The organism is Sulfidibacter corallicola (assembly GCF_017498545.1).
Classification (GTDB): domain Bacteria; phylum Acidobacteriota; class Holophagae; order Acanthopleuribacterales; family Acanthopleuribacteraceae; genus Sulfidibacter; species Sulfidibacter corallicola.
Map to the genome: position 1 here is coordinate 4,804,729 of NZ_CP071793.1, position 57,671 is coordinate 4,862,399.

The 57,671-nt window shown below is 60.9% G+C and carries 42 protein-coding genes (2 of these 42 only partly in view); 11 read left to right on the forward strand and 31 right to left on the reverse strand.

From position 1 onward, the window contains the following. On the forward strand, positions 1-353 hold the 3' portion of the coding sequence (locus J3U87_RS14190) for a hypothetical protein (RefSeq protein ID WP_237383708.1). The gene continues 355 nt to the left of window position 1, outside the view; only the last 353 of its 708 coding nucleotides appear in the window; its start codon lies off the left edge, out of view; its stop codon occupies positions 351-353. A 2-nt stretch (positions 354-355) separates the two neighbouring features. Then, positions 356-1,720, forward strand: a complete 1,365-nt coding sequence (locus J3U87_RS14195; RefSeq protein WP_237383709.1) for a serine/threonine protein kinase — start codon at positions 356-358, stop codon at positions 1,718-1,720. A 96-nt stretch (positions 1,721-1,816) separates the two neighbouring features. Here J3U87_RS14195 and J3U87_RS14200 read toward each other — a convergent pair whose 3' ends face one another. Further along, the gene (locus tag J3U87_RS14200; RefSeq protein ID WP_237383710.1) at positions 1,817-2,806 is read right to left on the reverse strand and encodes a PP2C family protein-serine/threonine phosphatase; all 990 of its coding nucleotides are present in this window, start codon (positions 2,804-2,806) and stop codon (positions 1,817-1,819) included. A gap of 614 nt (positions 2,807-3,420) precedes the next feature. On the opposite strand from J3U87_RS14200, the gene J3U87_RS14205 reads away from it, so the two are divergent. After that, positions 3,421-3,843, forward strand: coding sequence for an Rrf2 family transcriptional regulator (locus J3U87_RS14205; RefSeq protein WP_237383711.1), 423 nt, complete (start codon positions 3,421-3,423; stop codon positions 3,841-3,843). Between the two features lie 180 nt (positions 3,844-4,023). Beyond that, positions 4,024-4,797 carry a hypothetical protein gene (locus J3U87_RS14210; protein ID WP_237383712.1) on the forward strand — a complete coding sequence of 258 codons (774 nt, stop codon included), beginning with the start codon at positions 4,024-4,026 and terminating at the stop codon, positions 4,795-4,797. A 45-nt stretch (positions 4,798-4,842) separates the two neighbouring features. Here J3U87_RS14210 and J3U87_RS14215 read toward each other — a convergent pair whose 3' ends face one another. The 3 genes from J3U87_RS14215 to J3U87_RS14225 form a co-directional block, all read right to left on the reverse strand. After that, positions 4,843-5,466 (reverse strand): YigZ family protein, encoded by a 624-nt coding sequence (locus tag J3U87_RS14215; RefSeq protein ID WP_237383713.1) that lies wholly within the window; start codon positions 5,464-5,466, stop codon positions 4,843-4,845. A 182-nt stretch (positions 5,467-5,648) separates the two neighbouring features. Then, complete coding sequence (locus J3U87_RS14220) at positions 5,649-6,659, reverse strand: 2-hydroxyacid dehydrogenase (protein ID WP_237383714.1); 1,011 nt, start codon at positions 6,657-6,659, stop codon at positions 5,649-5,651. A gap of 153 nt (positions 6,660-6,812) precedes the next feature. Then, on the reverse strand, positions 6,813-7,685 hold the full coding sequence (locus J3U87_RS14225; protein WP_237383715.1) for an Hsp33 family molecular chaperone HslO: 873 nt from the start codon (positions 7,683-7,685) through the stop codon (positions 6,813-6,815). Between the two features lie 272 nt (positions 7,686-7,957). Between J3U87_RS14225 and J3U87_RS14230 the strand changes: the two genes are divergently transcribed. The 3 genes from J3U87_RS14230 (at position 7,958) to J3U87_RS14240 (ending at position 10,629) form a co-directional block, all read left to right on the forward strand. Further along, complete coding sequence (locus J3U87_RS14230) at positions 7,958-8,449, forward strand: hypothetical protein (protein ID WP_237383716.1); 492 nt, start codon at positions 7,958-7,960, stop codon at positions 8,447-8,449. A gap of 232 nt (positions 8,450-8,681) precedes the next feature. Continuing rightward, a complete protein-coding gene (locus J3U87_RS14235) occupies positions 8,682-9,815 on the forward strand; it encodes a DapH/DapD/GlmU-related protein (protein WP_237383717.1) in 1,134 nt (377 codons plus the stop codon). A gap of 46 nt (positions 9,816-9,861) precedes the next feature. Beyond that, a complete protein-coding gene (locus J3U87_RS14240) occupies positions 9,862-10,629 on the forward strand; it encodes an enoyl-ACP reductase FabI (protein ID WP_237383718.1) in 768 nt (255 codons plus the stop codon). Positions 10,630-10,734: 105 nt separating this feature from the next. On the opposite strand, the gene J3U87_RS14245 is transcribed toward J3U87_RS14240, so the two are convergent. After that, positions 10,735-11,175: a thioredoxin family protein gene (locus J3U87_RS14245; protein ID WP_237383719.1), complete on the reverse strand. Its 441-nt coding sequence runs from the start codon at positions 11,173-11,175 to the stop codon at positions 10,735-10,737. Between the two features lie 434 nt (positions 11,176-11,609). Between J3U87_RS14245 and argF the strand changes: the two genes are divergently transcribed. After that, a complete protein-coding gene (argF, locus tag J3U87_RS14250) occupies positions 11,610-12,587 on the forward strand; it encodes an ornithine carbamoyltransferase (protein WP_237383720.1) in 978 nt (325 codons plus the stop codon). A gap of 498 nt (positions 12,588-13,085) precedes the next feature. Here argF and J3U87_RS14255 read toward each other — a convergent pair whose 3' ends face one another. The 12 genes from J3U87_RS14255 to J3U87_RS14310 form a co-directional block, all read right to left on the reverse strand. Further along, complete coding sequence (locus J3U87_RS14255; protein ID WP_237383721.1) at positions 13,086-16,385, reverse strand: serine/threonine protein kinase; 3,300 nt, start codon at positions 16,383-16,385, stop codon at positions 13,086-13,088. 481 nt (positions 16,386-16,866) lie between these two features. Further along, positions 16,867-18,312 (reverse strand): Asp-tRNA(Asn)/Glu-tRNA(Gln) amidotransferase subunit GatB, encoded by a 1,446-nt coding sequence (gatB, locus tag J3U87_RS14260; RefSeq protein ID WP_420038302.1) that lies wholly within the window; start codon positions 18,310-18,312, stop codon positions 16,867-16,869. A 282-nt stretch (positions 18,313-18,594) separates the two neighbouring features. Continuing rightward, entirely contained in the window at positions 18,595-19,032 is a 438-nt protein-coding gene (locus J3U87_RS14265; protein WP_237383723.1) for a hypothetical protein, read from the reverse strand. Then, positions 19,029-20,135 carry an MlaD family protein gene (locus J3U87_RS14270; protein WP_237383724.1) on the reverse strand — a complete coding sequence of 369 codons (1,107 nt, stop codon included), beginning with the start codon at positions 20,133-20,135 and terminating at the stop codon, positions 19,029-19,031. Before J3U87_RS14270 ends, J3U87_RS14265 begins: the two co-directional genes overlap by 4 nt. Next, positions 20,132-20,926, reverse strand: coding sequence for an ABC transporter ATP-binding protein (locus tag J3U87_RS14275; protein ID WP_237383725.1), 795 nt, complete (start codon positions 20,924-20,926; stop codon positions 20,132-20,134). Before J3U87_RS14275 ends, J3U87_RS14270 begins: the two co-directional genes overlap by 4 nt. A gap of 33 nt (positions 20,927-20,959) precedes the next feature. Next, a complete protein-coding gene (locus J3U87_RS14280; protein WP_237384499.1) occupies positions 20,960-21,709 on the reverse strand; it encodes an MlaE family ABC transporter permease in 750 nt (249 codons plus the stop codon). 319 nt (positions 21,710-22,028) lie between these two features. Beyond that, positions 22,029-22,892 (reverse strand): hypothetical protein, encoded by an 864-nt coding sequence (locus J3U87_RS14285; protein WP_237383726.1) that lies wholly within the window; start codon positions 22,890-22,892, stop codon positions 22,029-22,031. Between the two features lie 4 nt (positions 22,893-22,896). After that, on the reverse strand, positions 22,897-24,675 hold the full coding sequence (gene dnaG / locus J3U87_RS14290; protein WP_237383727.1) for a DNA primase: 1,779 nt from the start codon (positions 24,673-24,675) through the stop codon (positions 22,897-22,899). A gap of 127 nt (positions 24,676-24,802) precedes the next feature. After that, on the reverse strand, positions 24,803-25,966 hold the full coding sequence (locus J3U87_RS14295; RefSeq protein ID WP_237383728.1) for an energy transducer TonB: 1,164 nt from the start codon (positions 25,964-25,966) through the stop codon (positions 24,803-24,805). Beyond that, a complete protein-coding gene (locus J3U87_RS14300; protein ID WP_237383729.1) occupies positions 25,963-27,087 on the reverse strand; it encodes a DUF4388 domain-containing protein in 1,125 nt (374 codons plus the stop codon). The genes J3U87_RS14295 and J3U87_RS14300 overlap by 4 nt, the downstream gene beginning before the upstream one ends. A gap of 104 nt (positions 27,088-27,191) precedes the next feature. Beyond that, positions 27,192-28,823, reverse strand: a complete 1,632-nt coding sequence (pruA, locus tag J3U87_RS14305) for an L-glutamate gamma-semialdehyde dehydrogenase (RefSeq protein ID WP_237383730.1) — start codon at positions 28,821-28,823, stop codon at positions 27,192-27,194. A 767-nt stretch (positions 28,824-29,590) separates the two neighbouring features. After that, on the reverse strand, positions 29,591-30,586 hold the full coding sequence (locus tag J3U87_RS14310) for a potassium channel beta subunit family protein (RefSeq protein ID WP_420038303.1): 996 nt from the start codon (positions 30,584-30,586) through the stop codon (positions 29,591-29,593). A gap of 615 nt (positions 30,587-31,201) precedes the next feature. On the opposite strand from J3U87_RS14310, the gene J3U87_RS14315 reads away from it, so the two are divergent. Both J3U87_RS14315 and J3U87_RS14320 read left to right on the forward strand, forming a co-directional pair. Then, positions 31,202-37,273 (forward strand): Ig-like domain-containing alpha-2-macroglobulin family protein, encoded by a 6,072-nt coding sequence (locus J3U87_RS14315; RefSeq protein ID WP_237383732.1) that lies wholly within the window; start codon positions 31,202-31,204, stop codon positions 37,271-37,273. Between the two features lie 807 nt (positions 37,274-38,080). Continuing rightward, positions 38,081-40,936, forward strand: a complete 2,856-nt coding sequence (locus tag J3U87_RS14320) for a right-handed parallel beta-helix repeat-containing protein (RefSeq protein ID WP_237383733.1) — start codon at positions 38,081-38,083, stop codon at positions 40,934-40,936. A gap of 137 nt (positions 40,937-41,073) precedes the next feature. On the opposite strand, the gene J3U87_RS14325 is transcribed toward J3U87_RS14320, so the two are convergent. From J3U87_RS14325 to ppsA, 14 genes are all read right to left on the reverse strand, one after another. Further along, a complete protein-coding gene (locus J3U87_RS14325) occupies positions 41,074-41,910 on the reverse strand; it encodes a DUF4097 family beta strand repeat-containing protein (RefSeq protein WP_237383734.1) in 837 nt (278 codons plus the stop codon). A gap of 128 nt (positions 41,911-42,038) precedes the next feature. After that, entirely contained in the window at positions 42,039-43,736 is a 1,698-nt protein-coding gene (locus J3U87_RS14330; RefSeq protein WP_237383735.1) for an ABC1 kinase family protein, read from the reverse strand. 441 nt (positions 43,737-44,177) lie between these two features. Next, on the reverse strand, positions 44,178-45,230 hold the full coding sequence (gene hypE / locus J3U87_RS14335) for a hydrogenase expression/formation protein HypE (RefSeq protein ID WP_237383736.1): 1,053 nt from the start codon (positions 45,228-45,230) through the stop codon (positions 44,178-44,180). Between the two features lies 1 nt (position 45,231). Beyond that, positions 45,232-46,335, reverse strand: a complete 1,104-nt coding sequence (hypD, locus tag J3U87_RS14340) for a hydrogenase formation protein HypD (protein ID WP_237383737.1) — start codon at positions 46,333-46,335, stop codon at positions 45,232-45,234. Beyond that, positions 46,332-46,556 carry a HypC/HybG/HupF family hydrogenase formation chaperone gene (locus J3U87_RS14345; RefSeq protein WP_237383738.1) on the reverse strand — a complete coding sequence of 75 codons (225 nt, stop codon included), beginning with the start codon at positions 46,554-46,556 and terminating at the stop codon, positions 46,332-46,334. Before J3U87_RS14345 ends, hypD begins: the two co-directional genes overlap by 4 nt. Beyond that, positions 46,547-48,829 (reverse strand): carbamoyltransferase HypF, encoded by a 2,283-nt coding sequence (gene hypF, locus J3U87_RS14350; RefSeq protein WP_237383739.1) that lies wholly within the window; start codon positions 48,827-48,829, stop codon positions 46,547-46,549. The genes J3U87_RS14345 and hypF overlap by 10 nt, the downstream gene beginning before the upstream one ends. Continuing rightward, positions 48,826-49,095: a hydrogenase maturation nickel metallochaperone HypA gene (locus J3U87_RS14355; protein ID WP_237383740.1), complete on the reverse strand. Its 270-nt coding sequence runs from the start codon at positions 49,093-49,095 to the stop codon at positions 48,826-48,828. Before J3U87_RS14355 ends, hypF begins: the two co-directional genes overlap by 4 nt. Before the next feature lie 3 nt (positions 49,096-49,098). Next, positions 49,099-49,572 (reverse strand): hydrogenase maturation protease, encoded by a 474-nt coding sequence (locus tag J3U87_RS14360; protein WP_237383741.1) that lies wholly within the window; start codon positions 49,570-49,572, stop codon positions 49,099-49,101. After that, positions 49,569-50,855: a Ni/Fe hydrogenase subunit alpha gene (locus J3U87_RS14365; protein ID WP_237383742.1), complete on the reverse strand. Its 1,287-nt coding sequence runs from the start codon at positions 50,853-50,855 to the stop codon at positions 49,569-49,571. Before J3U87_RS14365 ends, J3U87_RS14360 begins: the two co-directional genes overlap by 4 nt. Continuing rightward, entirely contained in the window at positions 50,830-51,630 is an 801-nt protein-coding gene (locus J3U87_RS14370) for an NADH-quinone oxidoreductase subunit B family protein (protein WP_237383743.1), read from the reverse strand. Before J3U87_RS14370 ends, J3U87_RS14365 begins: the two co-directional genes overlap by 26 nt. Before the next feature lie 2 nt (positions 51,631-51,632). Beyond that, positions 51,633-52,460 (reverse strand): FAD/NAD(P)-binding protein, encoded by an 828-nt coding sequence (locus tag J3U87_RS14375; RefSeq protein WP_237383744.1) that lies wholly within the window; start codon positions 52,458-52,460, stop codon positions 51,633-51,635. Between the two features lie 3 nt (positions 52,461-52,463). Further along, positions 52,464-52,937 carry a cyclic nucleotide-binding domain-containing protein gene (locus tag J3U87_RS14380; RefSeq protein WP_237383745.1) on the reverse strand — a complete coding sequence of 158 codons (474 nt, stop codon included), beginning with the start codon at positions 52,935-52,937 and terminating at the stop codon, positions 52,464-52,466. Next, positions 52,934-54,052 carry a 4Fe-4S dicluster domain-containing protein gene (locus tag J3U87_RS14385; RefSeq protein ID WP_237383746.1) on the reverse strand — a complete coding sequence of 373 codons (1,119 nt, stop codon included), beginning with the start codon at positions 54,050-54,052 and terminating at the stop codon, positions 52,934-52,936. The genes J3U87_RS14380 and J3U87_RS14385 overlap by 4 nt, the downstream gene beginning before the upstream one ends. An 11-nt stretch (positions 54,053-54,063) precedes the next feature. Then, positions 54,064-56,475: a phosphoenolpyruvate synthase gene (ppsA, locus tag J3U87_RS14390; protein ID WP_237383747.1), complete on the reverse strand. Its 2,412-nt coding sequence runs from the start codon at positions 56,473-56,475 to the stop codon at positions 54,064-54,066. A gap of 476 nt (positions 56,476-56,951) precedes the next feature. Between ppsA and acsA the strand changes: the two genes are divergently transcribed. Further along, positions 56,952-57,671 carry the 5' end (the start) of an acetate--CoA ligase gene (gene acsA / locus J3U87_RS14395; RefSeq protein WP_237383748.1) on the forward strand. 1,038 nt of this gene lie beyond the right edge of the window, so only the first 720 of its 1,758 coding nucleotides appear in the window; it begins with the start codon at positions 56,952-56,954; its stop codon lies beyond the right edge, outside the window.

The window sequence follows — 57,671 nt, forward strand, 5'->3', positions numbered from 1 at the left end:
GGTTCAGCCTGCGCATGCACGCCAACACCTCCTACGCGCGCATGCTGCCGTTCGAGCTGGTCATGCACCCCATGGAAAACCTCCCGAAAAAACTGCTCATCCGCTATCGAGCCAGTGTTTTAAAAAGATTGCAACGGCGCCCCAATCAAGTTAAGTTTGTGGGTGTCTGTTTCGGCATTCCATCGGCGCCGCTTCGCTTGGTACGCCTGGAACCAGAGGGTCCGGACGGATTGCCGCGCGTGCGGGCGGTAGCGACGGGTGCGGTGAGCACCATGTACGACGGTCGGGCCTGGGTTTTGGTCGAGTTGGCCGACAAACCGGGGATCCTCCCGATCACGGTTCGAGAGGAGTGAATTTGATTCAAATTTCCGGCTATCAAATTCACGAGAAAATCGGCGAAGGCGGCTCCTCGGAAGTCTTCCGGGCCACCCGCCTGGAGAACCAACAGAAGGCCGCGCTCAAGCTGCTGCACGAAAAGTATTCGGGCGATCCCGCCATGCGCAGCCGGCTCCAGCGCGAAGCGCGGGTGATCGGCAGCCTGAACCACCCCAATATCGTCAAGATCTACCAATCGGGCTCCTACGAGCAGCGCTTCTACATGATTCTGGAATATCTTTCCGGTGGGTCCCTGGGTCAATTCGAGCGCTTTTCACCGCGCCGGCGCCTGGAGATCATGATTCAGGTCTGCGACGGCATCGCCTGCATCCACAGCCTGGGCATCGTGCATCGCGACCTGAAACCCAGCAACATCATGTTCGGCGAAGACGGGTTGCCACGCCTGGTGGACTTCGGCATCTCCCTTTTTTCCCGCGAGAATTACACACGCCTGACCCACACCAACATGGTCATGGGCACCCTCAGCTACATGTCGCCCGAACAGCAGGCCGAGCCGGGCCAAGTCGACCATCGAACCGATATCTACTCGATCGGTTCCATCCTGTACGAAGTGTTTACCGGCAAACGGACCGTCGGCCGGTTCCGCGATCCGCGCGACATGATTCCCAACTTCCCGGAGGAATTGGAACGGGCCATCCTGACCTGCCTCGACCACGATCCCAAGAAGCGATTCGGCTCGATCGGCGACCTCCAAAAGAGCCTGATCGACCTGTACCACGACGGTTTGTTCTCCGAGGGGAATGCGGACACCACGGCCCAGGACTTCGTCAACCGCATCGGCATTTGGATCAAACAGTTGGAGAGCGGTACCGCCGCCCAGCGACTGGAAGCGCGGCGGCGCATCGGCCAAAACGCCCGTCCGGAGGACGTGCCCCAATTGATCCGCATCTGCGAGTCCTCGGCGACCGAGGTGCGCGCCGCCATCATTCCGATCTTCGGCAAACTCGGCGCCAAGGAAGCCTACGACTTCTTGATCGATCAACTGGCGAACCCGTTGCTGGCCCGCGACGCCTCGATCGCCCTGGCCTTTCTGGGAAATCGCGCGGCGGCCCAGCACCTGATCCCGATCGTCAAGAAGCAGGCCCCCTACTCCTACGGCTCCCTGTTGCCGCTGGCGGTGCTCGGCGACGAAAAGGATCTCAAACACGCGCTGCCCTACCTCAAGAGCAAGGACTCCACCGATCGCGAGGCGGCCATCAAGGCCTTCGAGCACGCCAAGAGCAAGCGTTATCTCAAGCCGTTGCGCAAGCAGTACAAACTGGAGCCGGAAGCGCGCCTGAAAGATCGATTGGGCACCCTGGTCCACAAGCTCGAACAGGAATGAGGGCTACGTCCCGGGAGTGAACCCATCTGCAGGCTCCCGCGGCTTCATGGTGCTGGAGCCGACGGCGGGAACCGCCGGCTTGGCCAACTTGGACGTTTATGCTTTGGCCAGGAGAAAGGCCAAATTGTCGCGGCCGCCTCCCCAACCCATGCAGGCCTTCATCACCTTGGTCGCCTTGGCCTCGAGATCACCGGCGCCGGTCAGAATCGTCTCCAGTTTCTTCAGGGAGCAGTCGCTGAATTCTTCTTCGATGCCGTCCGTCGCGAGAAACACCAGGTCACCGGGAGCCAGGGCGAGCTGGCCGAAATCGGGCACACGGTGGTCCATGCCCAGAAACAACGCATGCCACGGCTGCAGCAACTCTTCGGCAGCCACCTTGGGGTGGAGCTCGGTCACCCGAACCAGGGTGTCCAGCCTTTCGCGCACCAGATCCTCGTTGGTGCGTCCCTTTTCGGCGAGAACCTTCAAGTCGGAGACCACGAACGAGGCCATGGCGATCTGGAGAGGCGAGCTCAAGGCGTCCACAAGTCCGTATGACGCCAAGTGGCCTTGCAGACCAAAAAGATTGGGATGCGATTCTCCGAGAAACACCCCGCGTTCGATTTGGTTGATCTGGATCAGCCGGCCATCGCGAATCAACCAAAGATAGGAATCGCCACTGCTGCAATAGAACATGCGATCGCGGCCCATGAACACCGAGAGCAGGGTCGTCGCGCAACCGGGATCGGCTTCGGGCGGCTTGGCGTCCTTGATGGCCTCGTCGATGAGGTAATGGGTCAGAAACAGCCGCTGATGAACAGGCCCGTCGGCGTGGGCGAAACGAACCGGCGCCTGTTGAACCGCCACCCGCGAAGCAAGGTCGCCAAAATGAGAATCGGCGACCATCAAAAGCCGACCGTCCTCGATCGCAGGCACCACGACCGCGGCATCCTCGTTGGGGTCGCGCTTGCGCCGCACGCTGGCTTTCTTGCCGGCGGTCATTCCGGCTACGATGCCCGGGCCGGTTTCCAGAATCTCGGTGGCTCCGACCGCGGCAAAATCCGCTCCGAGCAGGGTCACGGTGCCGTCAAGCTGCTGGAATTCCATGCAATCTCCAGAGGTGAAGAGATAACGCCACGGAGGCGATAAGGCATCGATCGGCCGATGCCGTCATCGAATTGAGAATCGCGAACGATTGAAATCTATCAGGGTGCGGTCTCGGCGGCATGGGGCCCGCGCACGAAACGAGGCGAAACCCGTCGATCGATGGCCGTCCCGGAGCGGAGCGTATCACGGGGGCGCGATCAGCGAAAGCGAGGTTCGATGCCGTGAATGGGAGAAATCGATCGAATCGGGCCGGCGACAAGGCACTCGACACCCCAATCGTGGAACCATGCCGGAAAAGCGAATTCTTCTCGCCAGACACACCAAAACGAAAAATCGACACATCGAACCAAAGTTTTCAAATCGAATAAAAATGAAACACAAACCATTGAGAAAATAAGCGCTTGGACTGAAGTTCCGCGTGCCGGCAAGCCAAAATCGTCGGGATTCACCGCACCCAACCACCCACGCCCCCGTTTCGGGAAGTTTGGCGTACCGCCTTTCTAAACGCCTGGAAGCGGGTGTGTAACCTGCAAAGGTTATTCACACCCTACTATTTTTAGTATCAAGCTTTTCGCCGGATCACCGATAAAAATAGGCACCCGAGGGAGGATCGCATGAGCCGATCGACCAGGCTTTCCACCGCTGCGCACATCATGATGTACCTCGCCTGGAACGAGGGCGATCGCGTGCGAATTGACGACATCGCCAAAAGTGCCAACGCCAATCCCTCGCGATTGCGCCAACTTTGCAGTCAATTGGCCCAGGGTGGGTACATCAAGACCTACAAAGGTGCCAAAGGGGGCATCGAAGCGGTGTGTCCCCCCGATCAGGTTTCACTGCTGGATCTCTGCGTGTGCATCGAGGATTTGAATTTTTTCGCCCTGACGCCCCACAAAGCGAACAAGAAATGTCCCATCGGCGCGGCGATCGCGCCCACCTTGTCCCGCCTGTACACGGATTACAACAACATCTTCCGCGAATACCTGAAAGCCACCACCATCATGGATCTGATCGAAATGGCGGACACCCAAACCTAAATGCACGTTCAGGTGGAGTCGCTTTTATAATTTTCTTGCGGTTATAATAAATCCACGATAACAGCGAAGTTCACATCGCATCCGCCCCCAAACCCTCACCTACCGGCGAATCCCGGTCGTATGGGACGCCCTGTTGTCACCAGACCCGAACCTCATCATCCCATCACCGAAGAGTTCAACATGCCATCTCAAGCGGAAATGATCAAATCCTGGCTGCGCCTGTGCGCCGATCCTCGGTCCAGTGCCGAGCAACTGGAAAATGCGGCGTATTGGGAATCCATCAATCAACCCTCCGAGTTCCAGATTCGGCTGGCGGTGTCCAAACATCGCTCCACATCCAGCGAACTCTTGGCAAAACTCTCGATGGTCAATCACCTGCCGATCCAAATCGCCGTCGCGGGCCACCAAAACCTCAGCGAATCGACCGCGGGCCACCTGCTGCGCAAGCAGTTGCGCCAACTCCGCAGGGCCCTGGCCAGCAATCCGCGCATTCCGGTCTACGTGATGGAAAAACTCGCCACCGACTATCGCGACGTGCGGCTCTGCCTGGCGCGCAACCCGGCGATCCCACGCTCCATTCAGAGCGTGCTGGCACGCGAGAAGGACAAGAACGTTCGCATGACCCTGGCCAAGAACCTCAAACTCAGCGTGGGCATCCTCGAGCGGTTGAGCAAGGACAAGGTTGCCGAGGTGCGCGCCATGGTCGCCGCCCACCCCAACGTCCCGCTGGCGGGTTTGCGCGCCATGGGTGCCGATCGCTCCCAGGTCGTGCGCGAGGCGGTATTCGACCGCGGCATCCAGGAATTCAGCGATGACATCCCCCTCTTCCGCGAACTGACCAAGATCAAGCCGTCGTCTGTCGCGCAAAAGGCCCAGGAACACCTGGATTACCTGATCCAACGACAAAAGAGCAGGAACCTCCTGGAAACCACGCCGCCGGATCGCGCCGGCTGAATCGAGCCGCCAACCGGATGCGCGACAACCGCTCGCCCCCGGAATTCAGCGATCCGCCGTTTCCGGTTCCAACAGGGCCTGACCGTTGGTAAGTCCCTCGATTTCGGTCTGGAACTGCGACCATCGCTCCTCGGGTACGCGCAACCGAAAGGAAGCGTCCAGTTCGTATTCTTCCTCGTCGATTTCCACTTCGAGCGACGTCAACATGAGCTTGAGTTGGGTGACGTAGCTGTAGCCCAGCATCAGACGGGCTTCGACGTAGGTCACTTTCTCTTTGGTCGGCAAGGCCTGCAAGGCCTGTTGCACGCCGGAACTGTAGGCCCGCACCAACCCGCCCTTGCCCAGTTTGGTACCGCCGTAATACCGTGTCACGACCGCGACGATTTCGCCCACGCCGGAGTGGGTCAACACCGCGAGCATCGGGCGTCCGGCGGTGCCGTGGGGCTCCCCGTCGTCGCTCATCCCCACTTGGCCGGAAGTGCCCGGCGGTCCGGCGAGGAACGCCCAGCAATTGTGGGTGGCATCGGCAAACTCCTCGCGAAGGGTCGCGATGAAGGAGTGGGCCTCGGCTGACGTCGGCGCGTGAGCTACCGTGGTGATGAAGCGGCTGCGCTGGATTTCTTCTTCGAAGCGAAAGGTCTGCGCTGGAATGGGGAAACGCGAAGACACCGTTCAATCTCCAGATGACGGAAAGGATGGGGACCACCCCGGATCGGAGCACGATACACCGAATCCAGGGACGTCCTCTCGGAATTCTACCATTCGAGCCACCGAGCCCGGCTCCGATGGACACCGAAAAGCCCGAACGGCGACGTTCGATCACCGATCGAGCGCGATCACTCACGGGTTCATCAGGAACCTTGGCGACGACAGGCGGTGACCAGGTTTTCCTGGGGTACCGCTCCCCGCTCGAAACCGTCCAGATTGGCCAGAGTGGTCGAAACGATACGGGCCATGGCCTCCCTGGTGAAAAAGGCCTGATGGGCGGTGATCAAGACGTTGGGAAAGGTCATCAGTCGGGCGAACACGTCGTCGGGAATCACGCGATCGGAGAGATCTTGGAAGAACAGATCGGCTTCCTCCTCATAGACGTCCAGCCCCAGATAACCCAATTTGCCCGATTTCAAGGCGGCGATGGCGGCCTTGGCATCGACCAAGCCGCCGCGACTGGTGTTGATCAGCATGACGCCCGGCTTCATCTGCGCGAACGCGGCACCGTCGATCAGGTGGTGGGTATCCGGATTGAGAGGGCAATGCAGCGTGATTACGTCGCTCGTCTCGAGAAGCGGAGCCAACTCGGAAAAACGAATGCCCTCGGGCGCCGGTTCGGCGGCGAAGGGATCGTGAACCCGGACATCGCAACCCAAACCCTGCATGATGCGCGCGACGCAGCAGCCGATCTTGCCGAACCCGACGATGCCGACCCGCTTGCCGTAAAGATCGAAACCCATCAAGCCGGCCAGGTTGAAATTGAATTCGCGGGTCCGCAAATAGGCGCGGTGGGTTCGGCGATTGAGGGACAACATCAAGGCCAGGGTATGCTCCGCGACGGCATGAGGTGAGTATTCGGGAACCCGGGCCACCTGCAGACCCAATCGCTCGGCGGCGACCAGATCCACTTGGTTGAAGCCCGCACAGCGCAACAGGACGAGACGGACCCCTCGTTCGGCTAGCTCCGCCAACACCTTTTCGTTCAATTCGTCGTTGACGAAGACACACACCGCCTCGGCCTCGGTGACCAGCGGAACGGTTTCCAGCGTCAGGCGCGGTTCGAGAAACGTGAATGAGTGACGCGAGGAATCCAGTTGTTCCGTGAAGAGGGCCTGTTCATAGGACTTGGTGCTGAAAAACAAAAGCCGCATACCGCCTCCAGGTGGTTTCCAATGGGAACGGCAATCATCGCATCTGGTCAGCGCCGATGCGCATCAAAAAAACGTGAGGCCCACGGGATGACCGGTGCGGAGTGAAACGACCGGGAAACCGAAGACGCGCAAGGAATTTCTCGATCGATGCCCTCAGGAGGCCTTTCCGCGTTCTTCCAACAGCCGGTTCAAATGATCGATACCCACTTCATAGGGCTTGTGACAATAGTTGCAACGAATCTCGATCGCCTGATCGGCCTCGGTCAGTTCCTTCAGGTCTCGGGTGGAAAGGGACTGAACCACTTCCAAAATACGTTCCTGACTGCAACCGCAAAAGTAACGCACCTCGGTGTTGGCGAGGTGTTTGAGCGGAATGCCTTCGAACAGGAAATCCATGACGCGCGCATGCCCGTCCGTCTCGGAGAAACAGGACCCCAAATCGGCGATCTCGGTCAGGCGCTGTTCCAACACGAACAGCATGTCGTGATTGGCGCCGGGCATGCCTTGAATCATGATGCCGCCCGCGCCCGCGATTCCCTGCTCCGGATCCAGCACCACGCCCAAACGGATGGCGGAGGGAATCTGCTCGCTGCTCAACAGGTAATTGGCGAGATTGTAGGCGATTTCGCCCTCGGAGGTAGGCACCACGCTGGTGAAGACCTTGTCGTTCTTGTCCAGACGGCGCCGCACCGTCAATTGACCGACCCCCACGGCCTGCTGAAACAAACCCCGGTCCGGTTCCGGGTCGAAATGCACGCCCAAATCGTCGGCGGTCCCACGCACATGGCCGAGAGTATTGGCTTCGACACGTAGGGCGCCGATCGGGCCGGGCCCCTCGAACTTCAGCGAAACGACCCCGTCCACCTTGAGATCGGCACAGAGGAAAAAGGCTCCGGTGGTCGCCTGCGTCAGCAGTTGCAGGGCGATCGGCGAACAGTTCAAGGTCGAGAACAGGTCGCGACCGATCTGGGTGCCGTCAATCACCACGACTTTGAACATGCCTTCTTTGTGAATATAGCGTTTCATGTATCGGGCCATCGGTGCCGGGTACCTCCAAGATGCGCTGAAGCCACGGTTGGCCGCGGCGACCCTAATTATGGACAGATTCCCCGGCCTTCGCAACCCGCCGAACGCGTGTGGAAACGGCGTGACGACCGGACTCTCACGGGATTTACACTTGGAACCGAGTTGGATAATGTACTAGAATATCCAGTTCTTGGATTTTACCCAAAGTGGGTGATCCGGGTGATCGCTTACGATTGGGTTTTAGAACCTTCCACTCAGGGGTTTCGCACAACATGACAAAAAACGCCGCCTTGGATCAAGCCATCCAAGCTTTTCACGACAAGAAATGGCAACAAGCTTCCGATGCCATGGTCAAGTTGTTGGCCGACGAAGCATTGCCTTCCGGAACCAAACACCGCCTTTCCCAGTTCAAGACGATCGCCGACCGCCACCTGGTCACGCAGGAAGAAGATCCCGAGGCCTTGTCCCTCAAAATGGTCTCCTACCACATGAACACCGGAGACCGCGAATCGGCGCGGGAAATCCTCAACAAGTCCGACATCATCGCCGAGGGAACCCGCCTGTTCCTGGAAGCTGAAATGGCCATGGAAGAAGACGATCGCGAAAAAGCCATCGAATACCTCAATCAAGCAATCGAAAAGCAGAAGGACAACCGCGGTTACGCGTTGAACTCTCCCGTCTTTTCTCCCTTCATCAACGAACCGGAATTCGAGTTCCTGCGCCAGGGTAAAGACCAACAAGAGAGTGAAGAAGCGAGCGCCTGATTCGGGCCTCGCCTGAAAAAGAAGCCGGCATGGAATGCCGGCTTTTTTTGTTTGCAATTGCCTCACGACCTGTGCGTTGATGGACCCTGCATCGCGACATGTCACACGAAGTTGCGCAATAAGCGGCAAACGAGGATCGAGTTACCCGGGCCCCACACCCTGTGCTATTTTCCGCATGGCTCGATCCCCGTGCATCGAAAACCGTGCAGCCCCACGCTGGGAGGTGGAGAGAATGAAACGAGGCCATCTAAAAATCCTTGTCCGTACCGATCCGGAGTTCCTGGAGTGGCGTATCGCCGGGGTCCCCATCAAGGATCGGATTCTCACGAGTCTGGCAGGCCTGAGCGAGACGCCCATCGAGTTCCTGCCGTCCGCGGATACGCCCCTCAATTGCGACGAACGGGTGGATTACCTGATCGTCAACGGAGCCTTCCCGTTCATCACGGCCGATTTGGTTCAATGCCTGCGCCAGGGCGGTGATTTCGGCGAACCGCGCGTCGCCTTTCCGCCGGATTCCCAAGAATCGGGTGTCGTGTTCCTGCCCGCCAACCACGCCGCGGTGGAAGCCGACACGTTCGGCGCCTTCCTGGACCGCCTGTTCGACCTGACCGACGAGGAAAGCGGGGAAGACCTGCTTGAACTGCGCGATGCGGCCTCGTACGCCAAGCTGAACCAGTACGCGTTCGACCGCAAGGTCACCCAGGTCATCGCCAAGGGCGCGCTGGTCATCGCCCCCCACATGGTTTGGATCGAGGAATCGGTCTCGGTGGAGGCCGGCGCCAAAATCGGCCCGAACGTCTATCTCGGTGGAGATACCTACCTGGGCAGCGGCGCCGAAGTGATGGCCGGAGCCCAACTTCGGGACGCGACAGTCGCGTATGGCGCGGTCATTCGCCCCTACTCGGTGCTCGAGTCCTGCCGCGTGGGTGCCGGTGCCACGGTCGGCCCCTTCGCCCACCTGCGGGCGGGCACGGACCTCGGTGAGGACGTGCGGATCGGCAACTTCGTGGAAACCAAGAAGGTGACCATGGGGGCCAACAGCAAGGCCAGCCACCTGGCCTATCTCGGCGACGCCCAGATCGGCAAAGACTGCAACATCGGCGCGGGCACCATCACCTGCAACTACGACGGCGTCAACAAACACCAAACCGTTTTGGGCGATCAGGTGTTCATCGGCTCCGACAGCCAACTCGTGGCGCCGGTGACCATCGGCGACAAGGGGTTCGTAGCGGCCGGAAGCACCATTACCCGCGACGTGCCCGCCGACGGCCTCGCCATCGCGCGCGCACGCCAGGACGTCAAGGAAGGTCGGGCCAGTCGCATGCGGGAACGCGCCAGGAAAAAGAAGGCGAAGGCGTCCACCTGAGCGAGGTGCCTTTCGCCAACCAAGACCAACGGATTCGGAGGACCACGTGCTGCTAAAAGACAAAAAAATCTTGATTCTCGGGCTCGCGAATCATCGCTCCATAGCCTACGGAATCGCGAAGGCCTGTCACCAACAGGGGGCCAAACTGGCCCTGACCTACCTCAACGAGCGTTTCGAGAAGTCGGTCAAGAAATTGGCCGCGGATTTCGACGAGCCCCTGCTCCTGCCCTGCGACGTCACCAAAGACGACCAGATCCCCACTCTTTTCGACCGTATCCGCGAGGAATGGGGCACCCTCGACGGCCTGGTCCACTCCATCGCCTTCGCCAACCAGGAAGACCTGAAAGGCGCCTTTCACGACACCAGTCGCGACGGTTTCCTCCTCGCGCAGGACATTTCGGCGTACTCGCTGACAGCCCTGAGCAAATACGCCAAACCGCTGATGGAAGAAAACGGCGGCAGCATCATCTGCATGAGCTACCTGGGCGGTGAGCGCGTCGTCCACAACTACAACGTGATGGGCGTGGCCAAGGCATCCCTGGAAATGTCGGCCCGTTACCTGGCCTCCAGCCTCGGTGAATTCGGGATCCGGGTCAACGTCGTTTCGCCGGGCCCCATCAAAACCCTCGCCGCCTCGGGTATCGCCGGGTTCCGCGGCATCCTGGAAGAAGTTCGCCAGCGCACGCCGCTGCAGCGCAACGTGACCCAGGAAGAGGTGGGCGATGTCAGCGCCTTCCTGCTCAGCGACTTCTCGCGAGCCGTGACCGGCGAGACGATTCACGTCGATTGCGGCAGCCACATTCTGGGCTTCTGATCTCTCGCCGATCCCGCACCCCACCTCGAGCGGGACCACGAAAAAACCCCGGCAACGGAATCCGTTGACCGGGGTTTTTTACATGCTGTCGTTTCGATTCAATCGTTAATTGATCTTCTCCGAGAGGTGCTTGACGTAGTTATCGGCACCGCCAGGTACGTACCCGGTTTGCAGGAGCACCTTTTCTTCGGGGTTCACGAGGAAGATCGTGGGGAATCCGGGCACGCGGTACTTGACCCGGAGGCGTTCGTTGGCTTCCATCTGTTCTTTGGATGGGCGACTGTACTTGGGAAAATCCACTTTGAGAAGCACGAGTTTGTCGCCCGCGAATTTTTCAAAAGAGTCCTTGGCAAAAACTTCGCGATCGAGCCGCTTACACCAACCGCACCAATCAGACCCGGTGAAGTTGATCAACACGACCTTGTTCTCTTTTTTGGCCACTTCAAGGGCTTTCTCGTAATTTGTCAACCAGTCGCCATTCTCTCCGGCGATCGCGGCGCCGAGAAGAGTCGGAACGAGTAACAGGGTCACCAGTAATTTTTTCATAAAAACTCCAAATACAAGCCTTCGGGTTCGCATGATGCGCTGAATACAGGGCCACGAGCGGCTTTTGCGAGGTGCAATACACTGAACGGGTCTACGATCGATGCCCATCAGGGTTGCCAGGTCCCGAAACACTTCAACGCTCCATTATCTTCCGGTTCGCTTCAGGATTCTAGGTTAAATTCAGTAACCGGCTGCATTTAGGGCAATTTTCAGGCCATTCGGGGCCACTCCGGCAAGCCGGGCCGGCCTCGAGTGGATCTGCCTCTTTTCCCGCTCCTGAGATCCAGCGTATGATTAGCGCTGGTACTGTTACCCGTCGCGGACCTCCGGTCAGGTCGCACGATGTCGTGTTCGGCGCCGTGATTCGATTCCAATCACCCCCTAGCGCCAAAACGGGGGACCCCGCGACCATATCTTCGGAAGGAAGGATAGGGATGGCTTTTAATCTGAAAGGTCGGCATCTGCTGACTTTGGCCGACTATACGCCAAAAGAGATCGAATACCTGATTGACTCGGCGATCGAGTTCAAACGACTGAAAAACGCGGGTGTGTTTCCCAAGAACCTGCAAAACAAGAATATCGCGCTCATTTTCGAAAAGCCTTCGACCCGCACCCGCTGCGCCTTCGTGGTCGCCGCGATCGACGAGGGCGCCCACCCCGAGTATTTGGGCAAGAACGACATCCAAATCGGCAAGAAGGAAAGCATCGCCGATACCGCCAAGGTCCTGGGCCGCATGTTCGACGGTATCCAATTTCGCGGTTTCCACCACGAGACGGTCGAAGAGTTGGCGGCTCACGCGGGCGTACCGGTCTGGAACGGTCTCACCGACAGTTACCATCCCACCCAGATCCTGGCCGATTTCATGACCGTGAAGGAAGAGTTCGGTCACCTGCGCGGCATTCGCTTCGCCTACGTGGGCGACGGCCGTAACAACATGGCCAACTCGCTGATGATCGGCGCGGCCAAATTGGGCATGGACTTCCGCATCGTGGCTCCCGCCTCGCTGTATCCAGAGGCGGCTGTCCAGGAGCGATGCCAGGCCTTCGCCGCCGCCAGCGGCGCCAGCATCACCCTGACCGACAAAGTGGACGAGGGTGTCGCGGACGCGGACGTGATCTACACCGACGTATGGGCGTCCATGGGCGAAGAGGATCAGATCCCGGCCCGTATCGCCTTGCTGAAGCCCTATCAGGTCAACGCCAAGATGATGGAGCAGACCGGCAACCCGAACTGCATCTTCCTGCACTGCCTGCCCTCGTTCCACGACGACCGGACCCAGCTCGCCCAGACTTATCCCGACATCCTGGAGGTCACGGACGAGGTGTTCAGCGGTCCCGCATCCCGGGTCTTCGACGAAGCCGAGAACCGGATGCACACCATCAAGGCGGTCATGGTGGCCACCCTGGCCTGACCGCGATTCACCACCCCGAACCTCGAAAGCCGACGGAACCACCCGTCGGCTTTTTCGTGAGAGTCCCGGACCAGCTTGTATACCCAGCTCGATTTCGAGAAAGAAACAACACGAACGAGCCAGCCCGGGGAACCCGCATGCGCGTAAGAGACGCAAAGCCTGTAGGTTGAGCAAGGCCGGTATGGCAGCTTGCTCAACCAATCAAAGCGACTGAGCAAAGATCGAAACTGATCATCGAGAGATCTCGAGGACCGACATATCTGCTTCGCTCTTTTATCACTCGATCTTGCGAAGCTTGAGCTGCTTCGAAATGTCGGGCCAGCGGCCCAACCTACTGCAATGCCGATCCTCAAAGCATGCGGGAACTCCTCGACGAAATCGCTTCGACAAGTTCATCCGGCGGGCTTACCGCCCCTGATGAACCTACCAGGCACGACGAATCTCTCGGCATAGGCGGACTTCAAGCTAGTTTGTTTTCAATGGAGAGCGGAACCGCCGTCAGTTGCGCAGATAGGCGTCCGCCTCCCGGTAATAGGCATCCAAACCCGGAAAACGGGTCTTGTCGATGTCGCGCCAGGTCTGAAACGCCTTTTTCTTCTGATCCAGCGCGTAATAGCAGAGGCCCAGGTAGTAGGCACCCTTCTCTGTGAGCCGATCCCGCGCGGCCAGGCCGTCGACCACGGTCTGGTACTGGGCGAAAATGTCCTTGCGCATGGCGTTCTGGGTTTTGAGATACTCGGCATGGCTGTAGTGGTACATGGCGAAGACTTCGCGGTAGCGATAGGTGTCCTTGTCCGATCGGGCCAACTTGCGCAACTGCTTTTGGGCCTTGTCGAAATCCTTCTCGCCGATGATCTCTTCCACTTGGACGAACTTCCGTTCCCCGTTGCTGAGTTTCTCGTTGGGAATGCGAACCAGCTCCACCAGAGGCGGCAGCGATTCCAAGGCCAGACGCACGCATTTCAACGTCTTGTTCCCTTCCTGGGGATTGAATTCGATGAAAATACCGCGCTTGTCCAGGTTCTCCCAGATGAGGGCGGCGATCTGGGCGCAATCGTCGTCCGAGAGACGATTGTGGGAGAGATCGAGGTCCCGCAACTTGGTGGAGAGCGGGGGCAATGCACTCAAGTGGTTGTGTGAAAGCACCAGGACTTCGAGGCCATCGGGCAATGGGGGCACCAACTCGATCTGCTCGTAGGCCACGGTCAGGCGTTCGAGCGAGGAGAAATGCTCGATCCCGGTCAGGTTCTTGATGTTGCCTCGTTCGGAGTTGGTTCCCGGCGTGTTGATCTCGCGAACCGATTTCGCTTCGTCCAGGCTGAGAGCGCCGTTGCCGTTCCGATCGAATTCGCGAACCAGGTAATTGCGGAACTCGGTATCGGGAATCGAAAACTCGTCGGGCGGCGGCTGTTCGGCGGCAGGGCTCCCACCACCCTTGGGTTTCGGCTTGGGCGGCTGCTTCGGTCGGGGCCGTACTTCGGCGGGCTTCTCGGCCGCGGCGACCTGAACGGGCGCCTGCTCCACGACGGGTGGATCGGGCTCCGCGGAGTCGGGTTCTTCGGTGCTCTGTTCCGGATTCAGCGGGAGATCGCCGCTGGCGGCAAGGGCCGGATCCAGCTCACCGGGAACGCCTTCTTCACCCGGTGTTCCCTCGCCCTGGGTGTCGCCGGGAGTGTCCTCCGTCTGGACGGATGGCGTTTGCGTCGACGAACCCTCCGTATCGATCGAAGCGGTTCCCGATGCGGGCTCGGTCGGTGTGGTTTGCACCTGCTGGGCCGGTGGTGAAACCTTCGGGTCGGTATCGCCGCCGTCGCCACTCATGAACATGCCGATCCCGGCCGCGACCAATACCACGACGAGGATCCCGGCCACCAGAGTCAACTTGTTGATGCCGCCGGATTCCTTGCGTTCGGTCGCGGCGGATTCGACCTGCAACTGCTGTAGTTCTCCTTGCAGGGACGCGATATCTTCGCCCAGTTGATTTAGCTGGTTCAATGCGTTCTGCGCGGCGCCGACGTCGCGAGCCTCCAGGGCCCGCCGGAACAGCGTCTGTTGCTCGGCGATACTGCGGTCGATCTCGGGATCGCCGTCGGAAGTCCCTCGCCGCGCCAGGTTGAGCGCGCGAATTTCGTTGCCCACGTGCTCGTCGAGAATTCGCAATTCCTTGAGGGTGTTTTCGGCGGCCTTCAAGTCGCCACGGGCCACTTCCTCTTGAAAAAGGGCCCGCAAAATGTCGGCTTGCGACTCGCGGGCCTTACTCTCTTCGGCAATGATTCGGATCAAATTGTCCAACGCCTTGCGTTCGTCCTGGTGATTCTGACCCAGTTCGCCCATTCCGGCGAGCTGTTGTTCGGCCTTTTCCACGTCGCGATTGGCGATGGCTTCCTTGAACAGGCCGCGGTATTCCGAAACGCGTCGATCGCGCTCGATCAGCTCTCGCTCGACGCGTGTCTTCAGGGCCACCAGCGCCCCGCGGTTATCGTCCGAGGCGGCGTCCATGGCCTCGAGATCGGCCAACAGGCCGGTGGCTCGATCCACGTCGCTCGCCGCGATGGCCTGCTCGTATTCGCCGCGGACGGGCGCGATCTTGGCCTGCCGGTCCAGCTCGCGTTCGAGGGTGGTGCGTTCCTTCTTGACGGTCACGCTCAGTTCCTGGAGCTTTCCGATCGATTGCTCGGCCTGCTCCAGATCGCCCCGCTTGATGTGTTCGCGGAACGCCTTGCGGAACCGTTCCACCTGCTGCTGGCGTTCGGCTTCGCGCTTGGACTCGACGATCGAGCTCAGCTTGGCCAGGACCTTCTCTTCCTCGTGGACGTCCTGCTCCTCGCCGCGCAAACCCTCCACTGCGGTGCGGGCATCGTCGAGACGTTCTTCGGCGACCGCCTTTTCGAACTGGTCCTTGAACTCGTTGACCTTGGCTTCCTGTTCGGGCGACATGCGGCCGGAACGAACGGTGGAGGAAAGGTCCACATCCTTGAGCACGTCCTCCAAATCGTTGGCGAACTGCACGGCGCTCTGGTAGCGACGGTCCGGATGCTTGAAGAGGACCTTCTCGAAAATGGCCCGAAAACGGCTGTCGTTGACCCCCAGGGTCGCCGGCAGGCTCTGAATGTCGGGCGGGCAGTTGAGAATCTTGTAGAGAATGCTGTCGAGCGAACTGCCGGGAAAGGGACTGGCGCCCGTCAACAGGTTGTGGGCGAGCACACCCAACGAGAAGAGATCGGAGCGGTGATCCAAGGCCTGGTTGCGGATCTGCTCGGGGCTGGCGTACTTGGGCGTTCCCAGGAATTCTCCCGGTTGGCCGCCGTGGGCATCGGCCAGCTTGGCGATACCGAAATCGAGGATCCGTACCGATTCGTCGCGATCCAGCATGATGTTCTGGGGTTTGATGTCGCGGTGTACGATCTGACGCTCGTGGGCCACGCTGAGTGCGTAGGATATTTGGGAAATGATGCGGGCACAGGCCGCGTAGGTCAGTGGCTCGCCCAATTCCAGGCGGTCGGCCAGAACCTCGCCGTCGATGTACTCCATGACGACGAAGGGTTCGCCCTGATCCTCGCCGATATCGTGAATGGTGACGATGTTGGGATGGTGCAGACTGCCGGCGATGCGCGCTTCCCGAAAGAAGTTTTCCTTGTACTTCTCGCGGTCATTTTCCTTTTCGATCCCTTTGAAACTTACCTTTTTGATGGCAACCGTGCGCTGAATGACGGGGTCGAAGGCTCGGTAGACCTTGCCCATGGCGCCTTCGCCCTGCACTGCTTCGATGATGTATCTACCGATTTTTTGCTGTGTCATCTCAATTCTAAAAATGCCGTGTCAGACCCGGAGAAGATTCGACGGTTGAGAAAAGCTTAAAACTGTCGCGTTTCACAACGCGGACTGGAATCTCTGCATTTTATCACCATCACATCAAAACAGGAATATTGAACGGGCATTCGGCAATTCGATTTCGAGAAAGATATCCTCGAAAAAATGTACGGGGGAGGCGGGACTGTGGATAATTCCAAATCCAGAACGGGTCGAAGGATAACCACTTAGTTACTCTACTCGCCCGTTTGGGAATTTCCTTGAGCTGTCACATCAAACCGCAGGTGCGGGGGGAATGGGGTGGTGCCTTCCGGCGGTGCTGGGGAACACGAACGGTAAGGCCAATGCCAGTTGGAAACAGGAGACAAAAACATTCGGGTTGGGGATCGATGGCGGGAGCTATCGATCACAGCGTCATCGGGGTTCGGCCCCTCCATATGGAGAGGAAAATAACCGAAACATGGAGGGATTAAGAATCCAGGTGTTTTTTAAAGAGTTCATTGAGCAGGGCCGGGTTCCCTTTGCCTTTGGTGACCTTCATGGCTTGACCCACGAAATACCCGAACACTTTGGTTTTGCCGCCTCGGTATTCTTCGACCTGAGCGGGATTGTCGGACAAGATCCGGAGAACCACCTCTTCCAAAGCGCCACTGTCGGTAATCTGCTTCAAACCCTTTTCTTCGATGATCAAAGCCGGATCTTTGGAGGTTTTGAACATTTCCGTAAAAACGTCCTTGGCTATCTTACCGGAAATTACCTTGTCTTCGATAAAACGAATAAGGGCACCCAATTGTTCCGGTTTGATGGGACATTGTTCGAGGCCGCCCTCGATATGCTTCATGTCGCGCAGCAATTCGGCCATGATCCAATTGGCCGCGGCCTTGGGCGGTGCGCCGGTGGCGACCACTTTTTCGAAGTAGGCAACCAGCTCCCGATCGGTGGTGAGTCGGGCCGCGTCCTCGCGTGACAGGCCGAAACACTCCACCAACCGCAGGTACTTTTCCCTCGGCAGCTCGGGCATCTCACCGGCCAGCCCGGCCACCCAATCGCGATCGACGGTCAACGGTAGCAGATCGGGATCGGGAAAATAGCGATAATCGTGTGAATCTTCCTTGGTGCGCATGACCTTGGTGGTCTGACTGTCCACATCCCACAGCAAGGTACACTGCTGAACTTCTTCGCCGTTGGTGATCAGGGTGACCTGGCGATCGATTTCGTGCTGGATCGCCCGGCGAACGTTGTTGAAGGAGTTCAGGTTCTTCAGCTCGGTACGGGTGCCGAGGGTCTTGGTCCCCACGGGCCGAACCGAAACGTTGGCATCGCAGCGCAGGCTGCCCTCTTCCATGTTGCCGTCACAGATCTCCAGGTATTGGAGAATCGCCTTGAGCTCGGTGAGATAGGCGTGCGCCTCTTCGGGAGAGCCCAGATCGGGTTCGGTCACGATCTCGAGCAGGGGAATGCCGCTGCGGTTCAAATTGACGTAGGACTTCCGACGCGACTGGGGCCAACCGTCGTGACTGGACTGCCCGGCATCTTCCTCGAGGTGGGCACGGTTGATGCGCACCTCTTTGGTGGAACCGTCCGGCAATTCGATGACCAGGCGCCCCTTTCCGACGACGGGGCGCTCGTATTGAGAAACCTGGTAGCCTTTGGGTAGGTCGGGATAGAAGTAATTTTTGCGGGCGAACACCGAAGTGCCTTCCGGATCGTTTTCCACGGCCAGTCCAAATTTCACGGCACAGGAAACGGCCTCGCGATTGAGCACGGGCAGGGCACCCGGCAACCCCAGGCACACGGGGCAGGTCTGATCGTTGGGTCGAGCGCCGAATTGGGTCAGGCAACCACAAAAAAGCTTGGTCTGCGTGGATAACTGGGCGTGTACTTCCAAGCCGATGACCGGCTCGAAGCCGTGAATACTCACTTGGCAAGCCTCCTCATTTGCAATGACCCCCAACAAGCGGTCACAGGACCTGGCTCATCCAAAAAATAGAAGCGGGCCGAAAGGGACCCAATCCATCGATTCCGAAAACCATAAACCATCGCACTGAATACATAAAGACAAACATGGAATCATCTAAAAAAAGTCGCCCGGACCGCCCAAAAGTGGAAAAGATTCGTTCTCGAAGGGGAACCTAGCCATCACGAATGAGAGAGCGAGACCTTCCCGAACTCGGACTCGCCGGTCGACCTGCCTCGTTCATTGAGCGACGCGCATGAATTCCTTGTAGGACTTGTAGTCACTGCTCTCGTCGTCGGGTGCCAGACGGACGTTGAAGTACGCCAGCTTTTCCGATGCGCCTTCGGCCGTGTCTTTGAACTGCAGGGTCTTGGTGGCGTAATTGCCCAGTCCGGTGACATCCAGCTCGCGTTTCTTTTTCCAAAACACATTCTTTCCTTCGTCGAAGGCTTCGACGACGACGGTGAGCTCCTGCAGCTTGGTCCCGCCGCTCAGGTTCTGCACGTTGACCTCGTAGGTGATTTCATCGGTCTCCTTGCTGACCGAGAAATCCAGGGTGGTCTTGTACTGGCGGCGTGCCGCGCGTACCTCGTCGAAGGGGTTGGGCCCGGAGCAGGCGGCGACGCAGGCGGCCAGCCCGGCCAAAATCAGGAAACGTATGCAAGATCGCGTTTTCATGGAGATTCCTCTTCTCGTTGGGGATCGTCCAGCAGCTTCGCGCCTTTTTTGCGCTTCCGCTGGATGTACCACTTGGATATTCCCGAGTGTTCCAGGCCGTAAACCACTTGATACAGACCTTGATACAGGCTCGGATCGTTGACCAGCAGGGAAGCGGTTCCTTCACCGCGGTCTATTTTCTCAAGAATCGAAGCCAAATGGTAGGTGGCTTTCTCGATGTTCTGGGACACGCGTTGACCGTATTCCTCGTCTTCGGTGAGGGTGTAGAGCAGGCCGCGACTCTGACTGATGCGGTTCATGTAGCTCTGCGAGGTATCCAGCAGGTCCAGCGTCTTTTGCTTGAAATCGTCGCGAAACTGGGCGTCGGTCATCAGGGAAGGCACCAGGCCGTCCCCTTCCTGGTAGTTTTCGATCATTTCGCTCATACCGCCGGAAATGTCGCGAAAACGCTGTTTGAATTCGGCGGTGAATTGGGGATCGGTCAACAACACCGACACCAAACCTTCGCGGCTTTCCAGTTTGCGGGCCGTCTCGCTCAAGGCCGACTTGAGCTGCTGCGCCAATTCTTCGTCTCCGACCAGTTTCTGCAACAGCCCCTCCTTCTGGGTAAGCTGAACGAGAAACGCCTTGAGATCCTTGGTGATATCGCTGACGTCGGCGACGAAGTCCGTGCCCTGTTCCAAAAGGCGCTCCACGTCGACGGTCTTGGGTGTGGGCTTGATGAAGCCGCCTTCCTCGAGCGAATCGGCGTTGTAGTCCTTGGTCAGCAGCAGGATGTACTTGTCGCCCAGTACGCCGATCGACTTGATGTCGGCGATCGTCGAAACCCGAATGTGTTCGCGGGCCGAGCGGTGCACGGCGATCGACACGATGATCGGGATCAGGCCCTGCGAGGACACCTCGTCCCCCAGGACGATCTTGGTCACACGGCCGATGGGCACGCCGTTGAAGTGGACCGGACTGTCGACGGCCAATCCGTTGACCTTGGCGAACCGAATCTGGTAGTTCACGGTCTCCTGGAAGTTGCCCAGGTAATAGAGCGTGGTGCCGAGAATCAGCAGGGAAAGCGTGAACATCAGGCCCACGCGCGTTTCGCGGTTCATGACTGGCCTCCAGAAAGGTACGCCCGCAACACGGGATGCGTCGTCCGCGACGCCTCGTCCAGGGTACCGGAAAAAGCCAACTCGCCCTTATCCAGAAAACACAGGCGATCGGCGACATGAAAGGTGGTCGACATGTCGTGGGTGACGACGACCGAGGTAATCGAAAGCTCGCGCTGAAGCTTGCGAATCAGTTGGTTGATCGCCCGAGTCGTCAGGGGATCGAGCCCGGTGGTCGGCTCGTCGTAGAGCACGATTTCGGGTTTGTCGATGATGGCACGGGCGAGGGCGACGCGCTTCATCATACCACCCGAGAGATCGGAGGGATAAAGGTGTTCGATGTTTTCCAACTCGACCATTTTCAAGCTTTCGCGCACCATCGGCAGGATTTCGCGGGGGGCCAGGCGCCGGTGTTCCTCGAGCGGATAGGCCAGGTTTTGGTAGATGTTCATGGAGTCGAACAGGGCGCCGCCCTGGAACAGGTAACTGACCCGTTTGCGAATGGGGTAGTACTCTTTTTCGCGCAGGTGGGTGATGTCGCGATCTTCGAACAGGACCTGGCCGCCGTCGGCCTCCAGCAGGCCCACCAGAATTTTGAGGGTGACCGATTTGCCGCTGCCGGATCCACCCAGAATCACCAGGGTCTCGCCCTTGAAGATATCCAGCGACACGCCGTTCAAGACCTGCTTGGAACCAAAGCTCTTGGTGACCTCGCGCATCTGGAAATAGCACTTGGCCGTACCGCTGCCGGTTTCGTCGATCGCACTGGGGTTCGGGGGATTGGCTTCACGCATGGGGGCTCCGGAGACAGGGCGGAAAAGTCGCGATCAATTGGTGATCACGTGGAAGATCTTGGTCAGGAAAAAGTCGCTGATGAGGATCAGGATCGAGGCCGAGACCACGGTATCGGTGGTGGCGTGGCCGACGCCGTCCGCGCCGCCCTCGACCCGCATGCCGTTGTTGCAGGCGATGATTCCGATGAAGTAACCGAAAAAGAAGGTCTTGCTGATGCCGGCCGCGACGTCGTCCATCTGAAGCGCGTTCATACACCGCGACAGATAGAAGTACCCGCTGATGTTGAGCTCCACGGAGGAGAGCAGCAAACCGCCGAAGACACCGATCGCACTGGCGATGATGGTCAGGATCGGCAGGCAGATGATGCAGGCGATCAGGCGCGGAACCACCAGCTTGTGAACGGGACTGGTGGCCATGGCGCGCATGGCGTCCAATTGTTGGGTGATTTTCATCGAACCCAGCTCGGCGGTGATGCCGGCACCGACGCGACCGCCCACCAGCAACGCCGTCAACACCGGGCCGAGCTCGCGCACGATGCTCAAGCTCACCAGGTCGCCGATGAAGAGATCCGCGCCGAAGGAGGCCAGGGCGAAAGAGGCCTGCAGGGCCAGCACCATGCCCGTGAAGAGCGCGGTGATGTTGGTGATGCTCAGCGACTTGACCCCGATGTTGTAGAACTGGGTGATCCATGCCCGGAATTCGGGCTTGCGGGTCACCAGGCACCGAAAGGCATCCCAACTGAGGAGGAGCAATTGGCCAATGATTTCGAAGATACGCTTCATGAAGTCCAAAACGCTGATTCCACATGTGTTTCGCCGGCCAGACGGGGGACGGGACGACCGGCGCGAACGAAGGGGCTGGGTTTCGGTGCGAGCCGGCGGTCGGGTGGCGCCGAGGGCGTCCCGATCGGGAGCGCGCCACGAGCGAAAGCTCCGTTAAACTGGCTTGACCGTAAGGAGTCCCCAGTATAGCCGAATAGAGATTCGGCTCAAGCCAAAACCCCGAGGATCGGGAAAGGCTCACACGCGAACCACTTCTTTGGTGGGCTCGAGGCGGGCATCCACGCCGATTGGGGTGGAGGATGGGATCGGTGACAGGCGATCAGCGCGGCGACACGGCCACCACGTCGGTACTGAAGGACAACCCCAGCAACGGCGCCAGGCGTTTCAGATCCAACAGGCAACGGTTGAGGTGATCGGCGGACACCGAGCGCCGCGTCCAGGTATCGTGCAAATCGCCCAACAGATCAAGCGTTTGCCGATGGGGCGCTTCGTCCAAATCGGGAATGCGAACCTTGAATTCGAGATCCGAACTGAAGCCCGCGTCCTGCGCCGAGCCGAGAATCTCGACGGCCGCCAGCGCGCGGGCACGCGGTACCTCGTCGCGGGTGAACACCTTCAGCCAGGGAACGTAGATCCGCTTGCGGAATTCCTTGCCGTTGCCGCCCTCCATGTTCTCCCAGGGCGCGTGTTCGATGTGGCCGCCATCGTGGAAGAACAAGGTCACTTTTTTGAGGCGAATCGTGCGACTGGCCTTGAACGTGAGCTCGAAAATGTAGAGATGGTCGGGTACCACTTCGAACCGCACCGGCTCGAAGCGCCAGTTTTCGCCGTCCTTGCGTTCCGGCGGCAGCACCGGCTTGACGCCGAACAGCGCCGCCGAAAAGGCCTCCAGCTCCTTGGCGGAGTCGGCATCGGTGGGCACCGCCGATTCGGCTTCGCGGCGTACCGCCGCCTCCATCTCGGTCAGCAAGGGCAACAACCCCTTCAAGTCGGCTTCGGGCGTGCCGCGATTGAAGGCCTCGATCGCGAGGCTCAAGCGTTCGTGCAGCCGCTGGTAGGCAATTCGGGTTTCCGGCAACGCCACCAGACGGCCGGCATCCGGGATCAGCGGCATTTCCGCCGCCGCGGGCGACATCGCCCCCAAGAGGAACGCGAGCGCGAAGATGCGAAAGAATACCGGCATGACCCTACCCGACCTTGTGATACTGAGCCATCAATTGGAAGTTGTGACGCATCAGGGCGCGACGTTTGTCATCGGCGGTCGGCGGCAGGGTTCGCAATCGGTTTTTGTTGATCGCCACCAGTTTCTTGATCATCTGTTTCAACAGGTCGGTCACCAGAATCCGCATCTTGGCGGCATCGTGCTCCACGAAGGCGTCCGAGAGCCAGATTTGGCGAAGCATGGGCCGGTAGGGTTCCGGTACCACTTCCAACTGGGTCTCGAAATCCTGATGGCGATCTTCGTTGATGAACTCCATGACCCAGGGGCGGTCGTGAAACAGGGTTCCCAGGATCTGGGGCAGGGCCTGCTTGTCCTCTTCGCCCAGAAAACTGGTGTAGTCCTCGTGTTTCATGACTTGAAAGAGAAACAGCTTTTCCTTCGAGTTGAAGGGCAGTAACCGCTCCTGCTCTTCCTCCTCCAGCGGCGGAAAGAAGTCTTCCTCCGGCGGCGGTGGCGGTGGCGGTGGTGGTTCCCGTTCAGCCTTCTTTTGCGAGGCCAGCACCTTTTCCAGAAGGTCCAGACGCAAGTCCAAGGACTCGGCCAAGCGCTCCAGGTAGCGACCCTTCACGACGGGATCCTGAATCAGGGTGAGAATCCCGCCCATTTCGCGCGCCATGTAACTCTGGGCATGGGGATCTTGGCGGATGTCGCGGCCTTCGCCCAGGAACCCCATCAAATAGCCGAAGAAACCGTCGGCCCCGGCCAACTGCTCGCGGTAGGCGTCCACCCCGCGATCCTTGATGAAATCGTCGGGATCCTGCTTGTCAGGCAATCGCACGACGCTGACCTCGGTGTCCAGCGCCAGAAAGGTTTCGATGCTGGCCCGCGCGGCTTTGAATCCGGCGGCATCGCCGTCGAAATTGAGGATCACGCGCTCGGCGTACCGCTTGAGCAGCTTGCCCTGTTGCGGTGTGAACGCCGTGCCCAGGCAGGCGATGACGCCGCCGACTCCCGCCTGATAGACCTGGATCACGTCCATGTAGCCCTCGCAGACGACCACGGTGGGTTCGCGTTTGAGGTAGGGCTTGGCGAAGTGCAGGTTGTAGAGATGACGGCCCTTGACGTAGAGCGGCGATTCGGGACTGTTGATGTACTTGGGCCCGTCGCCCTCCATCAGGCGGCCACCGAAGGCGATGACGTTGCCGTAGGCGTCGCAGATGGGAAACATGATGCGATCGCGAAACAAATCGTAGGGGCGACCCTGGCGGCCAGGCTTGAACAGGCCGGACTGCTGCAGCAGCTCGCCCGAATGGGTGCCGGTCAGGTGATTCAGCAAGCCGTCCCAGGCGTTGGGGGCGTACCCCAGTTTGAAGAGGCGCACCGTGTTTTCGGTGATGCCGCGGCTCTTCAGGTAGGCCATCGACGGTTTGGATTGGAGGAGTTGCTGGTGGTAGAACTCGCGGGCGGCCTCGTTGACGGCCCGCAACCCCTCGATCACGTCGCGGCCCGGCCCGCGCACCCCGCGTTTGGGCAGCTCGACACCGGCCAAATCGGCCAGGAACTCCAACGCGTCGGGGAAGGAGAGGTGCTCCACTTCCATCGCGAACTTGATGACGTCGCCACCGCGTCCGCACCCGAAACAATGGAAAAAACCCTTCTGGTCGTCGAGGTAACAGGACGGCGTCTTCTCCCCGTGAATCGGGCAGCAGCAGGCCATTCGGTTGCCGCGCTTCTCCAGCTTGGCGTAGCGACTGACCAGGGCCGAAATGGTCAGGTTGTCCTTGATGAGGGTGGCGCCGTCCATACCGAAAACTCCCTAAACGCAATGCCTGCAACGAAAAACACAAGTCGCCGAACCGTATCCCCGGTCGGCGATGGTGGCGGGCGATCGGCGCGATGCCCGCCTGACCTTTGCGTTCATTATGGCCGCATCAGCGCGGATCTACCAGAAAGGTGTGCCATGTTTTCACGCGCTTCCCCTGCAGGGTCGGCGGCGTGAACTTGTACTTGTAGACGGCCTGCATGAGGGCCCGGGAAAGCTCGCCATCCACTTCCTGACCCTTGGCGATGTAGGCCTTTTCCACGCGACCCGTTTCGGAGACCAGAGCCCGTACCAAAATCGGTCCCTGGCGCCGCGGCCAGCGCACGTCGCTCGGAAGCGGTTCTTGGAAACTGAGATTCAACCCGCTCACTTCCTGGGAGTTGGGAACCAATTTGCCCGTACTGACACCCTGCGCGGCGACCGCCTGATCCCGCTCCGCGGTGCGATCCCGCAGGCTCTGGCGGACTTGAACCATTTCGTTCTCGAGACGCGCGACCTGACCCTTGAGCTTCTTGTTGTCTTCGATGATTTGCAGACTGGCCGAGGCCTCTTCCTTCTGCATGCGGCCCATTTCCTTCTTTTCGCGCTCCAGTCCCTTGACTTGGCGCTCCAACTGCTTGGCCTGGGTCTCCAGCTTCTGGAGATTGACCTTGTACTGCATCTCTTGAGCGGTGAGCTGCTCATTCAGGACATTCTGTTCCAACTCGTGTTTCTCGCGTGCATCGCTCAACGCCACCCGCGCCTGTTCGAGGGCACCGCTGCGCGTCTTCAGGTCTTTTTCCAAATTGGTCACACGGGTTTTCAATTGATCGCGCTCCGTGGTCAGTTTCTGGAGAACCTGGTCCTTGCCGCTGACCGTCTTGGCCGTTTCGGCCTGCTGGCGATCGAGATTCTGGACGCGACCCTGCAACGACGTGTTGGATTTGCGCGCCTCGGCCAACTGGTTGGTCAGGGTTTCCACCTTGCGCCGGGCTTCCTCGAGCGAACTGGTCGTATCGCCCAAACTCTCGTTGACTTGGCTCTGCTGCTGCTGGAGTTGCTGGTGCCGATCGCGCAGCTTGGCGAGCTCGAGAAAGAAATGGCCGGCGGCCGCGGCGGCCCCGACAAAGAGCAGGAGCGAAAGCACGACGGGCCACTTGCTGGATGATTTGGGCTCGGACGCCCGCCGGTGCAGCGGCGGCGCTCCCTTCTCCAGCCGGTGGACGGGGATGTCGGATTTGAGTTCGATATCCTCGAAACCCATGGATTCGGCGTCTTTGGGCTGATCGGTCATTTGAATGAAATTACCCCGTTATCCAGGAAGTTTTTGAAGATCTTGAGGCACAGCGACTCTTCGAACGGCGAGATCTTGATGATGGATTTGACATCCCAGGCACCATTGATCCGGGACACGATAAAGCCGGCTTCGGGGCTCAGATCCAAACGCGTGATGGCACCCACGTCCATGGCCAGGACGGGAATCGCATCGGGGTTGATGACTTGCTTGGCGGTCGTTTCGTAGCGCTTGTCTTGAATTTTGCTCTTGAGCTTCTTGACCTGCGGATTGTTGGGCGCGGAGCGCTGCAATTTCATCAGGCCGCGCTCGGCCTCCTCCAATCGGCCTTCCTCCAGAAAACCCTCGACCTGGCCGATCATTTCGCGCATGGGATCGCGGGACCCGCTGGAGGGCGGCTGAATCATTTGGTGGCGATGACTGCCCACCTCGATCATGCCGGCCTCGTGCAAATCGAGCAGAAAACGACACACTTCGAAGCGCGTCGACTTGAACAAACGCGCGATCTCGAGAATGTTGCGGATGCCGTTCACCAGCGAGAGCAACCTCGCGAAACGCGAGTCCAGCGGCAAATGGGGAATGATTTTTTCCACATTCGGCCGGATGACGATCGAATCGTCGGGAAACACTTCCTTCACGCGCGACCACTCGTCCTCGCGACGGGCGCCTTCCAACACGATGTGGGTCACGTCCAGGGCCAGCTTGGGAATCTCGCGGGCGGGTAACTTTCCGTCGAAAAATTCGAACTTGCCCTCTTTCCAGAGGAAGAGGTCGTAAATGATTTCCTCCGAGATAGTTGTCAGCAATTCATGGAGCTCGTCCTTGGTGATGATGTTTTGCTGAACCAGGATCTTACCCAGGAGCACGTGATCGCGTTTCTGGCGCTCCAGGGCCTCGGAGAGTTGTTGTTCGGTGATTTGATTGCTGACGAGCAGGAATTGGCCGATCAACTCGCGCGGATCGCTGGAACTGGCGGAATTGATCAGGCCGTCGCCGAAATAGACGTCCTTCTTGATACCGTCGGGCCCATCCACATGCAGGGTGCCGGTTTTTCTGCCGCTGTTCAGCCACTGAAAAATTTCGGCAAGGGACATGGTGGAAATATTGCCGGTAAGGCTCATGGAGGGTCCTCTGGAGGTATCGGGTTCTTAACCCTTGGTGAAAGACGAAGGCGAATACGGGCTCCCCGGCCGGGAAGCCCGTGGGGTGTTACGAGTGGTAACCCCTAAGAATCCAGCATATGGGGATACGCATACTCTTTCGGCGGAACGAAGTTTTCCTTAATGCTACGGACGCTGGTCCACTTCAGCAAGTTCAACATGCTGCCGGCCTTGTCGTTGGTACCGGAAGCCCGGCCGCCACCGAACGGCTGTTGGCCGACGATCGAGCCGGTGGGTCGATCGTTGACGTAGAAGTTGCCGGCGGCGTGCTTCAAAGCGTTGGTGAGCTTGACGATGGTGCCGCGTTCCTTGGCCCAGACCGCACCGGTCAGGGCGTAGGGCGAGGTTTTGTCACAGAGCTCGAGGGTTTCGTCGAGTTTTGCGGGATCGTAGGGATAGACGGTGAGGATCGGTCCGAAGATTTCTTCGACCATGCTCTTGTAGTGAGGGTTGTGGGTCTCGATGACGGTCGGCTGCACGAAATAGCCCACGCTGTCGTCGGCTTCGCCACCGAACAGGATTTCGGCCTCGGATGATTCGCGGGCATGAGCCAGATAGGCACTGCTCTTGTCGAAAGAGCGCTTGTCGATCACGGCCGAGGTGAAGTTGGAGAAATCGGCGACATCGCCCGTTTTGGCTTCGGCGAGGTACTCGCCCAACAGCTTCTTGACCTCGGGCCAGATGTTGGTGGGAACGTAGGCCCGCGAAGCGGCGGAACATTTCTGACCGGAGTACTCGAAGGCACCGCGCACCAGGGCGTTGGCCAACGCCACCGGTTCGGCACTCTCGTGTGCGAACACGAAATCCTTGCCGCCGGTTTCACCGACCACGCGCGGATAGGCGTGATATTTCTCGATATTTTCGCCAACCGTTTTCCAGAGGTACTGGAAGGTTCCGGTGCTGCCGGTGAAGTGGACGCCGGCCAGTTCGGGACGGGCCATGGTGGCGGCACCGATCTCCGCGGGCGGTCCGGGAATGAAGTTGATGACGCCCGGCGGAAGTCCGGCCTCTTCCAACAGCCTCATGACGAAGTAGTTGGAGTAGACGGCGGTGTCGGAGGGCTTCCAGAGCACGACGTTGCCCATCATGGCGGGCGCACAGCAGAGGTTGCCGCCGATGGCGGTGAAGTTGAAGGGGGTGACGGCGAAGATGAAGCCCTCGAGCGCACGGTGCTCGACCCGGTTCCAAGTGGGTTTGGGCGAGTAGGGCTGATCTTCGAAAAGGCGCGTCATGTAGTGGACGTTGAAACGCAGAAAATCGATCAATTCGCAGGCGGCGTCGATTTCGGCCTGCTGAATGGTTTTGGCCTGACCCAACATGGTGGCGGCGTTGATGGTGTCGCGCCAGGGACCGGCCAACAGCTCTGCCGCTTTCAAAAAGACACCGGCCCGCTCGTGCCAGGGCATTTCCGACCAGGTTTTCCAGGCTTCCTGGGAAGCCGCGATCGCCTGCTCCACGTGACTGGCATCGGCCAGGTGGTAGCGTGCCAGCACATGCTTGTGGTTGTGGGGCATGACGCTTTCGCCGAACTTACCGGTTTTGATTTCCTTCCCGCCGATGATCAGCGGAATCTCGTAAACCTGGTTGCTCATCTCTTCGAGACGCTTCTTGACACTTGCCCGCTCGGGCGACCCGGGCGCATAGCCGCGGACGGGTTCGTTCACCGGCTCCGGCACCTTGAAATACGCATTTGCCATGCCTGACTCTCCTTCCTTTCGCTTTGGTTTTTTCGATTCGGTCTAGGGACCGGGGAATCGAGCCGCTGGTCTCCCCTCAGCGACGAAATCGGTGATTCCTCGGTATGCCGCGCGCGACGACGGGTGGCGCGGGCTCACGAACGCGCTGGATCGGGTTTTCCGGCATGATCGATGGCACTGAGGCAGCGACGAAAGGTGAAGGCATGAAAAACCGTGTTTCGTTGGGCAGAGCACGAGGGTTTCCCATAAAAAAAATCGGCTTCGATTCGTGCGGGGTGAATCGGCGCCTTTGGTGGATTTCATGTACAACCTACACCTGCATGCCAAGTTGGAACCGTGATGCAATCCATACAAAGGTGGGTTTCAAGCGGTTCGTGCCCCTTCAGGGGCTTGGAAACAGAACTGCTCCGCGAGGATTCGGACCGATCCAATGCACCGGCGACCCTGGCCACCGGTGGCACGAACCCGAACCTCGATCCGCAGAAAACCCGGCCTCGATCGGCGCTGGCTCGTGATCGGAGCAAAAGCCGCGACTCCGCGAGGAGCCGCACGACTTTGGCCATCTTACAGTATTCATGTGTACTTTTCGAGACCTTGCGCGGGACCTGAAAAGTTCGCCCGCGGAAAGGGATCCCGAGGAGGCGGAAGGACGCGAGAAAAAGGGGAATGGCAGGCGCTCGCAGCGACGCTCGTGCTACGCCCGTGCTACACCCGTGCTACGCCCGTACTACACCTGTGCTCCCCAGTGCCCTGCCTCCCCGTCGCGATCAGGCACTGAAGTCCGCCGGCGGTTCCGGCCGGTTCGCCATGACCTCGTCGATTCGGGCCAGGACCTCGTCGTCCAGGAGCGACAGGTCCCCCAGGGCCGCCAGGTTCTCCTCCAGTTGCTCCGGTCGCGAAGCACCCAGGATGACGGTGCTGACACGGGGATTGGCCAAACACCAAGCCAGCGACATGCGCGTCAGGCTGATGCCCAGATCGTCGGCGATGGCGCTCAAGGCCCGCGCCTTTTCGATGTTGCGGCGGCCCTCTTCACTCTCGAGCCGGTTTTTGAGCCACTCGAAGTTGGGCAGGCTCATCCGGCTGCCTTCGGGAATGCCGTCGTTATACTTGCCGGTCAGCACCCCGGAAGCCAGGGGTGACCACACCGTGGTGCCCAGGCCGAACTTGTCGTAGAGCGGCAGGTAATCGCCCTCGACCTTTTCGCGCACCAACAGGTTGTATTGGGGCTGCTCCATCGTCGGCGGGACCAGCCCGTACTGGCGCGCCACGCCATAGGCTTCCATCAAGGCCGTCGCTCCCCATTCCGACGTGCCCCAGTATATGACCTTGCCCTGTTGGATCAGGTCGTTCATGGCCCGCACCGTTTCCTCGATCGGGGTGTGGATGTCGGGTCGATGGCAAAAGAACAGGTCGAGATAGTCCACCTGTAGGCGTTTCAGGGCCGCGTGGCACGCATCGAAAACGTGTTTGCGGCTCAAACCCCGTTGGGTGGGCTTGGGTCCGCCCCAAAACACCTTGCTGGACACGCAATAACTGTCTCGGCTCCACCCCAGCTTGCGAAGCACGCGGCCCATGATCACCTCGGATTCACCGCCCGCGTAGACCTCGGCATTGTCGAAGAAGTTGATGCCGGTATCGTAGGCCTGGCCCATCAACTTTTCGCCCAAAGAATCGTCGACCTGGTTCTTGAAGGTCACCCAGGAACCGAAAGAGAACGCGCTGACAAAGAGACCGGAACGGCCCAAACGTCGATACTGCATATCCATGATCGAACACTCCCCTGCAAAACCGGGTCAACAAAGCCCGATCCGAATTGTGTGGCTGTTGGTTGGGAAACTCCATCCATTATAGGAGAAACCGTAAAAAATGCCCGTGCCGCCGCCTTCGGTCCGGAGATCGGTCCGGCATCCACCCAAATCGCTCGGGTCGCTCATCCGCACGGAGCCGCTTTTCCCCGGGAGCCTGCGTCGCAGACATTTCCCCAACCGTCACCAAATGACCGAAAGCGTTGGTCTTTCGGTGGAGAAACATTCTAGAATCTACCGTTCAGCATCCTTGTCTTTCGTCCTCCCCAAATCGCCGCTTCGCCCGGAAACGCGGATCCCGCGATTCGATGCCGCTCCCATCGCCCATGGCGCCAGGTCCAGGACAAGCGGTATCGAGTCAGGTAGATGGAGTCGCAACGGAGCTCCATCGCCGCTGGTGCGGCCCGCTCCCACCGAGCGCTGCCAACGACTTTCGGTTTTTTTGGGGCCGGCCTGAAACCTGCCTTGCGATCTCGGATCCCCAGGGCCCAATTCCCAACCCATCGCGGTGTCGCGGTGCCGAACGGGCACCACGTGGACCGCGACATTCATCGATAAGGAGCAAGCCTCATGAATCTGGCGCGTTCGATCAAGATTTCCGCAACGCTCACCTTCCTGGTCGCCTTGTTCAGCCTGGCCGGCGTCATGCACACCCCCTGGACATCCTCGCGAAAGTCGGTCGGGATCGCCCGGCCATCAACCCCACAAGGAGCCAACCCCGCCGTGATCGACATTCAACTCAGCGATGGGACCGGCGTCGCGCCGGCTTCCGAAACGGCCCCTCCCGCCAAGGCCACCCGCATCTCCGACGAAGAGGCCAAAAAGATCCTGGCCCGCCTCGAACCCTTACCGCCGGGAACCGGGGACCCCGAGACCACCGATTTCGCCAAACGCGACCCCTCGCGACCGGCACCCCGCCCGGGAACCACCATTTCCCACGCCTTTCCCCCGCCCGACCCGGATCGAGGAGCACCCGACGTCGCCCAAAAAGATCTCGAAGTGACGCGCTACGGCCCGGAAGGCGACTTGAGACTCGCCGACAAGATAAGCATCACCTTCTCCCAGCCCATGGTGCCCCTGACCTCGCTCGAGACCCTGGCCGACAGCGAGATTCCCGTCACCATGGAACCGCACGTCAAGGGTCGTTGGCGCTGGGTAAGCCCCAAGACCCTCGTCTTCCGCGACCAGGCCCGCATGCCGATGGCGACCGAATTCAAGGTCCGAGTCCCGGCGGGGATCACCTCCGCCAACGGCAACGAGCTCCGCAAAGCGGTCCAATGGCGCTTCAGTACGCCGACCGTCAAGCCCGTCGGCTTCCATCCCTATTCCCATACCGGTCAGCCTCGCGACGTGATCATGGCCGTCGCGTTCAATCAGCGCATCGACCCGGCCAAGGTGCTGCCGGTCGTCAGGGTCGCCAAGGGTAAACAGGGCCAGGCCCTCGAACTGGTGGCGGAAGCGGATTGGCGTGGCGACAGCGCACTCGCCGCCTTCGTCGACAACCACAAAAAAGATCAGGTGCTCGTCTTCCGCAGCCGTGACCTGCTTCCCGCCGATTCGCGTTTGACCGTCACCGTGGGTCCCGGCACCCCCTCGCGGGAAGGCCCCCTGAAAGCCGACGGCGCCACCATCTACAACCTGCGAACCTACGGCGCGCTCAAGGTCGTCGAGCATCGCTGCGGTTGGGGAGAATGCCGCCCCTTCACCCCCTTTTCGATTCGGTTCAGCAACCCGCTGGACGAAACGGCCTACGCGGATGACTGGATCTCGGTGGAACCCGCGATTCCCGACATGAACGTCTCGATCAACAACGCCTATCTCACCATCAGCGGCGCCACCAAGGCCGACACCGTCTACACTGTCCGCCTGCATCAAAAGATTCGCGACGTGTACGGCCAGTCGATGTCCGAACCCGAAGAGCTGAAGTTCAAGGTGGGCCAGGCCTACCCGCAATTCTTCTGGCCCGCGGAAACGATCTACATCCCCGACCCCTACGCCAAACCCGGCCTGCCGATGTACAGCATCAATTACAGGACGGCCAAGATCCGGGTCGCCAAGGTGGATCCGGTCGTGGATTGGCCTAAATACCGCGAATACCTGCAACACCGTCACCGACCCGCGGCCGGCAAGCCCTTTCCCGGTTCGACCGTCTACGAAAAGACCCTGAACCTGAAAGCCGCCCCGAACGAACTCCACGAGATCATGCTGGACCTCGGCAAGTGGCTCGGCGACGGGAAAGGCCACCTGGTCATCGAGGTACGGCCCGACAAGCTCTTTCCCGGTCAAGACGCCAACCACGGCAACCATTACGGCATGATGACCTGGGTCCAGGCGACCCATATCGGGCTCGACGCCTTCAGCGACGATCAATCGATCCTGGGTTGGGCGTCCCACCTCAAAGACGGCACACCGCTGAAGGGCGTGCAGCTCGAACTGTATCGACACACGGCGAAGGTTCAGGGCGGCGACACCGACGCCGACGGCCTGCACGAACTCGACATGATCGATAGCGGCGGCGGCCAACTGCTGCTGGCGCGCAAGGGCACGGACAGCGCCTTTCTGGTCCCGCACCTGAACCATTGGGGCAACAGCGGCCAATGGAACCCCTCCAAACCGGTGGGCACCCTGCGGTGGCACATCTTCAACGACCGCGGCATGTACAAACCCGGGGAAAAGGTGCGAATCAAGGGTTGGATCCGGGGATTCACCGGCGGTCGCGACGGGCGCCTGGCCATGCCGGGCAAGCCGTTCCGCCTCGATTACCATCTCTTGGACGCGCGTGGTAACAAGTTTCTCGAAGGCGATCTCGACGTCGGCAAATCGGGGGGATTCCACCTCGAGATTCCGATTCCCGACGACGCCAACCTGGGCCCGGCCAGGGTCATGTTTCGCACCAAAGACACGCTGGCGGATTTCCCCGGGGTGAACGCCACCCAGCACGGGTTCCAAATCCAGGAGTTCCGGCGCCCGGAATTCGAGGTGTCGATGACCACCGATCCGGGGCCTCATTTCGCCGGCGGTGCCACCGAAGCCACGGTCCGAGCCAACTACTACGCGGGCGGCTCGCTGCCCAACGCGCCCGTGTCGTGGCGGGTCGAAGCGCGGGCGACCCACTTCACACCGCCAAATTGGTCCCAATTCACCTTCGGTTTTTGGACACCTTGGTGGGTCCATTCAGGGAACCACAATCAACCGGATCGCTATCTGCACCACAACGGCATCACCAACAGCTCCGGTGAGCACAGCATGCACCTGGCCTTTCGCGACGCGAACAGCGGGCGACCCACGGCAATTTCCCTGGCCGCATCCGTCACCGACGTCAACGCCCAGCAGTGGAGCGCCAACGGCAGCCTGTTGGTCCACGCCGGCTCGCTCTACGTCGGTCTCCAAAGCGAACGCTACTTCGTGGAGAAGGGCACGCCCTTTTTCGTCGAAGCGATCGCGGTCGATCTCGACGGCAAGCCGGTCAAGGGCAAGACCATCGACATTTTCGTGCACCGCACCAAGTGGAAGCGAGTGGCCGGAACCTGGACCGAGATCGAGGTCGACCCCCAGGAATTCCAACTTCAGAGCGACGACAAACCGGTCGGCTTCCGCTTCGAGACGAAGGAAGGCGGAACCTACCGAGTTCGCGCGGAGGTTCGCGACGACGCGGGCCGCCGCAACGAAACCCGCATGACGCGCTGGGTTTCCGGTGGCCGGGCCAAACCGATCGACAAGGTGGAGCAGGAAAGCCTGACACTGATTCCCAGCAAGAAAACCTTCAAGCCCGGGGAAAAGGCCAGCATTCTGGTGCAGGCGCCCTTCTTCCCCGCGCACGGCGTCATGACGGTCCGCCACGGCGGGATCGTCGATCACCGCAGCTTCGAGTTGAAGACCCCCTCGATCACGCTGGACGTGCCCATCGAGGTCGCGCACATTCCCCAGGTCACGATTCAGGTGGACCTGACCGGAGCCAATCAGCGCCTCGACGCATCGGGTGAACCGGATCCCAAACTGCCGCCACGACCGGCGTTCGCCAGTGGGTCCCTGAACCTGGACGTGCCCGCCGCCTATCACGAACTGAAGGTGGCGTTGGATCCGGAGTCGCCGGAACTTCAACCGGGTGAATCCACCACCCTCAGCCTGACCGTCACCGATCGCGACAACAAACCGGTGGCCGGCAGCGAGGTCGCGGTCTTCGTCGTCGACGAAGCCATCCTGGCACTTTCCGGCTACCGCCTCGCCAACCCGCTGCACTCGTTCTACAGAGCCTTGGTCGCCAACATGCTGAACAGCCATAACCGGGGCTGGATCGTCTTGGCCGATCCCACCGAACTGGCCAAGCAGCAGGCCGAGGCCCAACCCAAAATGGAATTGATGGAATCGAACGAAGCCCTGTCCGTGAAAATGAACGAAGTCAAGGCCTTGGAGGGATCGATCGCACCCGCCGCACCGGCCATGGCTTCGCCGAAAATGAAGATGGCAGCACGTAACAGGGCTTTAGACGATATCGCGGAAGGGGAAGCGGAATCGCAACCGATCGCGGTTCGCAGCAACTTCTCGCCCTTGGCCGCCTACTTTCCGGATGTGAAAACCGATGGCGCCGGCAAAGCCACGGTGACCATCGACATGCCCGACAACCTCACCCGGTACCGCATCATGGCGGTCGCGGTGAAGGAAGCCGAGCGATACGGCATCGGCGAATCGAACCTGACGGCGAGAATGCCGTTGATGGTGCGACCTTCGGCACCGCGCTTCCTGAACTTCGGCGATCGCTTCGAGCTGCCCGTGGTCGTCCAAAACCAATCCGATCGCGATTTGGAAGTGCGGGTGGCCGCCGAAGCCGCCAACGCCACCTTCACCGCAGGTTTGGGGCGTCGTGTGGTCGTGCCCGCCAAGGACCGGGTCGAGGTCCTGCTCCCCGCCAAGACGGACCTCGCCGGCAAGGCCCGTTTCCGCATCGCGGCGGTTTCGGGTAAAGCGGCCGACGCCGCCATGATCGAAGTACCGGTGTGGACGCCGGCCACCTCGGAAGCCTTCGCGGTCTACGGAGAAATCGACGAATCCGGCGCCATCGCCCAACCGGTCGCGGTCCCGGACGACGTGTTCCCGCAATTCGGCGGCCTGGAGGTCTCCACCACCAGCACGGCCCTCCACACCCTGACCGACGCGGTCCTCTACCTGACCAACTACCCCTACGATTGCGCGGAGCAGCGTGCCTCGCGGATCATGGGTATCGTGACCCTGGAAAAAGTGCTGCGCGAGTTCGGCGCCGATTTGGATCCGGACAAGCTGCGCGCGGTGGTCGAGAAGGACGTGGAAGCGCTGAGCCAAACGCAGAACGGCGACGGTGGCTTCGGATTCTGGCGGCGCGGCGAAAAATCTTGGCCGTACCTCAGCATCCACGTGGCCCACGCCTTGATCCGCGCGCGTCAGCACGACGTGACCGTGCCGGATCGAGTGCTCGACAACTGCCAACGCTACCTGCGTCAGTTCGAGCGGGACAACTTCCCGAGGGATTGGAGCAAACGATCGCGGTTCATGGTCAAGGCCTATGCGCTCTACGTACGCGCCCTGAACGGTGATCCCCAACCGAGACACGCCGACAAGGTGCTCGCGATGATGCCGATCGAAGACGCGCCCATGGAAGGCCTGGGCTGGTTGCTCTCGGTCTACAAACCGCAAAGCGAGTCCGCCCGCAAACTGCTGCGCCACTTCAACAACCGTGCGGACGAGACCGCCGCCACGGCTCAATTCACCGATCATTACGGCGACGACGCCTACCTGATCCTTCACAGTTCGCGGCGTACCGATGCGGTCATCCTGGAAGGCCTGATCGGGGCACAACGAGACAACCCCTTGATTCCCAAGGTGGTGGCCGGCCTGTTGGGCCACCGAACCAAGGGCCGCTGGACCAACACCCAGGAAAACGCCTTCGTGTTGCTGGCGATCAAACGCTACTTCGACACCTACGAAGCGACGACGCCCGATTTCGTCGCGCGCGTGTGGTTGGGCGAGGCCTTCGCCGGGGAACACGCATACCGCGGTCGCTCCGCGGAGCGCCACCAGGTGGACATCCCCATGGCGTGGCTGACGGAACAAACCGGCGACAGCGCCGACCTGATCGTCGACAAGCAGGGGGCCGGGCGGCTCTACTACCGTTTGGGCATGAACTACGCTCCGCGCGATTTGAACCTGAAGCCGCTGGATCGCGGGTTCTACGTCAAGCGCCGCTACGAGGCCGTGGACGACCCGGGCGACGTGGTGCGCCAAGCCGACGGATCCTGGACGATCAAGCGCGGCGCCAAGGTTCGGGTGTTCCTGGAAATGGTCGCGCCGGCGCGGCGCTACCACGTGGCGTTGGTCGATCCCTTGCCGGCCGGTTTGGAATCGCTGAATCCGTCGCTGGCGGTTACCAACGCGGTGGATACGGGTGCCAAACGACCCGGTTGGTACTGGACCTGGTACCGCCATCAAAATTTGCGCGACGAGCGGACCGAAGCCTTCACCACCTATCTCTGGGGCGGCGTGCACGAGTACAGCTACCTGGCTCGGGCCACGACGCCGGGCTCGTTCGTGGTTCCCCCTGCAAAGGCCGAGGAAATGTACGCGCCGGAAACCTTTGGCCGTAGCGCCACGGATCGCGTGATCATCCGCTAGCGGGTGGGTGCCCATCCAGTGCGAAGCATCCACCGACTCCCGGATGCCTCGGCTGGATGGGCACACTTTCGCTTCGAAGGGTTCATCCCTTTTCGAAGTGATCCGTGCGAGGAGTTCCCGCAGGCTTTGAGGGGCGGCGCGGTAGTAGGTTGGCCGGCCCGGCCGACTTGTCGAAGCGACCCAGGCTTCGCAAGATCAAGTGGTAAAAGAGCGAAGCAAATAAGTCGGGCCTATAGATCTCTCGATGATCGATTTCTCTCCATGCTGGGTCGCTTCGATTGGTGGAGCAGGGCCGGTAAGGCAAGCTGCCATACCGGCCCTGCTCAACCTACAGGCCTTGCGTCGCTTACGAGCAGGCGGGCTCTTCGACCGTAGTCGTTCAGCGGGACCTTTGGCTCCGCTCTTGGCGATCGTGCAACGTCCTGACTTCGGTCACTTCGACAAGTCGGCCCAGCGCCCTGGGTGGGCCCGGCACCTACCCGGCACACGCCTCTCTCGCAAATGCGGGAACTCCCTAGCGATTCGCTTCGATTAGTTTCCAAACCTGAGACCCAGGCCCGGTCCGCCGACGCCTCTGTGTCTGCGACTTCGGCACCACGACCGCTCGGGTACATTCCATCCGCGCCACATCACACTCTTCCCGAAAGCCGATGGATCTCACGCCGACCGCACCGGTGTGCCGCGGGATTCGGTGCTAAAATGAGGCTCCCTTCTCATCCCTATGGCCAAATCGCTCGCGATTCGTCCGAACGCGGTTGCGCCCCAAGCCAACCGCAACGAGCTCAATATTTTATGGGAGATCTCAGGATGCACACTGCCAAACTGCCGACATCGGTTTTTGTCGTCCTCACGGCCGCCGCGCTCTTTGTCGCGAACCCCGACTGCCGTGCCGTAACCTATTATGTGTCCAGCTCTCAAGGCAACGACAGCAACAACGGAACCTCGGAACAAACACCCTTCGCCACCATCGAACACGTCAACGGCTTGACCCTCCAGCCCGGCGATCAGGTCTTGTTTCGCTGTGGCGACACCTGGCGCGGCACCACCCTGGAAATCACGCAATCCGGAAGCAACGGCTCGCCGATTCTCTACGGCTCCTATCCCACCGCCGACTGCGCCGACATGCCCAATCTTTCCGGGGCCCAGCCCGTGTCCGGCTGGTCGACCCATTCCGGCAACATTCGCGTGGCGGATCTGGGCGCCGGCCAGAACAGCGGCCTCTTCCCCAACGGATTGAATCAACTGTTCCAAGGGAACAGCCGCCTGCCGTTCGGCCGCTGGCCCAATATCGACGCCGGCGACGGCGGCTACTCGACCATCGACGACGCCCCCAACAACACCAGCATCGTCGACAACGAACTCCCCGGCGGCATCGACTGGAGTGGGGCCTGGGCCCACATCAAGGCGATCCGCTGGTCGATCACCAATCGCCAGGTTTCCTCCAACTCGGGAACCACGATCAACCTGGCGAGCGGCACCGACTGCTGGGCCGGCGACTGCCAGGGCTGGGGTTATTTCCTCACCAATCACCTGTCGACCCTGGACCAGGAAGGCGAGTGGTTCTGGGACGAAGCCACCAACCGGGTCTACCTCTACCACGCCGACGGCCTGCCCACCGGGATCGAAGGCTCGGCCGTACAGTTGGCCAACGCCAACGACTGGGGCGGCATCGTACTGGGCAATCACCTGCGCGAGGAAATCGGTTTCGTCACCATCGACAACCTGGCCGTCACCCGCTGGTACCAACACGGCATCACCACGCCCACCAACCTCGAGCTGACCGACAACCACAACCTGATCATCCGCAACTGCCGCATCGAGGACGTGGATTCGATCGGGTTGAACCTGGCCACCTGGATCTGGAACGATCCCGACCGCCAGGGTTGGCGTGGTGGTCGCGATCAGCAGATCGAGAACAACGTGATTCGCCGCGCCAACCACATGGGCATCAACACCTACAGCACCGACTCCACCTTTACCGACAACGTCGTCGCCGATATCGGCCTGATCGCCAACCTGGGCGCCTCCGGCATGGGCTGCGGCGACGGTTCGCAAGGCTTCTGTACCGAATTCGGCGACGGGATCCGCATCAAGATCGACAACCCGACCCTTTCCGGATTCGGCAACACCTTCCAATACAACCTGGTGGAGCGCACCGGATACTGCGGTTTCGACAATTTCGGCACCGGCAACACCATTCGCGAGAACATCATTCGCCAAGCCTGCATTTCGAAAGGCGATTGCGGCGCGATCCGCAGCTTCGGGCAAAGCCCGCTGAGCACCTCGCCCGCACGCGACCTGACCATCATGAACAACATCATTACCGATACCATCGGCAATACCGACGGTACCGAGGACTTCTTCCGACCGCTTTTCGGCATCGGCCTCTACATCGATTTCTGGTCGGCGAACGTGACGATCAGCGGCAACACCGTGGCAGGCTCCACCATCGACGGCATCATCTTCCAGAACTCGAGCGGGAGTGTCACCAACAACGTGCTGTTCAACAACAACACCGGCACCATGCAGCGCGGCCAACTGTTCCTGGCGCTCAACGACACCAATGTCGGCCCGGTGACGGGCAACGTCTTCTACGGCCAAAACGCCTCGGCCCGCACCATTTCCACCGACAACGAGAACCTGCTGTTCGGGTCGGACAACAACTACTTCTTCAACCCCTTCGAAGATCAGAACATTTTGGTGAGTTTCCAGGTCTTCACCCTGGACGGCTGGCGCGGACTCAGCGGCATGGACACCAACTCGGTGGTCAACGATTTCACCCTGGAACCGGGCGAGGATCCCCTGGCCGAACTGTTCACCAACGAAACCAAACAAACCCAGACGATTTCGCTCGGCGGCTCGGTCTACGAAGATCTGGACGGCAACCAGGTGGCGGGCTCCTTTCAACTGGCGCCCTTCAGTTCCCGCGTCCTGATTCCCACCTTCATCTGTGCCCCGACCGCGACCTTGAGCGGTGGCGAAACCCTCTGCCAAGGCCAGTCCACCACCTTGACCGTCACCCTGACGGGCACTCCGCCGTGGGACCTGACCTGGTCCGACGGGCACATCCAGAATGGGGTCACCACCTCGCCCGCCCAGCGAACGGTGACCCCCAACGAGAGCACCACTTACACCGTAACCACCTTTTCCGACAGCGTTTGCGATGGTCAGGCCAGCGGTAGCGCCAGCGTGCTGGTTACCGGCAACGACCCGCTTCACATCACGCCCGGTTCGACCGCCATCGGCCTGACCCCGGTTCAATTCACCGCTCAGATTCCCTGCAGCGCGGACGTGACCTCGATGGAGTGGCGCTATGACGGCAACCTCCTGGCCCAGGACACCAACCCCATTTCGGTGGGCGATCAGGTGTCCGTGTCCGGCACGCTGCAGTTCATCGCCAACACCAGCAACATGGGCCAGCTCACCGAATCGGTGTCGGTCCTCATCCCGCAATTCCCTGACGTCAACCAGGACCTGAACGGCGACGGTTGCAACACCGAAGCGGATCTGTGGTTTTTGGCCGATACCTGGCGGAACACCTCGTCCAACGACCCCAACGACAACGGGGTGGTCGACGTGTTGGATTTCCTCTACATCAACACCGATGGAACCTGCGCCCCACGGCCCGACACGGGAACGCTCGCTTCCGGCCTCCACCCCTGAGCCCATTCGAGCCCGCTTCCGGCGGGAAGAGCCCGATCAACCCGAACATCAAAAAGGCGAAGCGGTCGTGACGCGACGGCTTCGCCTTTTTTGTTGTGCCGATCCACGGGGTCCCGGCGCGCTTTCGAATGGAGAGCTCAATCTTTTTCGAGGTAGATGTTGCCACTCACGGTGCTGACGTCGATGGACGTACCGTTGCCGTTGACACTGCCGTCGATGCTCTGCATGCTGGTGAATTCGTGTTCCTTGATGCGCAGCGAGTCGCTGACGCGATTGGTGATGCTGCCGCTCACCGTGCTTCCGGACAGATGGTAGGAGGCACTGGCATTGTGACGAATGCGGACGTTGCCGGAGGTGCTGGAAAAATTGTAATCGTCACCACTGAGATCACCATTGCGGTAATCCACGTCGCCACTGACGCTGGCGGCGTCCACGGTACTGTCGACGATGCCGCTCATGATCACGTCGCCGCTGACACTGTTCAGTTGCAGGTCCCCGAAGGCATCGCTGACTTCCACCCTGCCGCTGACCGATTGAAGCCGCAGATAGCCACCGACTCCTTGGACCTCGATGTCGCCGGACACCGATTTGACACGAAGCTTCCCGTTGGCGGGAAAGGTGATCCGGAAATCGACGCCGCCCTCGGTGGTGCCCCAGCGCGGGTATTTGGTGCGAACCGTGACGCGATCGCCTTTCTGGTCGAATTCGACCTTGATGTCCTCGTTCTGGATGACGTAGTTGACGACGATCTGATCGACCGAACCGCGCTCCACCAAGATGTCGCCGGCGACGTTTTCAAGCGTGAGCGACGGTTCGCCGGAAATGTCGAAGGTCCGCGTTTCCCCGTTGCGGGCGAGGGCGGACGCACCGCTCATGAGAAAGAAGAAAACCGCCGCGTGAAAAAGAACGGTGCGAAGGGGTTCGGTTGTGCCGAAGATCCCGGCGTGAGTTCGGGTCCGATGGGTGAAAATCATGTTCATGCCTCCTGATTGCGCTCGACGAGCGCGCCGTGTTTGTGGATTCGAAGGCATAGGACAGCGGGGTCCGGAGAAACGCTGCAGGAAAATTCACGAAGAATGGTCCGGCACGCGAAACACCCGGGTCAGTGCCGGTGGCGATCCTTCCACATGGATCGCAGCATCGAGAAACCCATGACCGCCGAAACCAGGTATCCGGCGAGGCCGATGACCGGGATGTCCTGCCAGAGGGGCGGCACCTTGGCATGCAGGATCAGCGAGGAACCGATCACCAGGGAACCCAACACGATCGCCGAGGAAATCCGATTGCTCACCCGTTCCAAGGTCTCGATCAGGGGGGTGAGCCCCAGGTGTTCCAACTCCATCTTGGCCTTACCCTGCTTGACCTGCTTGAGCAGCTCGCGCATCTCGCCGGGCACTTCCTTCATCAGGTAGATCAGGTCGGAGCCGGTTTCCCACAGGTCGGCGGCGAGCCTTCGCGGATGATAGCGATTCATGAGTATGCGGCGAATGTAGGGTCCGGCCTGCTCGCTGAAGCTGAAGTCGGGATCGAGGTTGCGGCCCAGATCCTCCATTTGGGAGATGGCCTTCAGCAACAGGAAATAGGGCGCGGGAATGCGGAGGTGGTATTTCACGGTGAGGTCCAGCACGCTGCGCAACAGGGGACCCACCTCCAAATCCTTCAGGGACCGGAACAGGTGATGGTCGATCAATTCGTCGATCTCGCGCTCCAACGCCAAACGATCGATCAGCTTGTGACTCTGGGTGAGTTTCAGCAGGACTTCGGCGGCCTTGACCGAATCGGCCTGAACCACGGCCAGAAAGAGATCGGCGAAACGCTCGCGGCTCTGCCGGTCCAGCCGGCCCATCATGCCGAAATCCAGGTAACAGATGACCTCGCCCTCCAGCACCAGCACATTGCCCGGATGCGGATCGGCGTGAAAGAAGCCGTGAATGAAGATCTGCGACATGATCAGGTCGGCTCCCTTGCGGGCGATCACCTTGGGCCGCAGTCCACTTTGCAGCAAGGCCTCGCGGCGGGTGGGCTTGATTCCGCGAACGAATTCGATCACCAAAACGCGGTGGCTGGAAACCTCGCGGTACACCTTCGGGACGTAGACCTCGGGCACCTCCTCGAATTGGCGCGTAAAGCGTTCGAGGTTGGAGGCTTCGACACTGTAGTCGAGCTCGTGGTCCAGGGTACGCGCGAATTCCTCGACGACGCGGGTCGGCTGGTGGATCTGCCCCAGTTCCAGATGGCGCTCCATCAGGGTGGCCATGTGGTGCATGATCTGGATGTCCACTTCGATCAACTTGTGGATGCCGGGCCGCTGGATCTTGATGGCCACTTCCTGGTCGATGCCCAATACCGCGTAGTGCACCTGACCGATCGAACCGGCGGCCAAGGGTTCGTCCTGGAACTTCGAGAACACCCGATCGCAGGGTTTGCCCAATTCCTGTTCCAAAATGAGTTTGGCCTTCTCGGCCGAGAACGGCGGGACCCGATCCTGGAGCTTGCTCAACTCCTCCAACACATCGTGGGGCAAGATGTCGCTACGAGTGGAGAGGGCCTGCCCCATCTTGACGAATGTGGGACCCAATTCCTCTAGAACCAGACGGATTCTCGCGGCCCGCGAAAGATCGTGATGGGCCCGGAACGGCTTTTTGGTAAACAGCCGCCAACCGCTCTCCAGGTAGCTCTCGACCCGCATGCCGTCGATCAGGTCTTCGAAGCCGTACTTCAGCAGAACCGTCAGAATCTGCCGGTACCGTTTCATGATGGAATAGGTACGCGTAAACAACCCGAGATTGCGGGAAATCAAGGTAAACTCCGTGGATCAATTTATTTGACGGATTTCGCGGGTCATCTTAAGTGTAACCCGAATTGCGAGCCTGGTTCGGGAATTCCACACAAAGAGCCGACAGTGGACGCATCGAGGCACATCGGGAAACTCGTCGAAGCGAACCGGGTCCGAAGTGCCCGCAAGGAAAAGGGAGGCGTCGTCGCTGAAGGTGCCTGGCCCGCCCAGGATGCCAGGCCGACGTGTGGTAGCGATTCGGGATCGACCGAGCGAACAGTCGAAGAGCGACGCACCAAAGCCCAGATGGCAGAACTTTCCCGGACGAGGAGCCCAGCGGAAAAGAGAGAATCCGGGCCCGGCCTTGGTGGATCCACCGAAACGCCGGAAGCCTTTGGATGTACCAAGTCGAAAGGGCGAAGCCCAATACCCCAACTTGAAGCGATTCGGTTCAGCCGGAATCCATCAACAAATGCGGGGGAGTTGCGTGCCCGTCGGAACCAACAACATCCGCGCCAGGCCCGTCGCCTGCACGATCCGCACGCGGCCCGCCCCCTCGTGCACCTCGCCGATCACCGCCGCATCGCCGTGCGCCTCCGCCATCACGGCCAACGCGTCCGCAACCTGGTCCGGGGCGACGAACGCGACGAATCGTCCCTCGTTGGCGATGAACATCGGATCGAGACCCAAGACCTCGCAAGCTCCCTCGACCGCTTCGCAAACCGGCAAGCCGGCCTCATCCAACTCGATGTCCAGCCCGGTCGTTTCCGCGAGCTCGGCCAAGGCCGCGCCCAGTCCGCCCCGCGTCAGGTCACGCATGCAGTGGGGCCGGATCCCTTCGCGCAACATGGCTTCGACGGTGGGCCATATCGGGCCCGAATCGCTACACAACTCGGTGTCGAAGGACAATCCCTCGCGCACCGCCATCACCGCGATCCCGTGACGGCCGAGGTCGCCACTCAGCAGCACGCGGTCACCGGGGCGAATGTGGGACGGGGCGGGCGCCGGGTCGACCACGACCTCGCCAATGCCGGTCACGTTGACGAACAGGCCGTCTCCCGAGCCGCGATCCACGACCTTGGTGTCGCCCGTGACGATCGCGGCTCCGACCTCGTCGGCCGCATGTCGCATCGAGTCCACGATGCGCACCAGATCGGCCATCGGAAAACCCTCTTCGATGATGAACCCGGCCGAGAGATATCGAGGTCTGGCCCCGCACACGGCCAGGTCGTTGACCGTTCCGTGCACGGCCAGGGAGCCGATATCGCCACCGGGGAAGAACAACGGCTTGATGACGTAGCTGTCGGTGGTCATCGCCAAGGAGCCATCGGTCATGCTCGGGAAAACGGCCGAATCTCCGCGCTCCGCCAATAACGGATGATCGAAGTGCTTGAAAAAGACCTCCTTCAGCAGGTGCTGCATGTGGCGCCCGCCACCACCGTGGGACAGCAGAACGCGATCTCCGGGCGGTTGTGGTACCGGACAGGAAAATCCTCCCGGAGCGATGTGTTCGGCCATGTCATGCCTCCTCGATTTGATGCGGGACTCGGTAGCGGAAATAGGCGGAGCAGGCTCCTTCATTGGAAACCATGGTTGCGCCGAGAGGATGATCGGGATTGCAAGCCGTCGCAAACGCCGGGCAATCGCAGGGTTTCTTGCGGCCCCGCAAAATCTCGCCACTGATGCAGGTTTCGGATTCCTCGGTCACGAGGTCCGCCATCGCGAATTTTTGGACGGCGTCGAAGGCCGCGTAGCCGTCGTTCAGCGCCAGACCGCTCGAGGGGAGGGTCCCCATGCCGCGCCACTTTCGATCGACGGGCCGAAACACGCCGTGGATCAGGGCCCGCGCGGTTTGGTTGCCGTCCTCACGAACCGCGCGGCTGTACTGGTTGACCACCGCCGATCGGCCGGACTCCAACTCGCGAAGACACAGGTAGACGCCCTGCAAAATGTCCAGCGGTTCGAATCCGGTCACGACGATGGGCACGTCGAACCGTTCGGCGAGCGGGTAATATTCGGCATAACCGGTCACCGTACAGACGTGACCCGCGGCGAGAAAGCCCTGTATCGGATGGTCCCGACTGGAAAGCAGGGCCCGCATCGCCGGCGGTACCAGCACGTGGGCGCAAACGAGGGAGAAGTTGACCAAACCCAACTTGGCGGCTTGGCGCACGGCCATCGCCGTGGTGGGTGCGGTCGTCTCGAAACCCACCGCCAAAAAGACCACTTCGCGATCGGGGTGCCGTTTGGCCAGTTCGAGCGCATCCAGCGGCGAGTAGACCAGGCGCACGTCGGCACCTTCCGCCTTGACGGTCAGCAGGTCCTTGCGCGAGCCCGGCACGCGCGCCATGTCGCCGAACGAGCAAAAGATCACCTCCGGCCGGGCGGCGATTGCCAGGGCCCGGTCGATGGTTTCCAGCGGTGTCACGCATACCGGGCAGCCGGGCCCGTGGATCAGGGTCACCTCACTCGGCAGCAGGCGATCGAGGCCGTACCTCATGATGGCGTGGGTCTGCCCGCCACAGATCTCCATCAAGGTCCATGGCCCCGTGACGAGATCGTGGATGGCCGCCACCTGCCGGCGCATGGCCTTCGCATCTCGGAATTCACTTTGGTATTTCACGGCAGCTCCCGCAACAAGTCGAAGGTTCGGGCGGCTTGGTGCTCATCGATTCGGGCAATGGCGAAGCCGGCGTGAACCAGCACGAAATCGCCCTCCAAGGCTTCTGGAACCAGGGCGAGGTTGATGTCTTTGCAGATACCGCCGAAACGGACCTTGCCCGTTCGGGTCAGGGGATCCGGATCGCAGATGGACGTGATGCGGCCGGGAATCGCTAGACACACGAGCCACCTCCCTGCCTGGCCGCCAACCAGGCTTGACCGTAGGCCAGCCCTCCGTCGTTGGGTGGAACACGGCGGTGGCCGAAGACCCGAAATCCGGCGGGCTCGAGCTGGTCGCGAATCAACCGACACAGGGTCGCATTCTGAAAACAACCGCCGGAGAGCAGGACGCGCTCGATCCCGATCGTTTCGGCGACCCGCAGGACCATCACGGCAAGGGTGACGTGGAAGCGCGCGGCGATCTCGGAAACCGGCATCCCCTGGGTCAAGTCCTCCAGGATGCCGAGCAGCATGGGTTCCCAATCGAGGACGAACGGCCGGCCACCATCACACACCAGGGTGAAGGCATAGGGTCGGCAGCCCCCATCCCCGGCAACTTTCGATTCCAGCAGGGAGGCGGCCATGCCCTCGTGACCGTTGATCATGCACAGCCCGCAGAGCGCCGATACCGCGTCGAACAAGCGCCCGATCGAGGAGGTGATCGGACAGCGAATCCGGCGCCAGAGCATGGACCGCAAAACGGCCAAGGCGTCGCCGTCGAAGGCGGCGAGAGGTTTCAGGCCCACGATCTCGAAGGCATCGTCGCCAAGGCATTCGTGCAACAGCCCCAAGGCGGCGCGCCTCGGTTCCAGCGCCGCCTTGTCACCCCCGGGCAGCGGGAAATGGCGCAGGTGGGCCACCCGTTCGATCGATTTCGACGACACGTGGAAGAATTCACCACCCCAGATGGTGCCGTCGTCGCCATAGCCGGCACCATCCCAAACCACCGCCAGGACGGGGGGTTCGAGCTCGTTGTCGGCGAGACACGCCATTGCGTGAGCGCGGTGGTGCTGTAGGGGCAGACAGAGCACGCCGAACGATTGCGCCATGCGGGTGGTGTGGTAATCCGGGTGGCAATCGTGCAGCGCCAGGGCTTTCGGTTTTGTCGCGAACATCTCGAATCGGTCGAGATTGGCCTGGAACAGCGCCTGATTTTCCGATCCGGCCATGTCACCCTGATGCGGCAAAAGAAAAATCTCGCCATGCCGGACCACGGCACCGGCATTTTTCAGGTCGCCGCCAAAAGCCAGCCCGTCGAGCCCTTCGGGACCCGGCAACGGCATGGGAGTATATCCTCGTGCGCGCCGCAGTACCATGTCGTGATCGTTGTCGACGATCACCACCGAATCGTCGACCGGGTTGGCGATGCGGCGATCGTGCAGCAGAAAGACATCCGCCACGCCGGTCAAGCGGGACAGGATCTCTCGGTTTTGGTAGCACAACGGTTCGTCGCTGACGTTGCCGCTGGTCACCACGAGCGGCATACCCATATCGGTCAGGAGCAGATGGTGCAAAGGCGTGTTGGGCAACATGACGCCGAGTCGGGAACTGGTGGGGGCCACCTCGGCGGCGACGCGCAGCGAGGCGATGGATCTCTTGGGCAGCAACAGGATGGGTGCGCGCCAGCTCTCCAAAGCCTCGCGCGCGCTTGGGGAAACCCGGCAGATTTCGGAAGCCTGGTGGACATCGCGACACATGAGGGCCAGCGGTTTCGTCGGCCGCCGTTTCCCCTCGCGCAACCGGGTGACCGTCGCAGGCAAATCGGCACGACAGATCAACTGAAACCCACCGAGCCCCTTCAAGGCGAGGATACGGCCTTTGCGCAAGGCATCGACACCAATGCGCAGCGCCTCGTTCCCGTTGGCCAGAAAGGCGCCCTCTCCATCCACCGCCCAGAGACTGGGTCCACAGGTGGGACAGGCGATGGGCTGGGCGTGGAAACGGCGGTCGTCGGGGTCGTGGAACTCCGCCGAACAGTCCCCGCACATCGGGAAATCCACCATGGTGGTGCGTTCGCGATCGTAGGGAAGCCCGGTGACGATGCTGTAGCGGGGACCGCAGTGCATGCAACTGGTAAAGGGATAGCGGTAGCGCCGGTTGCCGATTTCGAACAGCTCATCGCGACAGGCACGGCACATGGCCAGGTCGGGCAGCACCAGGGCCCGGTGGTCGTCACTGGTTTGACTGCGATCGATCGCGAAGGTGGTGTCTCCCGTGGCGGGAATGGATTCCACCGTCTGCCGGTCCACCCGGGCGATCGGTGGCTTTTGGCGCTTCAGCCGATCCAGAAAATGCCGCAACCGCCGTTCTTCACCCTCGATCTCGATCGCCAGGCCGGCCGAGGTATTGGCGACAAAACCCTTCAAATTCAGTGAGGTGGCCGTTCGATAGACGAAGGGGCGAAACCCCACCCCCTGAACCGCGCCACCAAGCAGGATGCGATACCGTGCACTCATGACGCCACCGCGACTTGTACATCCCGCAACACGATTTCCTGGGCTTCGGGATGCTCGGCATCGGTCAGTTCTTCGATGATCAGGGCGGCCCCCTCGATCAGGGAGCCGGCCACCGCCTGTTCGAAATGTTCGCGCAAGTGGTCCGCGGAAATATGGGCCAGGGCACCCAGTTGGAGGCGAACTTCGGTGACGGCGACGGCCTCGTTGACCTCCGCCACCTGCATGATTTTCTGGACGACATCTTTGAGCAAAGTCATTTCGTGCATGAGCTACTCCTTGGAAAGCCGGGTGACGGCGGCTCGAATCGTTTCCGTGGCGTGCTGGATCGCGGCCAGCACCGGGGGAGAAGGGTGGGCGCCGAGCGCGAGTTCGGCCAGAACCACGCCCACCAAAAGGCACCGCGCCGGAAGCTGGCCCAAGGCCCTCGCCATCGCAACGCTTTCTTTCAGGCCCAGACCGTGGGTGGAGGACGGGGTCGGGGCATCGGGTGGATCCTGGTCGGTCAGATCGATCGAGATCACGGTGCCCGGTTCGAGGTCGGCGGCCACCGCGTCGCACAGGATCACGCGGTCGAAACCGGCCCAGAGATCGAGCAGGGCCAAGCCGTCGCCGCGATGTTCGGCGACGCGGACCCGCTCGGGTAGCCCGGCTTCCGCCAAGCCGCGAACGGCCAGAATGCCGGCACCGTCATCGGTGCGCAGGGCATTGCCCAGGCCGACGATCAGGATGGATGGGTCGCTCATGATCGTTCCACCTTCATGTCGAGGAAGTGGGTCGAGCAGGAGATACAGGGGTCGTAATTGCGGATGGCCTGTTCGCAGAGCCATTGGAGTCGATCGTCGGGAAGCGCCAGGTTGCGCCGCACCAGGTCGCGCAGATCCGCCTCGATCACGCCCTGATTCTGCGAGGTGGGCGGCACGATCTTGGCCTCTTGGATCAAGCCCTCGCCGTCTACGGCGTAGCGGTGATACAGGATGCCGCGGGGCGCCTCGGTGCAGGCGAACCCCTGACCGGCCACGGGATTGCAAACGTGATAGGGCGCTTCGGGAGGGACGTAGCCATCGATGATGGCGCACGATTCCTCGCAGACGTGAATCACTTCGAGCGCACGGGCGATGATGCTTTTGAAAGGATTCGTGCAGGTCGGTGCGAAACCGATCTTTTCGGCCATGCGTCGCGCCCGCGGTGAAAGCCGATCGAAACACAGGTTGACGCGGGCGAGCGGCCCCACCAGGTAGTGTTCCCCATCCAACCGGCTGTAGAGCGAGGTACTGTGGGACAGGTGTTCTTCGCGAAAGCGCGTTTCGTAATCGGCCACGTCCAGGTCGAGCTCGCGATTGGAGATCAGGCGCCCGCGGTTCATGGGGTACTCGTCGGGATGGGAGAGGCACACGAAGGTGTAGTCGCGTTCGAGGTCGGGAAAGGGCAGCCCGGCCACCCAGAGCGCGGTCTCCTCGGCCATCGCCAGGGCTTCGGTCAGGGGACCCTTCATCGCGCGCAGCTCGGAGGCGGACGGCATCCGGTAGAAGCCGCCGACCCGCACGTTGATCGGGTGGATTTCGCGCCCTCCCAGCAGCGCCATCAGCGAGTTGCCTACCTTCTTCAGCGCAAGGCCGCGCTTGACCCATTCGGGATGATCCTTGGCCAGGTGGACCGCACTCTCGTAGCCCAGGAAATCAGGCGCGTGCAGACAGTAGATGTGGAGGGCGTGGCTCTCGATCCATTCGCCGCAATAGAGCAGGCGCCGCATGGATCGCATGATCGGATCGACCGCCACGCCGCACAGCCGTTCCATGGCGTGGATCGAGCTCATCTGGTAGGCCACCGGGCAGATGCCGCAAATGCGGGCGGTGATGTCCGGCGCTTCGGTGAAGGCGCGACCTCTCAGCAGGGCCTCGAAAAATCGCGGCGGTTCGAAGATGCGTAGGTGCAGCTCTTCGAGTCGATCCCCATCGATCTTGATTTGAAGGGCACCCTCGCCCTCGACGCGTGCGAGGTAGTCAACTTTGATCGTTCTGGTCTTCATGACGGCGACTCTCCGTTTCGAAGGCTGGCGCGTTGGCGTTGAAGGTGCGGAACAGGCGTACGGCCTCGGGGCGGGTGAGGCTGCCCCGCCCCAGGCACCAATCGGTGAAGGAGCCGGTGTTGGGGAACGGTTTCGGTCCGAAACAGCCGTAACAGGCTCGGTTGTAGGTGGGGCAGAGGGCACCGCACCCCTCGTGGGTGAGCGGTCCCAGGCAGGGTTCGCCACGAAGGACCATGATGCAGGGGTTGCCGCGCCGTTTGCAGCTCATACAGACCGATTCGGCGGGAAGCCGGGGCCGGGCTCCGTGCAGAAAGGCGGTGATGACCTCCAGCAGTTGGCGTTTGTCGATGGGACAACCACGCAGTTCGAAATCGACCTTCACGTGGTCGGCGATCGGCGTGGACGTAGCCAAGGTTTGGATGTATTCGGGATGGGCGTATACGATCGAGAGGTATTCGTCCACATCCGCGAAGTTGCGCAGGGCCTGAACCCCACCACTGGTGGCGCAGGCACCGATGGTCACCAGGAACCGCGATTGCGCGCGAACGAAGCGAATGCGCTCCGCATCGTGGGGGGTGGTGATGCTGCCTTCGACCAGGGATAGGTCGTAGGGACCCGGTTTCACCTCGCGCGAGGCTTCCAAAAAGTGGGCGATGTCGACCGCGCCGGCGACCGCCAGCAATTCGTCTTCACAGTCGAGCAGGCTCAACTGGCAACCGTCGCAGGAGGCGAATTTCCATACCGCCAGCGATGGACGTTTGGCAGGCTCGCTCATCTTCACCGCTCCTTTTCCGCCAGCAGGTGGGCCACCTGGTCATAGCCGAACACGGGACCTTCCTTGCACACGAAATGGGGCCCGTACTGGCAATGGCCACAAAAACCGACGGCGCATTTCATGTTGCGCTCCATCGAGAGGAAGATGCGCTCGCCGGCGACGCCGAGACCCAGCAGCAGCCGAATGACGAAGCGCATCATGATTTCGGGACCGCAGGTGAACACCACCACCGATGCCGGATCGAAGTCCACCGGTGAGATGAGGTGGGTGACCGGGCCCAGGTTTCCGCTCCAATCGTCGGCGCCCGAATCGACCGTGACCCGCACGTGAAAGCGCGCCGATTCCTTCCAGGCCTGGAGCTGGTGGAAATAGAGGATGTCTTCGGGCGTGCGAGCGCCATACAACACCGTGATCCGGCCGTAGGCTTCGGGCTCGGCCGCCAGGCGGTAGATCAGCGGGCGCAGGGGAGCCAACCCGATACCGCCGGCGACGACCAGCACATCGCGACCTCTCGCCCGATCCAGCGGCCAGGCCGAGCCGAAGGGCCCGCGAACTCCGATACGATCGCCCGGAATCGCGCGCACCAGCGCCTGGCTGACATTGCCCACGCCGCGAATCGTGTGAATCCAGAGACCGGATTCGGCGGGATCGCCACTGAGGGAAATGGGGATTTCACCCAAACCCATGACATACAGCATGCTGAACTGGCCTGGCGCGAACGGGGCACCGCCCGGCGGCGGCAACAACGACAGGGTCGCGGTATCGCGAAGCTCGTGCCGCACCGACAGGACCTCGGTCGCAACCGGCGTGAGAACGTGCCCGTTGGACATGGCTCACCCTCCCTGCGGCGAATGGTAGACGTCGAGAACCTGCAATCTGGCATCGTGAACACGCGCCACCAGCGTTCCCATGAAGGTTTTCATCAGGCGGAAACCGAGGCTGTGGTTGGCCTCGCACTTTTCGCGCAGGCATTTGCCGTCCAGTGAGATGACGCGCGTATCCTCCAGGGCCCGAACGTCGAACATCCACAGGTAGGGCGGGAACAGCCACGACCAACCCACGACCTCGCCCGTGCCCAACGACTGCAGCGTGACCGTCCCGCGATGGGGTACATGGGTTTCGATCGCGACCTTGCCGTTGCGAATCAAGTAGAAGAGATCGGCGGGGTGGCCCTCCTGGGCCAGTAGTTGACCCTCGCGAAAAACGGCGTTCACACCGCATTTCGCCATCAGGTCCAGGTCCTCTTCGCACAGCGTCGCGAAGCCATGGCATTGGCGCAGCAAATCCTTGATCTCGTGGTATTTCATGACAATTCCTCCCCGATACGCTCGGCTTCTTCCGTGATGTCGATGCCGACCGGGCACCAGGCGATGCAACGGCCGCAGCCCACGCAACCCGAGGCGCCGAATTGGTCCACCCAGGAAGAAAGCTTGTGGGTCATCCATTGGCGGTAACGGGATCCCGTCGACTGGCGGATGGAGCCCCCGTGCAGGTAGGAAAAATCGGCGCTGAAGCAGGAATCCCAGCAGCGGATACGCTCGGCGGATCGACCGTCGAGCGCGGGTCGATCCACGACGGTGTTGCAGAAACAGGTGGGACAGACCATGGTGCAGTTGGCACAGGCCAGGCAGCGTGCGGCAATTCGCTGCCAATGGGGATGCTCGCCGGAACCGGCCAGGCGCTCCGGCAGGCCGCCGGTGTTCAGGTGGCGACCCATCGAGCGGGCCGCCTCGTCGAGAAGTCGCTTGGCCAGGTTCCGATCCGCGGGCGATGCCTCCTCGAAAGCCAAGGCATCGAGCAAGGCGTCGCCGCGAGTCGTACCGGCGGCAACCTGAAAAAAGTGGGCACCGCCGTGTGCCACTTCCGTCAGGACCAGGTCGAAGCCGGAACGCGCCTCGGGTCCGGTATCCATCGAGGTGCAAAAGCAGGTCCTGCCGGCACGGGTGCAGTTCACGGCGACGATGAACAGGTTCGCTCGCCGCGCCAGATAGCGGTCGTCGCGGAAATCGCCCTCGCCGAAGACGCGATCCAGCATGGCCAGGGCGGCCAGCTCGCAGGCGCGAACACCGATGAAGGCCCGTTTGCCGTCGTCGACGTTCGTTTCCTCGAACAGCATCTCCTCGCCTCGCCAAAGGGCCCGCCACAGCGGCTCTTCCGCCGGCAGGAGATATTTCTTCCATCCGTGGGGACCCATGTTGAACTCGAAAAAGAGATTCCGGTCCGACCGTTCCAGGCGATAGCGGCCCGGGTCCTGGTGATCGCGCCAGCCGCGCGGCAGATCGTCCGCGCCGCCGAGCTCGTCGTACACCACCGCACCCTCGCGCGCCACCGGCCCGAGTAGTCGGTAACCCCGCTCGGCGATTCCGTCCAAGAGATCACCGAGCCGGGAGGCATCGAAGCGAAAGATGGTCCTGGCGTTCATGGCGGTCGCTCCTACAAGCGGAAGCCGGTGTCGCGTTCGGCCTCGGCGATCACCGGCAGGGTTTTCAGGACGGCGTCGGGATTGAGGGAGATGCTGTCGATGCCCACATCCACCAGGAATTTTGCGAAATCGGGATAGTCACTGGGTGCCTGGCCGCAGATCCCGATCTTGCGACCGGCGGCTTTGGCTTTCGCGATGACTTCGCATATCATGCGCTTCACGGCGGGATCGCGTTCGTCGAAGATGTGGGCCACCGTGCCGGAATCGCGATCCACGCCCAGCGCCAGTTGGGTCAGGTCGTTGGAGCCGATCGAAAAGCCGTCGAAGATGCGCGCGAATTCCTCGGCCATCAGGACGTTGCTGGGGATCTCGCACATCACGTAGACTTCCAACCCGTTATGGCCGCGGCTCAAGCCGTGTTTCGCCATTTCCGCGAGCACCTTCTCGCCTTCTTCCACGGTGCGGCAAAACGGAATCATCACCTTGAGGTTGTTCAGGCCCATGTCCTCGCGAACCCTCTTGACCGCCCGACATTCCAGGCCGAAGCCGTCCCGGTAGCGCGGATCGTAATAGCGCGAGGCACCGCGCCAGCCCAACATCGGATTTTCCTCTTCGGGCTCGAACAGCTCACCACCGATCAGGTGTGCGTACTCGTTGGTTTTGAAATCGCTCAGGCGCACGATCACTTCCTTGGGAAAGAAGGCGGCCGCAATCGAGCCCATCCCTTGAGCCAGGCGATCGATGAAGTAGTCGCGCTTGTCCGCATAACCGTTGGTGAGTCGTTCGATGCGCCGGCGCAGCTTGAGATCTTGGATCCGATCGAAACCCACCAACGCCATCGGGTGGATGTGAACCTGGTTGTTGATGATGAATTCGATGCGCGCCAGACCGACGCCGTCATTGGGTAGGAAGGACCAGGAAAAGGCCTTGTCCGGATCGGCCAGGTTCATCATCACCTTGGTTTGCAGTTTCGGGATGTCCTCTTCCCGAATGCGGGTCGCCTCGATGTCCAGCAGGCCGCGATAGACGTGGCCCACCTCGCCCTCGGCGCAACTGACCGTGACTTCCTGCCCGGTCGCGAGAATGCCGGTTCCGTTGCCCGTACCCACGATCGCCGGGATCCCCAGCTCGCGACTGACGATCGCCGCGTGACAGGTGCGCCCACCGCGATCGGTGACCACCGCCGCGGCCCTTTTGAGGGCCGGTTCCCAATCCGGGTCGGTTTTTTCCGTGACCAGCACCTCACCGGGCTGAAGCAGATCCAAATCGGCCACGGAGCGAATGACATGGGCCTTGCCGGCACCGATCCACTCGCCCACGCTCTTTCCGCTGACCAGCACCTCGCCGGGCTCTTTCAGCGCGTAGCGCACCGAATACCGTTGGGAGCCTTGGGAACGCACGGTTTCCGGGCGCGCCTGAACGACGTAGAGCTGACCGGTGAGGCCGTCTTTGGCCCATTCGATATCCATCGGCGTCGGATGGCCGTGTTTGGCGGAGTAGTGTTCCTCGATGAGGCAACCCCAGCGAGCCAATTGCAGGATCTCGTCGTCCGCGAGGCACCACGTCGCCCGCTTGGCGGAAGATACCCTGTGCTGGCGCACCATCTTGGCGCCGCCCTCCGCGTAGACCAGCTCGAGCTCCTTCCTGCCGAGTTTCTTGCGCAAAATGGGGCGGAACCCACCCAGAAGCGTCGGCTTGAAGACCTGGAACTCGTCCGGCGTCACCGCACCCTGCACCACGTTTTCGCCGAGTCCCCAAGCGCCGTTGATGACCACCAGGTCGCGGAACCCACTTTCGGGATCCAGGGTGAACATGACCCCCGATGAGGCCTTGTCCGAACGAACCATGCGTTGGACGCCGATCGAGAGCGCCACGTCCTGGCTGTCGAAGCCCTGCTCGTGACGATACGAAATCGCGCGATCGGTGAACAGTGAGGCGAAACAGCGCTTACAGGCATCGAGCAGCGCGGCCTCACCCACGACATTCAGGTAGGTTTCCTGTTGGCCCGCGAAACTGGCGGTGGGCAGGTCCTCGGCGGTGGCGCTGCTGCGCACGGCCACGTCCACGAACCCGTTTTCGCCGCACAGGTCGCGGTAGGCATCGAGTATCGCCCGATTGAGCGCATCGGAAAAGCGGCCTGCCATGATGGCTTCGCGCAGTTGGCGACCCTTTCGTTTCAGGTCGGCCAGGTTTTCGGGTTCCAGGCCCGCGAGGATGGCCTGCAACGTGTCTTGGAGGTCGTTTTCGATGATGAAACGTCGATAGGCGTGGGCGGTTACGGCAAAACCCTCGGGCACGGCGATGCCCTTGTCGCGAAGGGCGCAAAACATTTCGCCGAGAGATGCGTTCTTGCCGCCGACGCGCGGTAGGTCGTCGATCCGAATCTGGTGAAAGCCGAGAACCAGGTCTTCCGGTGCGTTCATCTTCGCAGCTCCTCGAAAGGATGGATTTGAACGATGAAATTGCAACACCGCTGCCAGCGGCCCCCAGGATCCGGGAAAAGCGACCGCCACGTAATATTCCGCACCCCCATCGCGGTAACAGAAGCCAAGCACACCAGAATCAAGCTGATAGATAACTTTAAAATGCGATTGGGACGCACTCTGAACCGCACTGGGACGGTCGTTTAGGTCCAGCCCCCCGCCGGGTGTTCGCCTGCAGCCCGGCCCGTTGAAAGGCCGCTCGAGCGATGTGTGAAAATTCCGCAACTTGGGGAATTTTCCCCAAGCGGTCGAACGCCGGAGTCGATCCCGAACGCGGCGATGCGAGGCCCAAACCCCACTTTTTCCCCCTTGGCCGGCCGGGGAAATCGGCGGTCGGGTCGCCAACGGCCTGGCATATCAATTGCCTTTTCGGAGAACACCGATTCATCAGTTCCACATCATTCAAGGGGGTAGCCGTGAGGACTGCCATCATTGAAAAAAGGCCTCGGGCATCGGACCCCAGTCCTAACCTGACCGCTGCCGAGGCCGCATCGTTTCGATACGACCGGGCTGCGCGCGATTTCCAGGGGCTCCCGGACGGCAAGGGCCTGAACATCGCCTTCGAGGCGATCGATCGCCACGCGGCGGGCCCCCTTGCCGAAACGGATGCCCTGCGATGGTTGGGTCTGCACGGCGAGGAAGAGGTCTACACCTATCGAATGCTGCGTGCCTGGTCCAACCGTTTCGCCAACGTACTGAAGGGACTCGGCGTCACACCCGGTGAGCGGGTATTCGCGCTCATGCCGCGCCTGCCCGAGCTCTACATCGCCACCTTCGGGATCCTCAAGGCGCGCTGCGTGTTCTCCCCGCTCTTTTCCGCCTTCGGGCCCGAACCGATTCAGGCCCGCATGGCCCTGGGACAGGGAACCGTGCTGCTGACCACCCCGCGCCTCTACAAAACCAAGGTGGCCGCCATTCGCAAGCGACTGCCGGATCTCCAGCACGTCATCCTGGTGGGACGGGGCCACCAATCCGCCGAAATCCCGGGCACCCTGGATTTCGCGTCGCTGGTGAACGAGGCCAGCGACGACTACGAGATCGGTCCCACCCCACCCGAAACCATGGCCTTGCTTCATTTCACCAGCGGCACCACCGGTACGCCCAAGGGAGCGGTGCACGTCCATGACGCGGCGTTG

Bases quoted from the DNA above. Each gene is read 5' to 3' on its own strand.
- J3U87_RS14205 (WP_237383711.1), top strand. From the start codon at position 3,421: ATGAGCCGATCGACCAGGCTTTCCACCGCTGCGCACATCATGATGTAC.
- J3U87_RS14355 (WP_237383740.1), bottom strand. From the start codon at position 49,095: ATGCACGAAATGACTTTGCTCAAAGATGTCGTCCAGAAAATCATGCAG.
- J3U87_RS14320 (WP_237383733.1), top strand. From the start codon at position 38,081: ATGCACACTGCCAAACTGCCGACATCGGTTTTTGTCGTCCTCACGGCC.
- ppsA (WP_237383747.1), bottom strand. From the start codon at position 56,475: ATGAACGCACCGGAAGACCTGGTTCTCGGCTTTCACCAGATTCGGATC.
- J3U87_RS14220 (WP_237383714.1), bottom strand. From the start codon at position 6,659: ATGCGGCTTTTGTTTTTCAGCACCAAGTCCTATGAACAGGCCCTCTTC.
- J3U87_RS14375 (WP_237383744.1), bottom strand. From the start codon at position 52,460: ATGTCCAACGGGCACGTTCTCACGCCGGTTGCGACCGAGGTCCTGTCG.
- J3U87_RS14380 (WP_237383745.1), bottom strand. From the start codon at position 52,937: ATGAAATACCACGAGATCAAGGATTTGCTGCGCCAATGCCATGGCTTC.
- J3U87_RS14275 (WP_237383725.1), bottom strand. From the start codon at position 20,926: ATGCGTGAAGCCAATCCCCCGAACCCCAGTGCGATCGACGAAACCGGC.
- J3U87_RS14210 (WP_237383712.1), top strand. From the start codon at position 4,024: ATGCCATCTCAAGCGGAAATGATCAAATCCTGGCTGCGCCTGTGCGCC.
- dnaG (WP_237383727.1), bottom strand. From the start codon at position 24,675: ATGGACGGCGCCACCCTCATCAAGGACAACCTGACCATTTCGGCCCTG.
- J3U87_RS14295 (WP_237383728.1), bottom strand. From the start codon at position 25,966: ATGACCGATCAGCCCAAAGACGCCGAATCCATGGGTTTCGAGGATATC.
- J3U87_RS14280 (WP_237384499.1), bottom strand. From the start codon at position 21,709: ATGAAGCGTATCTTCGAAATCATTGGCCAATTGCTCCTCCTCAGTTGG.
- J3U87_RS14325 (WP_237383734.1), bottom strand. From the start codon at position 41,910: ATGATTTTCACCCATCGGACCCGAACTCACGCCGGGATCTTCGGCACA.
- J3U87_RS14225 (WP_237383715.1), bottom strand. From the start codon at position 7,685: ATGAAACGCTATATTCACAAAGAAGGCATGTTCAAAGTCGTGGTGATT.
- J3U87_RS14370 (WP_237383743.1), bottom strand. From the start codon at position 51,630: ATGAGCGAGCCTGCCAAACGTCCATCGCTGGCGGTATGGAAATTCGCC.
- J3U87_RS14200 (WP_237383710.1), bottom strand. From the start codon at position 2,806: ATGGAATTCCAGCAGCTTGACGGCACCGTGACCCTGCTCGGAGCGGAT.
- J3U87_RS14245 (WP_237383719.1), bottom strand. From the start codon at position 11,175: ATGAAAAAATTACTGGTGACCCTGTTACTCGTTCCGACTCTTCTCGGC.
- J3U87_RS14230 (WP_237383716.1), top strand. From the start codon at position 7,958: ATGACAAAAAACGCCGCCTTGGATCAAGCCATCCAAGCTTTTCACGAC.
- hypF (WP_237383739.1), bottom strand. From the start codon at position 48,829: ATGAGTGCACGGTATCGCATCCTGCTTGGTGGCGCGGTTCAGGGGGTG.
- J3U87_RS14265 (WP_237383723.1), bottom strand. From the start codon at position 19,032: ATGAAAACGCGATCTTGCATACGTTTCCTGATTTTGGCCGGGCTGGCC.
- J3U87_RS14310 (WP_420038303.1), bottom strand. From the start codon at position 30,586: ATGCAGTATCGACGTTTGGGCCGTTCCGGTCTCTTTGTCAGCGCGTTC.
- J3U87_RS14270 (WP_237383724.1), bottom strand. From the start codon at position 20,135: ATGAACCGCGAAACGCGCGTGGGCCTGATGTTCACGCTTTCCCTGCTG.
- J3U87_RS14360 (WP_237383741.1), bottom strand. From the start codon at position 49,572: ATGAGCGACCCATCCATCCTGATCGTCGGCCTGGGCAATGCCCTGCGC.
- J3U87_RS14365 (WP_237383742.1), bottom strand. From the start codon at position 50,855: ATGAAGACCAGAACGATCAAAGTTGACTACCTCGCACGCGTCGAGGGC.
- argF (WP_237383720.1), top strand. From the start codon at position 11,610: ATGGCTTTTAATCTGAAAGGTCGGCATCTGCTGACTTTGGCCGACTAT.
- J3U87_RS14315 (WP_237383732.1), top strand. From the start codon at position 31,202: ATGAATCTGGCGCGTTCGATCAAGATTTCCGCAACGCTCACCTTCCTG.
- J3U87_RS14255 (WP_237383721.1), bottom strand. From the start codon at position 16,385: ATGACACAGCAAAAAATCGGTAGATACATCATCGAAGCAGTGCAGGGC.
- J3U87_RS14300 (WP_237383729.1), bottom strand. From the start codon at position 27,087: ATGAGCCTTACCGGCAATATTTCCACCATGTCCCTTGCCGAAATTTTT.
- pruA (WP_237383730.1), bottom strand. From the start codon at position 28,823: ATGGCAAATGCGTATTTCAAGGTGCCGGAGCCGGTGAACGAACCCGTC.
- hypE (WP_237383736.1), bottom strand. From the start codon at position 45,230: ATGGCCGAACACATCGCTCCGGGAGGATTTTCCTGTCCGGTACCACAA.
- J3U87_RS14235 (WP_237383717.1), top strand. From the start codon at position 8,682: ATGAAACGAGGCCATCTAAAAATCCTTGTCCGTACCGATCCGGAGTTC.
- J3U87_RS14285 (WP_237383726.1), bottom strand. From the start codon at position 22,892: ATGCCGGTATTCTTTCGCATCTTCGCGCTCGCGTTCCTCTTGGGGGCG.
- J3U87_RS14385 (WP_237383746.1), bottom strand. From the start codon at position 54,052: ATGAACGCCAGGACCATCTTTCGCTTCGATGCCTCCCGGCTCGGTGAT.